Annotated in this window: 49 protein-coding genes and 1 tRNA gene; 18 read left to right on the forward strand and 32 right to left on the reverse strand. The window is 70.5% G+C overall.

Annotated features, from left to right (window positions below; translation table 11 throughout):
• Positions 1–45: 45 nt before the first annotated feature.
• Genes BIU99_RS07890 through BIU99_RS07900 form a run of 3 tightly spaced genes read right to left on the reverse strand, consistent with a single transcriptional unit; the run spans position 46 to position 2,695 of the window.
• The gene (locus BIU99_RS07890) at positions 46–609 is read right to left on the reverse strand and encodes a hypothetical protein (RefSeq protein WP_071260668.1); all 564 of its coding nucleotides are present in this window, start codon (positions 607–609) and stop codon (positions 46–48) included.
• A 57-nt stretch (positions 610–666) separates the two neighbouring features.
• The gene (locus BIU99_RS07895; protein WP_083397252.1) at positions 667–2,025 is read right to left on the reverse strand and encodes a cell wall metabolism sensor histidine kinase WalK; all 1,359 of its coding nucleotides are present in this window, start codon (positions 2,023–2,025) and stop codon (positions 667–669) included.
• Entirely contained in the window at positions 2,018–2,695 is a 678-nt protein-coding gene (locus BIU99_RS07900; protein ID WP_071260669.1) for a response regulator transcription factor, read from the reverse strand. The genes BIU99_RS07895 and BIU99_RS07900 overlap by 8 nt, the downstream gene beginning before the upstream one ends.
• Before the next feature lie 122 nt (positions 2,696–2,817).
• Between BIU99_RS07900 and BIU99_RS07905 the strand changes: the two genes are divergently transcribed.
• From BIU99_RS07905 to BIU99_RS07930, 6 genes are all read left to right on the forward strand, one after another.
• The gene (locus BIU99_RS07905) at positions 2,818–3,645 is read left to right on the forward strand and encodes an AraC family transcriptional regulator (RefSeq protein WP_071260670.1); all 828 of its coding nucleotides are present in this window, start codon (positions 2,818–2,820) and stop codon (positions 3,643–3,645) included.
• A 239-nt stretch (positions 3,646–3,884) separates the two neighbouring features.
• The gene (locus BIU99_RS07910; RefSeq protein ID WP_071260671.1) at positions 3,885–4,910 is read left to right on the forward strand and encodes an iron-siderophore ABC transporter substrate-binding protein; all 1,026 of its coding nucleotides are present in this window, start codon (positions 3,885–3,887) and stop codon (positions 4,908–4,910) included.
• Positions 4,910–5,953 carry an iron ABC transporter permease gene (locus tag BIU99_RS07915; RefSeq protein ID WP_254773596.1) on the forward strand — a complete coding sequence of 348 codons (1,044 nt, stop codon included), beginning with the start codon at positions 4,910–4,912 and terminating at the stop codon, positions 5,951–5,953. Before BIU99_RS07910 ends, BIU99_RS07915 begins: the two co-directional genes overlap by 1 nt.
• A complete protein-coding gene (locus tag BIU99_RS07920; protein ID WP_071260673.1) occupies positions 5,950–7,002 on the forward strand; it encodes an iron chelate uptake ABC transporter family permease subunit in 1,053 nt (350 codons plus the stop codon). The genes BIU99_RS07915 and BIU99_RS07920 overlap by 4 nt, the downstream gene beginning before the upstream one ends.
• Positions 7,003–7,036: 34 nt before the next feature.
• The gene (locus BIU99_RS07925; RefSeq protein WP_071260675.1) at positions 7,037–7,840 is read left to right on the forward strand and encodes an ABC transporter ATP-binding protein; all 804 of its coding nucleotides are present in this window, start codon (positions 7,037–7,039) and stop codon (positions 7,838–7,840) included.
• 38 nt (positions 7,841–7,878) lie between these two features.
• Positions 7,879–8,064, forward strand: a complete 186-nt coding sequence (locus BIU99_RS07930) for a hypothetical protein (RefSeq protein WP_064295450.1) — start codon at positions 7,879–7,881, stop codon at positions 8,062–8,064.
• Positions 8,065–8,070: 6 nt separating this feature from the next.
• Here BIU99_RS07930 and BIU99_RS07935 read toward each other — a convergent pair whose 3' ends face one another.
• Both BIU99_RS07935 and BIU99_RS07940 read right to left on the reverse strand, forming a co-directional pair.
• Positions 8,071–8,535 carry a carboxymuconolactone decarboxylase family protein gene (locus tag BIU99_RS07935; protein ID WP_064295451.1) on the reverse strand — a complete coding sequence of 155 codons (465 nt, stop codon included), beginning with the start codon at positions 8,533–8,535 and terminating at the stop codon, positions 8,071–8,073.
• Between the two features lie 101 nt (positions 8,536–8,636).
• On the reverse strand, positions 8,637–8,855 hold the full coding sequence (locus tag BIU99_RS07940) for a hypothetical protein (RefSeq protein WP_064295452.1): 219 nt from the start codon (positions 8,853–8,855) through the stop codon (positions 8,637–8,639).
• 25 nt (positions 8,856–8,880) lie between these two features.
• Here BIU99_RS07940 and BIU99_RS07945 point away from each other — a divergent pair, with 25 nt between their 5' ends.
• Entirely contained in the window at positions 8,881–9,426 is a 546-nt protein-coding gene (locus BIU99_RS07945; protein ID WP_071260677.1) for a CGNR zinc finger domain-containing protein, read from the forward strand.
• Here the strand turns inward: BIU99_RS07945 and BIU99_RS07950 are convergent.
• The 7 genes from BIU99_RS07950 to BIU99_RS07980 form a co-directional block, all read right to left on the reverse strand.
• Positions 9,415–10,599 carry an ATP-binding protein gene (locus BIU99_RS07950; protein ID WP_071260679.1) on the reverse strand — a complete coding sequence of 395 codons (1,185 nt, stop codon included), beginning with the start codon at positions 10,597–10,599 and terminating at the stop codon, positions 9,415–9,417. The genes BIU99_RS07945 and BIU99_RS07950 overlap by 12 nt on opposite strands.
• 123 nt (positions 10,600–10,722) lie before the next feature.
• Complete coding sequence (locus BIU99_RS07955) at positions 10,723–11,904, reverse strand: M20 family metallopeptidase (protein ID WP_071260732.1); 1,182 nt, start codon at positions 11,902–11,904, stop codon at positions 10,723–10,725.
• Positions 11,901–13,571: an amidohydrolase gene (locus BIU99_RS07960; protein WP_071260680.1), complete on the reverse strand. Its 1,671-nt coding sequence runs from the start codon at positions 13,569–13,571 to the stop codon at positions 11,901–11,903. Before BIU99_RS07960 ends, BIU99_RS07955 begins: the two co-directional genes overlap by 4 nt.
• Positions 13,571–15,034: an amidohydrolase gene (locus BIU99_RS07965; protein ID WP_071260681.1), complete on the reverse strand. Its 1,464-nt coding sequence runs from the start codon at positions 15,032–15,034 to the stop codon at positions 13,571–13,573. Before BIU99_RS07965 ends, BIU99_RS07960 begins: the two co-directional genes overlap by 1 nt.
• Positions 15,031–15,705 carry an FMN-binding negative transcriptional regulator gene (locus tag BIU99_RS07970; protein ID WP_071260682.1) on the reverse strand — a complete coding sequence of 225 codons (675 nt, stop codon included), beginning with the start codon at positions 15,703–15,705 and terminating at the stop codon, positions 15,031–15,033. Before BIU99_RS07970 ends, BIU99_RS07965 begins: the two co-directional genes overlap by 4 nt.
• Positions 15,702–16,682: a hydroxymethylglutaryl-CoA lyase gene (locus BIU99_RS07975; RefSeq protein ID WP_071260683.1), complete on the reverse strand. Its 981-nt coding sequence runs from the start codon at positions 16,680–16,682 to the stop codon at positions 15,702–15,704. The genes BIU99_RS07970 and BIU99_RS07975 overlap by 4 nt, the downstream gene beginning before the upstream one ends.
• Positions 16,679–17,953 (reverse strand): hydroxymethylglutaryl-CoA reductase, degradative, encoded by a 1,275-nt coding sequence (locus BIU99_RS07980; protein WP_071260684.1) that lies wholly within the window; start codon positions 17,951–17,953, stop codon positions 16,679–16,681. Before BIU99_RS07980 ends, BIU99_RS07975 begins: the two co-directional genes overlap by 4 nt.
• Before the next feature lie 202 nt (positions 17,954–18,155).
• Between BIU99_RS07980 and BIU99_RS07985 the strand changes: the two genes are divergently transcribed.
• Positions 18,156–19,961: a GAF domain-containing protein gene (locus tag BIU99_RS07985; protein WP_071260734.1), complete on the forward strand. Its 1,806-nt coding sequence runs from the start codon at positions 18,156–18,158 to the stop codon at positions 19,959–19,961.
• A gap of 14 nt (positions 19,962–19,975) precedes the next feature.
• On the opposite strand, the gene BIU99_RS07990 is transcribed toward BIU99_RS07985, so the two are convergent.
• The 9 genes from BIU99_RS07990 to BIU99_RS08030 all read right to left on the reverse strand — a co-directional run bounded on the left by BIU99_RS07990 (position 19,976) and on the right by BIU99_RS08030 (position 29,275).
• Positions 19,976–20,401 (reverse strand): cupin domain-containing protein, encoded by a 426-nt coding sequence (locus BIU99_RS07990; RefSeq protein ID WP_071260685.1) that lies wholly within the window; start codon positions 20,399–20,401, stop codon positions 19,976–19,978.
• 37 nt (positions 20,402–20,438) lie between these two features.
• Positions 20,439–21,212 (reverse strand): ABC transporter ATP-binding protein, encoded by a 774-nt coding sequence (locus BIU99_RS20140; protein ID WP_064295462.1) that lies wholly within the window; start codon positions 21,210–21,212, stop codon positions 20,439–20,441.
• The gene (locus BIU99_RS20145; RefSeq protein WP_064295463.1) at positions 21,209–22,078 is read right to left on the reverse strand and encodes an ABC transporter ATP-binding protein; all 870 of its coding nucleotides are present in this window, start codon (positions 22,076–22,078) and stop codon (positions 21,209–21,211) included. The genes BIU99_RS20140 and BIU99_RS20145 overlap by 4 nt, the downstream gene beginning before the upstream one ends.
• A 57-nt stretch (positions 22,079–22,135) precedes the next feature.
• Positions 22,136–23,707 (reverse strand): ABC transporter substrate-binding protein, encoded by a 1,572-nt coding sequence (locus BIU99_RS08005; RefSeq protein ID WP_071260686.1) that lies wholly within the window; start codon positions 23,705–23,707, stop codon positions 22,136–22,138.
• A gap of 83 nt (positions 23,708–23,790) precedes the next feature.
• Positions 23,791–24,681 carry an ABC transporter permease gene (locus BIU99_RS08010; RefSeq protein ID WP_071260688.1) on the reverse strand — a complete coding sequence of 297 codons (891 nt, stop codon included), beginning with the start codon at positions 24,679–24,681 and terminating at the stop codon, positions 23,791–23,793.
• Positions 24,678–25,628, reverse strand: a complete 951-nt coding sequence (locus BIU99_RS08015) for an ABC transporter permease (protein WP_071260690.1) — start codon at positions 25,626–25,628, stop codon at positions 24,678–24,680. The genes BIU99_RS08010 and BIU99_RS08015 overlap by 4 nt, the downstream gene beginning before the upstream one ends.
• Positions 25,629–25,632: 4 nt before the next feature.
• On the reverse strand, positions 25,633–26,793 hold the full coding sequence (gene solA / locus BIU99_RS08020) for an N-methyl-L-tryptophan oxidase (protein WP_071260692.1): 1,161 nt from the start codon (positions 26,791–26,793) through the stop codon (positions 25,633–25,635).
• Between the two features lie 129 nt (positions 26,794–26,922).
• On the reverse strand, positions 26,923–28,626 hold the full coding sequence (locus BIU99_RS08025) for an AarF/ABC1/UbiB kinase family protein (protein WP_071260736.1): 1,704 nt from the start codon (positions 28,624–28,626) through the stop codon (positions 26,923–26,925).
• Positions 28,627–28,687: 61 nt separating this feature from the next.
• Positions 28,688–29,275 (reverse strand): PadR family transcriptional regulator, encoded by a 588-nt coding sequence (locus BIU99_RS08030; protein ID WP_369808452.1) that lies wholly within the window; start codon positions 29,273–29,275, stop codon positions 28,688–28,690.
• A 103-nt stretch (positions 29,276–29,378) separates the two neighbouring features.
• Between BIU99_RS08030 and BIU99_RS08035 the strand changes: the two genes are divergently transcribed.
• Complete coding sequence (locus BIU99_RS08035; RefSeq protein ID WP_071260694.1) at positions 29,379–30,251, forward strand: oxidoreductase; 873 nt, start codon at positions 29,379–29,381, stop codon at positions 30,249–30,251.
• Positions 30,252–30,272: 21 nt separating this feature from the next.
• Here the strand turns inward: BIU99_RS08035 and BIU99_RS08040 are convergent, their stop codons facing one another.
• On the reverse strand, positions 30,273–30,758 hold the full coding sequence (locus BIU99_RS08040) for a glutathione peroxidase (protein WP_071260696.1): 486 nt from the start codon (positions 30,756–30,758) through the stop codon (positions 30,273–30,275).
• 185 nt (positions 30,759–30,943) lie between these two features.
• On the opposite strand from BIU99_RS08040, the gene BIU99_RS08045 reads away from it, so the two are divergent.
• Genes BIU99_RS08045 through BIU99_RS08055 form a run of 3 tightly spaced genes read left to right on the forward strand, consistent with a single transcriptional unit; the run spans position 30,944 to position 33,347 of the window.
• Complete coding sequence (locus BIU99_RS08045) at positions 30,944–31,570, forward strand: dihydrofolate reductase family protein (protein ID WP_064295470.1); 627 nt, start codon at positions 30,944–30,946, stop codon at positions 31,568–31,570.
• The gene (locus BIU99_RS08050) at positions 31,567–32,979 is read left to right on the forward strand and encodes an NAD(P)/FAD-dependent oxidoreductase (RefSeq protein ID WP_071260698.1); all 1,413 of its coding nucleotides are present in this window, start codon (positions 31,567–31,569) and stop codon (positions 32,977–32,979) included. Before BIU99_RS08045 ends, BIU99_RS08050 begins: the two co-directional genes overlap by 4 nt.
• Before the next feature lie 44 nt (positions 32,980–33,023).
• On the forward strand, positions 33,024–33,347 hold the full coding sequence (locus BIU99_RS08055) for a YciI family protein (protein ID WP_071260699.1): 324 nt from the start codon (positions 33,024–33,026) through the stop codon (positions 33,345–33,347).
• A gap of 121 nt (positions 33,348–33,468) precedes the next feature.
• On the opposite strand, the gene BIU99_RS08060 is transcribed toward BIU99_RS08055, so the two are convergent.
• Both BIU99_RS08060 and BIU99_RS08065 read right to left on the reverse strand, forming a co-directional pair.
• A complete protein-coding gene (locus BIU99_RS08060) occupies positions 33,469–34,029 on the reverse strand; it encodes an NADPH-dependent FMN reductase (protein WP_071260701.1) in 561 nt (186 codons plus the stop codon).
• A 161-nt stretch (positions 34,030–34,190) separates the two neighbouring features.
• Positions 34,191–35,048: a helix-turn-helix transcriptional regulator gene (locus BIU99_RS08065; protein WP_071260703.1), complete on the reverse strand. Its 858-nt coding sequence runs from the start codon at positions 35,046–35,048 to the stop codon at positions 34,191–34,193.
• A 174-nt stretch (positions 35,049–35,222) separates the two neighbouring features.
• Between BIU99_RS08065 and BIU99_RS08070 the strand changes: the two genes are divergently transcribed.
• The gene (locus BIU99_RS08070; protein ID WP_071260738.1) at positions 35,223–36,143 is read left to right on the forward strand and encodes an SDR family oxidoreductase; all 921 of its coding nucleotides are present in this window, start codon (positions 35,223–35,225) and stop codon (positions 36,141–36,143) included.
• A 121-nt stretch (positions 36,144–36,264) separates the two neighbouring features.
• Here BIU99_RS08070 and BIU99_RS08075 read toward each other — a convergent pair whose 3' ends face one another.
• Positions 36,265–37,254 carry a YafY family protein gene (locus BIU99_RS08075; RefSeq protein WP_071260704.1) on the reverse strand — a complete coding sequence of 330 codons (990 nt, stop codon included), beginning with the start codon at positions 37,252–37,254 and terminating at the stop codon, positions 36,265–36,267.
• Between the two features lie 96 nt (positions 37,255–37,350).
• Here BIU99_RS08075 and BIU99_RS08080 point away from each other — a divergent pair, with 96 nt between their 5' ends.
• On the forward strand, positions 37,351–37,749 hold the full coding sequence (locus BIU99_RS08080; RefSeq protein ID WP_071260706.1) for a glyoxalase/bleomycin resistance/extradiol dioxygenase family protein: 399 nt from the start codon (positions 37,351–37,353) through the stop codon (positions 37,747–37,749).
• Between the two features lie 15 nt (positions 37,750–37,764).
• Here the strand turns inward: BIU99_RS08080 and BIU99_RS08085 are convergent, their stop codons facing one another.
• Complete coding sequence (locus BIU99_RS08085) at positions 37,765–38,394, reverse strand: TetR/AcrR family transcriptional regulator (RefSeq protein WP_139205381.1); 630 nt, start codon at positions 38,392–38,394, stop codon at positions 37,765–37,767.
• 86 nt (positions 38,395–38,480) lie between these two features.
• Between BIU99_RS08085 and BIU99_RS08090 the strand changes: the two genes are divergently transcribed.
• Positions 38,481–39,443: a zinc-dependent alcohol dehydrogenase family protein gene (locus tag BIU99_RS08090; RefSeq protein ID WP_071260707.1), complete on the forward strand. Its 963-nt coding sequence runs from the start codon at positions 38,481–38,483 to the stop codon at positions 39,441–39,443.
• Positions 39,444–39,477: 34 nt separating this feature from the next.
• Here BIU99_RS08090 and BIU99_RS08095 read toward each other — a convergent pair whose 3' ends face one another.
• A complete protein-coding gene (locus BIU99_RS08095; RefSeq protein ID WP_071260709.1) occupies positions 39,478–39,843 on the reverse strand; it encodes a DoxX family protein in 366 nt (121 codons plus the stop codon).
• Positions 39,844–39,962: 119 nt separating this feature from the next.
• Between BIU99_RS08095 and BIU99_RS08100 the strand changes: the two genes are divergently transcribed.
• Positions 39,963–40,337, forward strand: coding sequence for a helix-turn-helix domain-containing protein (locus tag BIU99_RS08100; protein ID WP_071260711.1), 375 nt, complete (start codon positions 39,963–39,965; stop codon positions 40,335–40,337).
• A 63-nt stretch (positions 40,338–40,400) separates the two neighbouring features.
• On the opposite strand, the gene BIU99_RS08105 is transcribed toward BIU99_RS08100, so the two are convergent.
• Positions 40,401–40,477, reverse strand: a tRNA-Pro gene (locus tag BIU99_RS08105).
• A gap of 231 nt (positions 40,478–40,708) precedes the next feature.
• Here BIU99_RS08105 and BIU99_RS08110 point away from each other — a divergent pair.
• Complete coding sequence (locus BIU99_RS08110; RefSeq protein WP_071260713.1) at positions 40,709–40,909, forward strand: hypothetical protein; 201 nt, start codon at positions 40,709–40,711, stop codon at positions 40,907–40,909.
• 83 nt (positions 40,910–40,992) lie between these two features.
• Here the strand turns inward: BIU99_RS08110 and BIU99_RS08115 are convergent, their stop codons facing one another.
• The 4 genes from BIU99_RS08115 to BIU99_RS08130 form a co-directional block, all read right to left on the reverse strand.
• Positions 40,993–42,687 carry a long-chain-fatty-acid--CoA ligase gene (locus tag BIU99_RS08115; RefSeq protein ID WP_071260742.1) on the reverse strand — a complete coding sequence of 565 codons (1,695 nt, stop codon included), beginning with the start codon at positions 42,685–42,687 and terminating at the stop codon, positions 40,993–40,995.
• Between the two features lie 279 nt (positions 42,688–42,966).
• Positions 42,967–44,487, reverse strand: coding sequence for a flotillin family protein (locus BIU99_RS08120; RefSeq protein ID WP_064295482.1), 1,521 nt, complete (start codon positions 44,485–44,487; stop codon positions 42,967–42,969).
• A gap of 46 nt (positions 44,488–44,533) precedes the next feature.
• Positions 44,534–45,022, reverse strand: coding sequence for an NfeD family protein (locus tag BIU99_RS08125; protein WP_071260715.1), 489 nt, complete (start codon positions 45,020–45,022; stop codon positions 44,534–44,536).
• Positions 45,023–45,122: 100 nt separating this feature from the next.
• The gene (locus BIU99_RS08130) at positions 45,123–46,037 is read right to left on the reverse strand and encodes an NUDIX domain-containing protein (protein ID WP_071260716.1); all 915 of its coding nucleotides are present in this window, start codon (positions 46,035–46,037) and stop codon (positions 45,123–45,125) included.
• Positions 46,038–46,183: 146 nt separating this feature from the next.
• Between BIU99_RS08130 and BIU99_RS08135 the strand changes: the two genes are divergently transcribed.
• On the forward strand, positions 46,184–46,831 hold the full coding sequence (locus BIU99_RS08135) for a TetR/AcrR family transcriptional regulator (protein ID WP_071260718.1): 648 nt from the start codon (positions 46,184–46,186) through the stop codon (positions 46,829–46,831).
• Positions 46,832–46,867 lie beyond the last annotated feature (36 nt).

Raw genomic sequence — 46,867 nt, forward strand, 5'->3', positions numbered from 1 at the left:
ATTCCGTCCGGCTCTCGTCGTTCCGCACCCGGCGGGGTGCGTCCGTCAGTCGCGCGGGTCGAGCACGCTCGTGACCACGGCGTAGTCCGCGTCGAGCGTGATCTCGAGCTCGTCGCCGTTCTCGAGGAGGACGTCGACCTCGAACGCCTCGCCGGGGTCGTCACTGCGGTCGACGTCGGTCACGGTACCGCCCTTCGCCTCGGCGAGCGCCGCCTTCGAGGCCGCGTCGAACTCGGTGTCGGTCAGCGGCACGTCGTCGGCGTCACGGGCGTCGCGGTCGTCGGTCGCCGCCGTGGTGTCACCGTCGTCGACGGCGGTGCCACCGTCGCGGTCGGTGTTCGACGCCGCCGTGACGCGGTCGTCGTCGGCGTCGCCGAACTCGTCCACGGCGTAGGCGGCACCGGCTCCACCGAGGGCGAGGGCCCCGACGACGATCGCGGTGATCCACACGGGCTTCCGGCGCCAGAAGGCCGGCTTCCCGGAGGTCGCCGGGGTCGCGGGGATGGCGGTGTGATCGGTCGTCTCGACACGGTCGATGGGCTCGATGCGCTCGGTGGCTGCGGTGTCCTGCGTACGATCGGTGGGCTGGGAGGCGGTGTTCTCGTTCATGTGCCCCAGACTGTCCGAGGAGCGCTGAAGCGGACCTGAAGCGAGCTGAAGCCGCGTTCAGGAAGCGGACGACGCCGGGAGCGTGACGATGAACGCCGCACCGCCGAGCGCGCTGTCGACGAGTTCGATCGACCCACCGTGCAGCCGCACGACGTCGGCCACGATCGCCAGGCCCAGGCCCGAACCGCCGGCGTCACGCGAACGGCTCTCGTCGAGGCGGACGAACCGTTCGAACACGTGTGCGCGGGACTCGACCGGCACGCCGGGGCCGTCGTCCTCCACGGAGATCCTGACGAACCGACCATCGGTGGCGGATCCCAGTCGGACCACGGAGCACGCGTGCCGGACGGCGTTGTCGACGAGGTTCCGCACCACCCGGGCGAGCAGGACGTCGTCACCGTCGACCCTCGCCGCCGCGACGGCCGCGGACTCGACACGCAGTCCACCGGCGGATCGGAGGCGAGCGGCCTCCGCCAACAGGAGGTCGTCGACGTCGACCGTGCGCCGCCCGGTGCCCGTCGCCCCTTCGTCGAGCTTCGCGAGGAGCAGGAGCGACTCGACGAGCCCCTGCATCCTGGCACCCTCCTCGAGGACCGTCGAGGACAGCTCGGCCGGATCGACCCGGTCCGGGTGGAGCGCCGCAACCTCGGCGTACTGCCTGATCACCGCAAGCGGTGAGCGGAGCTCGTGGGAGGCGTCCGACACGAACCGCCGCTGCGCCGTCTGGGCGTCCTCGAGCCGCTCGAGCATGCCGTTCATCGTCCCGGCGAGGCGACCGATCTCGTCGCCCGTGGCCGGGACCTCGATCCGTCGGTGCAGCTCGCCCGCCCCGAGCTCCGAGACCTCACGGCGGATGCGTTCCACCGGCGCCAGCGCACGCCCGACGAGCAGCCAGGTCAGGCCGCCGACGAGGGCGACGAGCACGGGCACCGCGATGAGGAGGAGCATCGACACGAGTCCGACGGCGTCGTCGGTCTCCTCGAGGGAACGGCCCGCGAGGACGACGAGGTCACGGCCGTCGACGTCGACGTCCTCACTGGCGAACACCACCGGCTCGTCGTCGACGACCGAGACGAACACGTCACCGTCCGGGATCGGCGTCGGGAGCTCGATCTCGTCGTCCGTCCGGTCCACGACACGTCCGTCCTCGACGAGGACCAGGAGTCGACCGTCGTCCTCGGGCAGCGTCGTCGCGTCGGCCGCGACGAGCTGTGCCGAGACGCTCTCCGCCTCGGCCGAGGCGCTCTGTTCGACGCCGGAACGCAGCGCCGCGGAGAACAGGCCGACGAACGCCACGGAGCCGACCCCGAGGAAGAGTCCGACCGCGAGCACCGATCCGAGTGCCGCGCGGGCTCGGACGGAGCGCCACAGCCGCCGTCGGGGCGCGACCGCTCCGTGCTGCCCGCCGTCAGCCACGACCGCCCGCCAACCGGTATCCGAACCCGCGCACGGTCTCGATCGAAGCACGCTCGAAGGGGCGGTCCACCTTGTTGCGGAGATGTCCGACGTAGACCTCGACGATGTTGGGGTCGCCCTCGAAATCGTCGTCCCAGACGTTCTGCAGGACCTCGCGCTTCGACACCACCTCGCCCCCGCGTCGCATGAGGAACTCGAGGACCGCGAACTCGCGCGAGGTCAGGTCGATCGGGACGTCGCCCCGGTGGACCTGCTTCGACGCCGGGTCGAGCCGCAGTTCGCCGATCTCGAGCACCGTCGGCCGCTCCCGCGATCCACGCCGGACGAGTGAGCGGATCCGTGCGACGAGCACCGCGAAGGAGAACGGTTTGCTCAGGAAGTCGTCGGCACCGGTGTCGAGGGCCTCGACCTGGTCCCAGTCGCCGTCCTTCGCCGTGAGCATGAGGATCGGGGTCCAGTCGCCCGCGTCGCGGAGCTGCTGACAGACGCGGTAGCCGCTGAGGCCCGGCATCATGATGTCGAGGATGATGGCGTCGTAGCGATGCTCGCCGGCCATCCACAGACCGTCGACACCGTTCGCAGCGACGTCGACCGCGAAGCCCTCCGCCTCGAGCCCTCTCCGAACACCGTCGGCGAGTCGCACCTCATCGTCCACGACGAGTATCCGCATCCGGTGCAACCTCCAGGCTCCGTGCCGGTCGACGGTCGAGCGGCGCGTCCCAGTCTGGCGCGGACGAGCTGAAGCAGTGCTGAAGCGGGGCGGTCCGGCGCGGACCCCCGTACGCTGGAGCGGTGCCAGTCCCCGCCGCCGCCGACCCGTGGGAGCAGTCCCTCGACGCGACGGACACGGCTCCGGCGCGCCGCCGACTCCCCCTCTACGAGGCCGGCGCGATCCCCGTGCCCTTCGTCATCCGCGGCAACACCGAGCGGATCGCGCGGGACACGCACTGGGACGAGCACTCCCACCCCACGCACGAGCTCCTGTGGAACGATCGCGGCGCATCCACCGCGAGCGTCGACGAGCGTGTCTGGACCGTCACCCCGCACCACGGTCTCTGGATCCCGGCCGGTGTCCGGCACACCGGATGGACCCCGGCGGGCACCTGGCAGCGGGCCGCGATGTTCAGTGTCGATCGCGTCCCCACGATCTCCGAGCAGCCGACCGCGGTGGAGGTGACGCCTCTGCTGCGTCTCCTGCTCGATCGGCTCAGCGACGCCGAGCTCGAGGACCGCGCGCGTGCCACCACCGAGGCCGCCATCGTCGACGTGCTGGAGCCGGCCGAGCACGAGCTGCTCCTCCGAGTCCCCCGGTCGGCGCTCCTGGCACCCATCGCCGAGCGCATACGCATCGACCCGTCCGACACGACCTCGCTCGTCGACTGGGCCACCCGATTGGGCGTGAGCACCCGGACGGTGACGCGCGCCTTCGAATCAGAGACCGGGTTGGGGTTCACCCGCTGGGTCGCCGCCGCCCGTGCCCAGCACGCGATCACCCGGCTCACGGCGGGTGACAGCATCGACGAGGTCTCGACCGCCGTCGGGTACCGCTCGTCGACGGCGTTCGGGACCGCGTTCCGCCGCGTTACCGGCATGAGCCCCGGGCGATTCCGGAACCGCTAGGACGGATCGGTGGATCCGCGATCGGTTGTCCGATTCGCGAAGGAACGCGTCGGATCCGCTCGATTGCGCCAGGATCGGTTGCCAGATAACTTTGGTTAGGCAACCCTTCATCTCCTTCTCCTCGTGCATGATGCCGGCCGCTCACGGTCGCCATACCCGACCCCTCGACGACGTCCTCCGGCGCCGTCGTTCGTCGTGCCCGCACGCAGGTGTCAGCCAGCAGCACCCGAAAGGACCTCATGCAGCGCGCACCACGTCTCATCGCCCTCTCCGCGGCGGCGTTCCTCACCATCGGCCTCGCGGCCTGCTCGTCGTCGTCGGCCGACGAAGGCACCGGCAGCGGCGACGGCTTCACGCCGATCACGATCGAGCACGCCCTCGGCACCACGACGATCGACGCCAAGCCGGAGCGCGTCGCCACCGTGAACTGGGCGAACCACGAGGTGCCACTGGCCCTCGGCGTCGTGCCCGTCGGGATGGCCGCTGCGAACTTCGGTGACGACGACGGCGACGGGATGCTCCCCTGGGTCGACGAGAAGCTCGAAGCGCTCGACGCCGAGACCCCGGTGCTCTTCGACGAGACCGACGGGATCGACTTCGAAGCCGTCGCCGACACGAACCCCGACGTCATCCTCGCCGCATACTCGGGGCTCACCCAGGAGGACTACGACACCCTCACCGAGATCGCCCCCGTCGTGGCCTACCCGGAGACCGCCTGGGGCACGTCCTGGCGCGACACCATCCTGTTCAACAGCGAGGCGATGGGCATGGCTGACGAGGGCGAAGCACTCGTGACGCAGCTCGAAGACGAGATCAGCGACGCGGCGGCGGCGTACCCGCAGCTCGAGGGCAAGACCGCGATGTTCCTCACCCACGTCGACACCAGTGACCTCAGCGAGGTCAGCTACTACACGACCCACGACACCCGCACCGCGTTCTTCGAGGACCTCGGCCTCGCGTTCCCCGAGAGCGTCGCGGCGGCCTCCGCCGAGACCGAGTCGTTCTCCCTCACGCAGAGCGCCGAACAGGCCGACGCGTTCAGCGACGTCGACATCATCGTGACGTACGGTGGCGACGAGCTCATCGCGGCGCTCGAGGCCGACCCGCTGCTGTCGCAGATGCCCGCGGTCGCGAACCGCGCCATCGTCGCCCTCCCCGGCACCAGCCCCCTCGGAACCGCCGCCAACCCGACGCCGCTCTCGATCTCCTGGATCCTGGACGACTACCTGAAGCTGCTCGCGCAGGCGGCTGACCAGGCGGCGTGATCACCGGCACCGCCACCCCACCCGCCTCGGGTGTCGCCGTCGTGCGACGCCCGAGGCGGGTTCGTGGGCTCTGGCTCCTCGTCGCAGCCCTCGTCCTCCTCGCCGCGATGGTCGGTTCCGTGACGATCGGCTCGCGCGACGTCGACTGGTCGGCGGTCCTCGGTGCCTTCGCGGGTGGCGTGGACGGCTTCGACCAGGCGGCGGTGGCCAAGCGGATCCCACGCACGCTCCTGGCGGTCGTGGCCGGTGCGGCGCTCGGTGTCTCCGGCGCCGTCATGCAGGGCGTGACCCGCAACCCCCTCGCCGACCCGGGCATCCTCGGGATCAACCTCGGCGCCTCCCTCGCCGTCGTGACCGGTCTCGCCTACTTCGGGCTCGCAGCGGCGAACACCACCGTCTGGGTCGCGATCATCGGTGCCGGAGCCACGGCGGTCTTCGTGTACACGGTCGGCTCGCTCGGCCGCGGTGGCGCGACCCCGCTCAAGCTCGCCCTCGCCGGGGCCGCGACGTCGGCCGCCCTCGCCTCCGTCATCACCGCCGTCGTGCTGCCCCGCGGCGACATCGCGAGCAGTGTGCGGTCCTGGCAGATCGGGGGCGTCGGTGGCGCCACCGTCGTCCAGCTCGAGCAGGTCCTCCCGTTCCTCGTCGTCGGGTTCCTCGTCTGCCTGCTGTCGGCCCGCGGCCTCAACTCCCTCGCACTCGGCGACGACCTCGCCGCCGGCCTCGGCGAACGGGTCGCCATCGCACGCGGTGCGGCGGCCCTCGGTTCGGTGGTGCTCTGCGGGGCGGCGACCGCGGTCACCGGTCCCATCGGCTTCGTCGGGCTCGTCGTACCGCACGCCTGTCGGCTCATCGTCGGCGTCGACCACCGGTGGCTCCTCCCCTTCTCCGCCGTCGTCGGGGCGATCCTCCTCACCGTCGCCGACGTCCTCGGCCGCATCGTGGCCCGCCCCGCGGAGATCGACGTGGGCATCATCACCGCGCTGATCGGCGCACCGATCTTCATCGCGATCGTCCGACGCCAGAAGGTGAGCGCCCTGTGACCGGCGTCGACGAGCAGACGCCCTCGACCATCGACCGCGTCGTCGGTGGACGCCGGGTGCGCCGTCGTCGCCGGGTCGCCGTCATGACCGCCCTCGCCGCGCTCATCGTCGCGGTCTTCCTGATCTCGCTGATGGTGGGCAACACCTTCTATCCGCCGAGCGACGTCGTGCGCGTCATCCTCGGTCACGACGTGCCGGGCGCCTCCTTCGCCGTCGGACGGTTGCGGCTCCCCCGGGCGGTCCTCGCGGTCGTCGCCGGCGCCTCGTTCGGCCTGGCCGGCGTCACCTTCCAGACGATGCTCCGGAACCCCCTCGCGAGCCCGGACATCATCGGCATCAGCGCCGGGTCGAGCGCAGCCGCCGCCTTCGCGATCGTCACCCTCTCGCTCGGCGCGACCGAGGTGTCGGTCTTCGCCATCGTCGTCGGCCTTGCGGTGGCGGTCCTCGTCTACGTCCTGGCCTACCGCGGCGGCGTCGCCGGAACCCGACTCATCCTGATCGGCATCGGTGTCGCCGCCATGCTCGACAGCGTCACGACGTACATCCTGTCGCGGGCGGCCCAGTGGGACCTGCAGGAGGCCACCCGGTGGCTGACCGGCAGTCTCAACGGGACGAGCTGGTCGCAGCTCGGTCCGGTCGTCGTGGCATTGCTCGTGCTCGGCCCCGTCCTCCTCGCCCAGTCCAGGGACCTCGCCGCGACTCAGCTCGGCGACGACACCGCCGCCGCGCTCGGCGTCCGCGTCGACCGGACCCGGTTGATCATCATCGTCGCGGCCGTCGGGCTGATCGCGTTCGCGACCGCGGCGTCGGGTCCCATCGCGTTCGTCGCGTTCCTCTCCGGCCCCATCGCCTCGCGGATCGTCGGCCGCGGCGGGTCGATGCTCGTGCCCGCCGCGCTCGTGGGCGCCCTCCTCGTCCTCGTGGCCGATCTCACCGGGCAGTACCTCCTCGGCGCACGCTACCCCGTCGGCGTCGTGACCGGGGTGCTCGGGGCACCGTTCCTCATCTGGCTCATCATCCGCATCAACCGCGCCGGTGGCTCGCTGTGACCGGCACGCCGCCCGACCATCCCGGAGGCACCTTGTGACCACGGAACACCAGCTCCTCGTCGAGCGACTCGCACTCGGCTACGGCGACCGGACCGTCATCGACGGACTCGACCTCCTCGTTCCGCCCGGTCGGGTGACGGCGATCGTCGGCGCGAACGCCTGCGGCAAGTCGACGCTGCTGCGATCGATGTCCCGCCTGCTGACGCCTCGGAGCGGCCGCGTCGTCCTCGACGGCAAGGACGTGCACCGACTGCCGGCGAAGCAGCTGGCACGCACGCTCGGCCTGCTCCCGCAGTCGCCCATCGCGCCGGAGGGGATCACGGTCGCCGACCTCGTCGGCCGGGGCAGGCACCCGCACCAGGGCTTCCTCTCGCGCTGGAGCACCGAGGACGACGTCGCTGTCGCCGCAGCCCTCGACGCCACCGAGACGAGCGAGCTCGCGGACCGGCACGTCGACGAGCTGTCCGGCGGACAGCGTCAGCGCGTGTGGATCGCGATGGCGCTCGCGCAGCAGACCGACCTGCTCCTCCTCGACGAACCGACCACCTTCCTCGATGTGAGCCACCAGGTGGAGGTGCTCGACCTCCTCACCGACCTCAACCGTTCGCGCGGGACGACCATCGTCATGGTGCTCCACGACCTGAACCTCGCCGCACGATACGCCGACCACCTCATCGCCCTCGCCGGCGGCCGCGTCCATGCGGCGGGGACGCCCCACGAGGTGCTGACGGAGTCGACGGTGCGCGCGGTGTTCGGACTGCAGAACCAGGTCATCACCGATCCGACCTCGGGCAGGCCGCTCATGCTGCCGATCGGCCGTCACCACGTGACGGTGTGAACGGCGGCGTCACCGCCGACCGCGTCTAGGCTGGGCGCATGGGTGATGAGGACCGCCGGAAGCGAGCCGCCGAGCAGGAGGCCCGGGCACTGCGTGCGCTCGAGTCGATCAGGAACGGTGGCGATCTCGGCCAGGAGACGCTCGACCTCTCGAACGAGTACTCCGACGGGCTGGGCACCCGCGTCGCAGCGTGGTTCCGCGGCGCGAGACGCCGGAAGGACTGACCGCCGTCAGTCCGCCTGCTCCGGGCGCACCGGGTAGTGGCTCGTGATCGAGACGCGGTTGAAGGCGTTGATGACGATCGCCAGCCATCGGACGGCGGCGATCTGACCGTTCGTGAGCGTCGACAGGTCGTCGTCCGGCAGTCGCCGGCGATGTTGCACGTCCGCGATGAGGGTGACGTCCTCGGTGATCGCGAGGGCTGCCTGCTCCACCGGGCTGAAGTACTCGCTGTCGCGCCAGGCGGACAGGATGGCGAGGCGTTCCGTGGTCTCGCCGAGCGCGATCGCATCGGCGACGTGGATGCGCAGGCAGTACGCGCAACCGTTGATCTGCGAGGCCCGGATCCGGATCAGCTCGATGAGCCGCTTGTCGATGCCGGTGGCGAGGGCCGCTCGACCCGCGGCGCGTCCGGTCTCGACGAGCGCCTGATAGACCTCGGGTGATTCCTTGTCGAGCCAGACGTCGGCGCTCATGGGGTTCCTCTCGTCACTGGGCGGGCGCGGTCCCGCATGCATGCGTCTAACGCTAACGCGCGCGGCGGGAGGACGTCACCGTGGTCCGTCTCGGTGCTGCATCACCGCGGCGGGATGTCCTGGCGCGTGACCGCGACCGCTGGTTCGTCGGCGTGGGGTCGCAGTTCCACCCGACGACTGCCGCAGGCGGTACACCGGAGGTAGCGCAGCGACCCCTCCGAGGTGATGTGCGCCGACTCCGTCGCCCAGGTGTGGCGGCAGGCGTCGAGGGCGTTCGGCGACGGTTCGGAGGACTGCGGGGGTGCGTCGAGGAGGGTCATGACTCCACCATGATGTAATGGCGTTATGCATCTCAACCCTTACGGTTCGTACGCCGTCCTCCTGGCCGCGTCGCTGGCGAACGACTGGCCCGACGACCGGCACGGCATCGTCGCCCGCACCCGCGAGCACGGGATGACCATGCCCTTCACCGAGGTGACCGACGACCACGCCCGAGTCCGCCGGGTCGTCGACGAGTGGCTGACCGTCGTCGACGCGGCAGACGATCAGGCCAGGGCGACCGCACTCAACCGTCAGATGGCTTCCGCGGCCGCGTTCCCGCGGCTGACGGACCACGACGGCGAGGGGTGGCACCTGCACTACCGCGACGAGCATCAGGCGCTCCCCGAAGTCCTGGCCGCGGTGATCAGCGTCGGGACCGCCCTCCACCTGACGACGAGGGGGATGCAGCGGCTCGGTCGGTGTGCCGCGGGGACCGAACCCGGCGACACGTGCCGGCAGGTCGTCGTCGACGTCACCCGCAACGGCCGTCAGCGCTACTGCTCGGTGCGGTGCGCCAACCGGTCGGGCGTCCGCAGGCACCGCGCACGCGCGGGCGGCTCAGCCCGCTGACCGGGCGTCGGGCAACAGGAACCAGACGCTCGCTCCCCCGAGACCCGACTCGTCGATCTCGATCCGGCCACCGTGCGCCTCGACGATGCGTCGGCAGGTCGAGAGGCCGATGCCGAGGCCGGCGACCTCGCTCCCCGCCGCGCGTTCCATGAGGTCGAAGACGCGCTCACGCTGCTCCGGAGCGACGCCGGGACCGTTGTCCTCGACCGCGACCAGCACCCCGGCGGAGACCCGCTCGGCCTGGACGAGCACGTGCGGGACGACTCCGGCGGCCGCACTGAACTTCACGGCGTTCGCGATCAGGTTCTGCAGCAGGGCTCGCAGCAGCGTCTCGTCGCCGTGCACCTGGAGGCGCGTGTCGACCTCGACGGTCGCGCCGGTCGAGGTGATGGTCGCGTCGAGGTCCTCGACCACGGAGGACACGAGCGGCTCGAGGTCGATCGGGACGCGTCGCGGACGGGCGCCACCGATCCGTGCGAAGTCGAGCAGGTCGGTGATCATCGCCGCCATCCGGTCGGCGGCGGACTCGGCTCGCGCGAGCGCCTTCGCCGCGTGTGGCGCGTTCACCATCTCCGGACTGTCGGTCGCGAGCTCGAGGAACCCGGAGACCGCCATGAGCGGGTTGCGCAGGTCGTGGCTCACCTGCCCGGCGAACTGGGCGAGCTGTTCGTTGGACTGGCCGAGCTCGTGCGTCAGGCGAAGCAGCTCGAGGACGTCGACGACCTGCCTCGCGAGGAGGTCCAGGGCTTTGCCCTGTTCCGCGGACAGCTCTCGGACACGGTCGTCGAAGATGCACAGGGTGCCGATCGGGACGCCGTCGGGGGTGATGAGCGGGCTCGACGCGTAGAAGCGGACGTTGGCGAGCTCACCGGTGACGAAGGGGTTCGCCGCGAAGCGTGGGTCCTCCCGAGCGTCCGAGACGATCGTCCGCACCCGCTGTTGGAACACGACCGCGCACATCGAGTCCTCGCGCGAGCAGCTCGCCGGTTCCAACCCGACCGCGGCGATCTGGTGCTGGAACCGGTCGTCGATGATGTTGATCACGGCGGTCGGCACGTCGCACATGGCCGCGGCGAGGTGGACGAGACTCTCGAGGTCCGTCTCGGGCGGACGACCGACGACCTGGTACTCGGCGATCGCGGCACGCCTCGTGATGTCCTCTGCGGTGATCACGCTCGGCCTTTCGTCGTCGGAATCCGGAACGTGTCCATGCTACCCATCCAGGGCACGTGCGCTGCTCCAGTTGTCGGGTTCGTCCGGGACGTCCCTCGTTGCACTCGGACGGTCGACCGTCGCTCACGCGAGCTGGAGACGCCTCCAGGCGAGTTCGGCGAGCACCGCGGCCTGCAGGTCCAGAACGCCGTCATCGAACACCGCGCGCTCGGAGTGCAGCGCGACGGATCCCTCGTCGGGGGCGGCGCCGACGAAGACGAGCGTGCCGGGGACCTCGTCGAGGATGTAGGCGAAGTCCTCCGACGCCATCGACGGCACCTCCTGGCGGATGACCCGGTCTGGCCCCACGAGCGCGTCGAGCGTGCTGAGGACGAACCGCGTCTCCTCCGGGTCGTTGACGGTGACGGGGTAGGACGCGATGAACGTCGACTCGAGGGTGCAGCCGTGCGCCTCGGCGATCGCGGTCAGCAGCTCGGGCAGCTGCTCACGCACCGTCTCGAGCGTCGCCTTCGACAGCGTGCGGATGTTCGCCTCAAGGCTGACGGCCGAGGCGAGCACGTTGCTGGCCTCGGAGTCGCTGCTCAGCCGGGTGATGGAGATGACGGCCTGGTCGGTGGCCGGAAGCCGACGGGCCGCGAAGGTCTGCACCGCGAGGATGAGGTGCGCGGCGACCGGCACCGGGTCGACGGCGAGGTGCGGAAAGGCCGCGTGACCGCCCGTCCCACGGATGGTGAGCTGCAAGGCGTTGGCACTCGCCATCATGGCGCCCTCCCGCGTGACGAGCTGCCCGCGTGGGGTGCTGCAGTCCACGTGCAGTGCGTACGCCGCGACGGGTCGTTCTCCGGCGATGTCGAGCAGACCTTCCTCGAGCATGAGCCGCGCGCCGGCCTGGCCCTCCTCCCCCGGCTGGAACATGAACACGACCGTGCCGGCGAGGTCGGCGCGACGGGCGGCGAGCAGGCGGACGGCGCCGAGGAGGCCCGCCATGTGGAGATCGTGGCCGCAGGCGTGCATGGCTCCGGACGTCGACGCGAACGGCAGCCCGGTCGCCTCGGTGACCGGCAGACCGTCCATGTCGGCACGGAGCAGCACGGTGGGGCCCGGAGCACCACCCCGGAGGACGGCGACGACCGAGGAGAGGCCGGTGCCCGTCGTGACCTCCAGGCCGAGCCCGGCGAGTTCGCGCAGGATGATCCCCTGGGTCGCGGGCAGGTCGAGGCCGACCTCGACGGCCTGGTGCAGTTCGCGCCGGACCGCCACGAGCTCGTCGCGTATCGCCGTCGCGTCCTCCTGGAAGCCGGTCACGAGCGCATCGCCTCGACGTGCGGCGAGCGCCGGTACACCTGCTCGCCGCGGATCCACGTCTCGGCGACCCTGACGGTGGCGATCTCGTCCGCGGGGACGGAGAAGACGTCGCGGTCGAGGACGGCGAAGCTGCCGTCGTACCCCGTGGCGATCCGACCGACGCTGTCGAGCGGCGAGAGCAGGCCGGCTCGTCCCGTGTACAGCAGGAGCGCCTGGGCGACGCTGACGGCTTCCTCGGGGACGAAGTCGGCGCCGTTGTAGGCCTGTCGTCGGACGGCGGCCTCGACGGAGAGCATGACGTCGTCGGCGCCGCTCCAGGCGGTGGCGGGGCGGTCGGAGGAGAGCGCGAGTGGCCCGATGGTGCGGAACAACCGGGCGATCGGGTAGGCGTCGGGGACCTGTTCGGCGCGGAGTGCGAGTTCGTAGCCGTCGTATTCGGCGAAGAAGAACACGGTGTGGGTGGCGATCCCGAAGGTCATGCGCGCGCCGCGGAGCCGTTCGGCGTACTCCTCGCTGATGATGGTCGCGTGCTCGATGCGGACGGACGGGATACCGTCGAGCCAGGGCTCCTGGTCTGCGAAGAGGCTCGCGACGCGGTCGAGCGCTTGGTCACCCATGGCGTGCACCGCGAGCTGGACGCCGTTGCGGCGGGCCCAGGCGCCGGCTGCGAGCACGTCGTCGTCCTCGACGAGTCGGAGTCCGTGGTCGCAGGATTCGGGATACGGTTCGGCGACCCAGGCGGTGCGGTTCGAGTAGGCCCCGTCGAGGACGACCTTCACCCCGCCGATGCGGATCCGCCCCTCGCGATCGTCAGGGGTCAGCTCGTCGAGTGGCGCGGAGGGGTCCCAGCCCGGGTAGAGGGCGACGCGGGTGCGGAGCCCCTTGGCGGCAGCGGCGCGGAAGGCGTCGAGGGGGTCGTGCAGCCGGTTGGACAGCAGGTCGCACACGGCGACGATCCCTCGTGAGGCCAGTTCCTCGCCGATCGCGACGAGCGAGGCGACCTGCTCGTCGCGTTCCGGCACGGGGATGAACCTGGCGACCGCCTCGACCGCGGCGATCTCGGTGAGGACACCGTTCGGCTCGCCGTCCGGTCGGCGTTCGAAACGCGCACCGGCCGGGTCGGGTGTGGCGGCGGTGATGCCCGCGAGGCGGAGCGCCGCGGTGTTGCAGACGGCGGAGTGGGCGTCGCAGCGCCAGACGAGGACGGGGCGTTCTGCGGACACCGCGTCGAGGTCGGCCGTGGTCGGCATCCGTCCCTCGGGGAACTTCGTGTCGTCGAACCCGCGGCCGAGCACCCAGGCGCTCGGCGCGGTCAGCGTCGCCTGGTGCTCTCGCAGCCGCTCCACGAGTCCGTCGATGGAGAGCACTGACGGCGGGAAGCACTCGGCGGCCACGGCGGTGGCGGCCATGAGCGCCGGGTGGGTGTGGCTGTCGATGAGGCCGGGGAGCACGGTGCGTCCGCCGAGGTCGACCGCGGGTTCCCCCGCGACCGCGGACGCCTCCCCTACCCAGTCGAAGCGGCCGTCGACGATGCGGAACGCGGAGGCGACGTCCGTCTCGTCGGTGCCGGTGAACACCCGGGCGTTCGTGAAGAGCTGCGAGTGGGTCGGCGTCGCGGTGGGTTGCGGTGTCACGGTGGGGGTCTCCGTCTCGGTCTCAGCTGCCATCAGATCGCGCGCCAGGTGAAGCGACCGCCGAGCAGGGTCGCGGCGACCGGCATCGACCGCAGCCGCTCGGCGTCGGCGTCGAACGGGTCGAGGTCCGTGATGACGAGGTCGGCGGGCTGCCCGACCGCGATCGAGGTGCGGACGCTCGCGGCCAGGGCCACGTCCAGCGGGAGCCGTTGCTCGGGGTGCCAGGCGTCGCGGCCGTCGCGACTCCGGCTCGTCGCGGAGGCGATCGCCTGCCACGGGTCGAGTGGCGAGACCGGAGCATCCGAGCCGAGCCGGAGGCCGACGCCTGCGCGGTGCAGGGATCCGAACGCGAACGCGCGACCCGTGCGGCCGCTCCAGTGGCGGTCGGCGACGTCCCGGTCGTCCATCGCATGCTCGGGCTGCACGCTCGCGATCAGCCCGAGGCTCGCGAACCGGGCGAAGTCCTGCTCGCGCACGAGCTGGGCGTGCTCGATGACGCCGCGCATCCCGAGCGCTTCGAAGGTGTCGAGGACCTCGGTGTTGGCTCGGTCGCCGATCGCGTGGACGGCAGCCTCGATCCCGGCGCCCCTCGCACGTTCCAGCAGTCGGCGGAGCTCGTCGACCGAGACGCTCTCGACCCCGCAGGCGTGCGCACTCGACGGGTCGACGCCCGGATACGGGTCCCAGCACCAGGCGGTCCTCGTGTTGAGGGAACCGTCGACGACGACCTTGAGTCGCCCCATGGTGAGGAGTCCGGCCGGGTCGATCGCGTCGCCGGTGCGGAGTCCCGCCGCGATGACGGACTCCAGTCGGTCGGGCCACGCGGCGGCTTCGATCCGCAGGCTCGTCGCGCCGTCCGCGATGCGCTCGGACCATTCGCCGAGATTGTCGGTGTTCTCGAACTCGACGACCCCGACGACGCCGCGTCGGGCTGCCGCGTCGGCGGCATCCCGGTAGGCGTGCGCGGCAAGCCCCGAGTGCTGGTCGATCCGCTGCAGCGCCTCGATCCACGGCGCTTCGGCGACGACCCCGCTCGCGTCGAGGTCCAGACCGAGTCGTCGCGCGGCGCGCGTGTTCATCCAGGCGCAGTGGAGGTCGCCGCTGACGAGGACGACGGGTACGTCCGATTCGGTTGCCTCCAGCGCGGCGAGCGTCGCCGGCTGCGCCCACAGGCCGTCGCGGAACCCGTACCCCATGAGGAACCCGTCGGTGAGGGGTGCACCGGTGTCGACCGCGCGCCGGACGGCCGCGAGGACGTCGGCCGCGCTGGCGGTGTCGGTCAGGTCGATCCGTCGCCGCTGGATCACCCACTGGGTCATGTGGACGTGCGCGTCCCAGAGCCCCGGTCCGACCGTGCGTCCGGCGACGTCCACGACCTCGCCGGACGCCGGGGCCGTCCCGGCCGGTCCGATCTCGGCGATCCGACCGTCGCGGACGAGGATGTCGACGGGCTCGCCGCCGGAGGGCCGTGCGTTCCGGAGCGTGAGGTCGGTCACGGCGCGAGTGTCCCGTCGTCGGTGGTCGGCGCAGCTGTCCGTGCGTCGAGCCCGTGGAGGGCAGCCATGCGGGCGGCGAGGCTCGGGTTCCGGTACGGACCCGGCTCCCCGAGCGCCGTGACGACCCGTTCGACGACCTCGGCCGGTTTGTCCTGGCTCATCTTCTCCTTGGCCTCGAACCGGGTCACGCGCAGGCGGAATCCGACCGTCCCATGGACGATGCGTGCCGCGTACTCGCTGTTCGCGATCGTCCCGTTCATGAGGTACGGCTCGGGCAGCACACGCTCGAAGTGGGCGACGAGGCGGTCGAGCACCTGGAGGTTCTCCTCGTCCGAGAGCAGTTCGGGCACCCCGTACAGGTGCGCGACCGCGAAGTTCCAGGTGGGGACGGCCGGCGACGTGTCGTACCAGCTCGGCGACACGTACCCCTGGGGGCCGTAGACGATCACCATGGCCTCGTGCTGACCGAGCTCGTGCAGTCGCTCATCCGGCCGCCCGACGTGGCTGAGGAGCACGATCCCGTCCTCGTCCTCCTCGAGCAGGACCGGATAGTGCGACGAGACGAGCCCACGACCGGGGACGTGACTGACGACCGTCGCCCAGGGGTACTCGCGCACGAGTGCGCGGACCGCTTCGACGTCGTCCTGGACGTACTCGGTGGTGTGCCTCATCTGCCGCCTCCTGCGGTGCTCGGGGTGTCGACCGCGGACGCTGCGGCCGCCAGGGCCGTCGCCACGTTCGAGGGGGCTCCGACGCCCCGGACGCGCGCCAACCAGGCGGTCGTCGCGGCGAGGGCCCCGAGGTCGAGCCCGGTCTCGATCCCGAGCCCGTGGAGCATCCACACGAGGTCCTCGGTTGCGAGGTTACCGGTGGCGCCCTTCGCGTACGGGCAGCGACCCAGGCCACCCACGGAGGAGTCGAACTCGGCGACGCCCAGGGAGAGCGCCGCGTACACGTTGGCGAGTGCCTGCCCATAGGTGTCGTGCAGATGCAGCGCGACCGCCTCGACCGGGATCCCGGCGGCGAGCACGTCCCGGACGACGCGGGTCGTGAGCCCGGGCGTCCCCACGCCGATCGTGTCGCTGACGGCGACCGTCGAACACCCGGCGCGGTGCAGCCGCACGGCGGCCTCGACGACCGTCGCCGGATCGACAGCACCCTCCCAGGGGTCCCCGAACGCCATCGACACGTAGCCGCGCACCGGGACGCCCTCCGCGGTCGCGGCGGCGACGACCTCCTCGGCCCGTTCGACGGCCCCCTCGCGCGAGGTGTTGAGATTGGCCCTGGCGAACGACTCCGACGCGCTCACGACCACGGACACCTCCCGGACACCCGCGTCGATCGCCCGATGCAGACCGCGCAGGTTCGGCACGAGGCCGACCGCCCGAGCACCCGTCGGCACCTCGAGTCCCGCGACGAGCCGTTCCGCATCCGCGAACTGCGGGATCCAGGTGGCCGGTACGAAACTCGTCACCTCGAGGTCCCGCGACCCCGCCTCGTACAGGCGCCGACAGAGCTCCGCCTTCACCGCCGTCGGCAGGATGTCCGTCTCGGCCTGCAGCCCGTCCCGCGGTGCCACCTCGTAGACGCGCACCCGGGTCGGGAGACCGTCCACCGGTTCCATCCGGGGCTGCGGAAGGCCGCTCATGCCGACGTCGCCCGGAGCTCGTCGAGCACCTCACGCGCGTACTCGACCCGGATCCGACGGTCGGCGACGATCCTCGCCGCGACCGCCCCGATCTCGTCCACGGTCGCGCCGGCGCTCGCCGCGATCGTCCGGGCGTGCAGCGTCATGTGTCCGCGCTGGATGCCTTCGGCGGCGAGCGCCCGACACGCGGCCAGGTTCTGGGCGAGGCCCACCGAGGCGATGACGGCCGCGAGTTCCCGGGCCGTCTCGACGCCGAGGAGAGTCACGCCCGCCTGCGCCGTCGGATGTGCCTTCGTCGCTCCACCGACGAGTCCGACGGCCAGTGGGACCTCGATCGTGCCGACGAGGTTCCCGTCGGCGTCCTGCTCGAACTGTGACAGCGCCGAATAGCGACCGGACCGCGCCGCGTGAGAGTGGCAACCTGCTTCGACCGCCCGGGTGTCGTTGCCCGTGGCGAGGACGACGGCCGTGATGCCGTTCATGATGCCCTTGTTGTGTGTGGCCGCCCGGTACGGATCGGCCTCGGCGAACGCGCTCGCGGCGACGATGTCGGCGACGACCTGCGCACCACCGAGGAGGTCGGCGTCGAACACCGCCCTGGCACGGGTGATGCGCTGATCGGCCTTGTTCGTGAGGATCCGCAGGAGGGTCCGCGATCCGGCGATCTCGGCGATGCGGGGCGCGATCGCCTCCGCCATCGTGTTCACGGCGTTCGCGCCCATGGCGTCGCGGACGTCGACGTGGAGGTGGACGATGACCTGCGTCCCGACGCGCGTCGGCAGGATCCGGACGTCGATGTCTCGGGCGCCACCGCCGAAGGAGACGAGGATCGGGTCGAGCTCGTTCGCGAGGGCGAGCAGTTCGTCCCGGGCCTCGAGGACACGGAGCCGCGCGGCGTGCGGGTCGACCGCGTCGAGGACCTGGATCTGCGCGATCATGACGTCGCCCGACGACGACGTCCGGAAGCCGCCGTGCACGCGCGCGATGCGGGCGGCGTTGGAAGCCGCGGCGACGACGCTCGGCTCCTCGGTCGCCATGGGGACGAGTCGGTCCTGGCCGTCGATGGTGAAGTTCGTCGCGACGCCCACCGGGATGGCGATGACGCCGACGACGTTCTCCACCAGGTGGTCCGCCTGGGCGATCGACAGGCCGGCGTCGGGTCGCAGTGCGGCGAGCGCCTCCGCCTCGATCCCGGCCCCATCGGCGACGAGCTCGAGCCGCTCGTCCGGCGTGTGGTCGCGCAGCCCCTGGATTCGGCTGTTTCTCGGCATGGGTCGCCCTTCGGTACAGGCAGACACCGGATCCTCGGTGCTGCGGTCAAGACGACCCTAGGAGCGGCGATCGTCGACGACGATGGGTGGATGACTCAGCGGATCGACGATCGTGTGGGCGGATCCCACACCCCGCTGGACCGGCCGTCGCTTTAGACTCCTGAGGGACCAGTCAGGAGACCCGATGCGAGAGCCTGCCGACATGCGAACGGCCACCGACCTCGTCGACGCCGACCCCGTCCACGACACCGAGCGGGAGCTGATCCGGCTGCGACGCCGCGAGCACGAGCTCTCCGCCCTGTTCTCCAGCGCCCGTGAACTGGCCGAGCTCCGCGACAGCGACGCCGTGCTTGCCAGGCTCGTCCAGCGCGCCCACCAGATGATGGGCGTCGATCTGGCCTACCTGTCCGAGTTCGACCCGGTCACGCACGAGTTACGGGTCCGCGAGACGAGTGGCTCCGTCAGTCCGTCGTTCCAGACGCTCCGGGTGCCTCCCGGGCGAGGGCTCGCGAGTGTCGTCGTCGAATCACGCACGGCCCAGTGGGTCGCGGACTACTCCGACTACTCGACCGACCGACACGAGCGCGGCATCGACGACGCGGTCGCAGCGGAGGGGCTCGTCTCCCTGCTCGGCGTGCCGATGCTCACGAGCGACGACGTCCTCGGCGTCCTCTTCGTCGGCAACCGCGACCGGAAGGACTTCTCCCCCGACGAGGTCGCGCTCCTGGCGGCGCTCGCGGACCACGCCTCGGTCATCCTCCAGACGACGCAGACCCTCCGCGACCTGCAGGACTCCGAGGACGCCAGCCGACGGAACCTCGCGGACCTCACCGCCCACCTCGTCGAACGCGACCGGGCGAACACCGTCCACCAGGAACTCGTCCAGGCGGTCCTCGCCGGGGGCGGATTCGCACCCGTCGCGGAGACGCTCGCCACCGCACTCGGTCGTGCGGTCGCCGTGACCGACGCGCAGGACCGGGTGATCGCGGCGGCCGGGCTCCCGCTCTCCCCCGGCATGCTCGACCTCGACGACGCCACCCGCGCAGCCATCACCGACAGCCGTCGCTCGGGCCACTGCGTCCTGGTCGCGAGCGGTGGTGTCGGAGCGGTCGCCGCCCTGTCCGCCGGCAGCCGGCACTTCGGCGTGCTCATCCTCGGTGACGGCGACTTCGAGCTCGGCGCCGTCGACCTCCGCACCGTCGAACGCGCGGCCCAGGTCGCGGCCCTCCTCGAGCTGCAGCAGGAGGCGGCCTCGGGCGCCGACCACCGCGTCCGCAGCGAACTCATCGCCGACCTCCTCGACGATGTGCCCGAACGCCGATCCGACGTCGAACGACGCGCCAGGCGCCTCGGCATCGACCTGCACGAACTCGACTCCCTGCTCCTCCTCGCCGTCCCGGGAGACCAGCAGACCACCGCCGCCCGGGCGCTCAGCCGCCGACTCGACGACCACGCGCTCGTCGGCGAGTACCGCGGGTACGTCGTCGCCGCACACGCCTCCGACCGCCGGCCGCTCGACGCCGACGCCGTCCGCCGACACGTCGCCGGCAGCATCCAGCAGCCCGTCGTCGCCGTCGTCCCCCGCACCGCTCCCGACGCCCTCACCTCCGCGTTCACCAGCGCGATGCGTACCGCCAGACTCATCGCCGCGCTGGAACTCTCGGACCTCACCGCATCGACCGACGACTTCCTGCCCTACTCCGCGATCTTCGACACCGATGCGCGGGCGCTCGCCGACTTCCTGCGCGACACCATCGGACTCGTCCGGCGCTACGACGCCGAGCGGAACGCCGACCTGCTCGGGACGCTGCGCGCGTTCGTGCGGAACAACGCGAGCCCCACCCGCACGGCGCGCGCCCTGAACTTCCACACGAACACGATCCTCCAGCGGCTCGACCGGCTCGACCAGGTGCTCGGAGCGTCCTGGCGCGAGGACGAGCGCATGTTCAGGCTCGGCATCGCCGTCCGCCTCGACGAGCTCCGTGAGCAGTTGCAGGCCGGACGGTAGGCGAGGTCGCCGGATCAGCGGTCCGTGTCCGCGGCGAAGGCCTCCACGCCCGACTGCGGGAACGGGTTGCCCGTCGGCCGGCCGAAGACGAGGATCATCTCGGCCACAGCGTCGGACTCGTTGCGGACACCGTGGACGAGCCCGGCCGGCGCATAGAACGCGTCGCCGGATCGCAACAGCCTCCGGTGCTCACCCGAGGTCACGACGAGTTCGCCCGCGGTGACGACGTACAGTTCGTCGGAGCTGTTCGGCGAACAACTCGCGTCGTCACCCTCCAGGTGGAGGTGCTCTCCCTCTGCTGCTCCGGGTTCGAGACGATACCGCATGACCGATGACGGCAGGGCCGTGGTCTGCTGGAAGTACCACTCCAGATCGATCCGGCCCGGGCCCTCGTACAGGGCCACCTCGTGAGCGTTGTCGCCGAGTCGTTGCACGCGCATCCGGTTCCTCCTGGTGGTCGTCGATCGGTGGGTGGGATCAGGTCCGGTAGAGGACGGGCATCGACTCGAGGAGTTCGCGCGTGTAGGCGTCCTGAGGTCGGGTCATGACCTGCTCCCCCGTCCCCTCCTCCACGACGCGGCCGTTGCGCATCACCGCCACCCGATGCGCGACGTGATGGACGACCGCCAGGTTGTGGGTGATGAAGAGGTAGGTCACGCCCGTCTCCTCCTGGAGGCGGACGAGCAGGTTGAGCACCTGCGCCTGCACGGAGACGTCGAGGGCCGAGGTCGGCTCGTCCAGGACGACGAACTCCGGCTTCGCCGCCATGGCCCTGGCGATCGCGATGCGCTGCCGTTGCCCACCGGAGAACTCGTGAGGGAAGCGCCCCGCGGCGTCCCCCGGCAGCCCCACCTGGTGGAGCGACTCGACGACCCGAGCTCGACGAGCTGCCGCCCCCAGCCCTGCGGCGACGAGCGGTTCGGCGATCGAACGTGCCACCGTGAAGCGCGGGTCGAGGGAGTCGTTGGGGTCCTGGAACACCATCTGCACCCGCCGCCGGTGCGTCCGCAGCGCCGACCCACGGAGCCGCGAGACGTCGCCACCGTCGAACTCGATGCAGCCCGAGCTCGGTCGCCGCATCAGGAGGATCGCCCGGGCGAGGGTGCTCTTCCCGGAGCCGGATTCTCCGACGAGTCCGAGCGTCTCGCCCCGACGCACTTCGAGCGACACGTCGTCGAGCGCGAGCGTCGCGTGCTCACCGTGTCCGAACCGTTGCGTGACGCCGTCGACGCGGAGCAGAGTGTCGCTCATCGGACCTCCTCCAGGACCGCCGGCGCCTCGGCGAAGTCGTTGTCGACGGGGATGACCGCCAACGGCGACCGCACCGGCACCGACGGTCGCGGAATGCTCTCGAGGAGCGCCCGGGTGTACGGATGCTGCGGGTCCGCGAGGACCCGCTCGGCGCGGCCGGTCTCGACGATGCGCCCGCGGTACATCACGGCGACCCGCTCGCAGAGCTGCCCGATGACGCCGAGGTCGTGGCTGATGAACAGGACGCCCATCCCCGTCTCGTCGCGCAGAGTCCGCAACAGCTCCAGGATCTGTGCCTGCACCGTCACGTCGAGCGCGGTCGTCGGCTCGTCCGCGACGAGCAGGGTCGGTCCGGCGGCCACCGCGATGGCGATCACGACTCGCTGGCGTTGACCGCCGGACAGCTGGTGGGGGTAGTAGCCGAGCCGTCGTTCCGCGTCGGGCATCCGCACGAGGTGCAGGATCTCCAACGCCCGCGCCCGAGCCTGCCGTTTGTCGGCGATCCCGTGGATGCGGAGGACCTCGGCGATCTGCGCCCCGATCCGCATGCACGGGTTGAGGGCGGACATCGGCTCCTGGAACACCATCGAGGCGCGCGCTCCGCGGAGCCCCGACCAGTCCCGTTCCGTGGCGCCCTGCATGTCGGTCCCCGCGACGTCGAGGCGGGACGCCGTGACCGTCGCCGAGTCCGGCAGCAGCCCCATCATCGCGAGGGCGATGCTCGACTTCCCGCTCCCGGACTCGCCGATCACCCCGACGATCTCCCCCGGACCGACGCGCAGGGACACGTCCTGCACCGATGGCGCAGCGCCACCGTAGGCGATGCTCAGCCTCTCCACGTGGAGGGCGTCGACGTCTCGATCCATGGTCAGACCAGCTTTCGCTCGAGTGGTGCGGGAGGGACGGTGGGGTGGACGACAGGACTACTGGCTCAGCCAGGCCTCGTCGAGCCGGTACCTGGAGTAGTACGCGTCGCTCTGGTAATCGTGCAGCTTGGCGCTGTCCCAGACCTCGAAGTAGACCGGGACCGCGACCGGCACGATCTCGAGCACCTGCTCGGCCGCTTCCTCTGCCAGCTGGTCGACGAGCTCGGCGTACTCGGCCGGGTCCGAGGCGCTCTTCGCCTGCTGGAAGAGCTCTCGAGCCGCATCCGCCTCGGGGTTCCCCTCCCAGTGGTTGTAGACCCCGCCGTCGACGAGCACGGGGTCGTAGTAGAACAGCGACGCCGCACGAGGGCTGCCCGGGATGGCGACGAGATCGGTCCAGCTCTCACCGGTCGTGAAGACCGGGGCGATCTCCGACAGCGGCTTCGCGTCGAGCTTCAGGGTGATGCCCGCTTCGGCGAGCTGCTGCTGCATCATCTCGTAGACGGGGTGGTGCGACTGCGCGACGTCGCCCATGTAGCTGAGCGTGATGGTCGGGTTCGGCTGGCCGGCGTCCGCGAGGAGTTCCTTCGCGCGGCTGACGTCGCGCTCGTAGTACGGCAGCCCCTTCGGGTCGAGCGCGCCGGGGTCACCGGCCGGTGGCACGAACGACAGCGCGGCGTAGCCGAGCATCGCCGTGTCGACGAGGGCCTGGCGGTCGAGGGACAGCGCGACGGCGCGACGGACGTCGATGTCGGCGAGCGGCCCGGTCTCCGGGTTGATGTAGATCGCGAGGTTCTGACGGTAGGACGCCTCCCCGAGGGTGAATCCGGCCTGGACCGCCTGATCGGCGAGGCTCCCGTCCGTGAAGTACGCGGCCTGGATGCTGCCCTGCTGCAGCGCGGCGAGGCGTGCGGACTCGTCGGGGATGAAGTCGAAGACGATCTCGTCGAGGTACGGTTTCGTGTCCTGCCAGGCGTTCTCGTTCTTCGCCATCGTGACGCTGACACCGTCGCTCCAGTCGGTCACCTGGAACGCGCCGGTCCCGAAAGTGGTCCGCTGCCGCTCGTCCGGGGTCGCCGCGCCATAGCTCTCCTCGCTCACGATGAAGAACGTCTGGCGTGCGGAGACCGCGTCCACGAAGGTGCCGTCCGGTGCGCTGAACCGGAACGTGACCTCGGTCTCACCGGTCTTCTCGATGCTCGAGACGTTCGCCAGGTAGGTGCTCGCCGACGTGGTGGCCTCTTTCATGAGGGTGAAGGAGTAGACGACGTCGTCGGCGCTGAACGCGCTGCCGTCGGCGAAGGTGACGTCGTCGCGCAGCTCGAAGACCCAGGTGAGTTCGTCCGGTTGCGACCACTCGGTGGCGAGCGCCGGGATGACCTCGCCGTCGTCGTCCTTCGCGAGCAGCGTGTCGTACGCGACGGCGTTGATGACCTCGGCGGCGATCGCGCTGGCGGCCATCGGGTCGAGTCCGCCGGCCGACGGCTCGGCCGGGACGCCCCAGTGCAGGGTGCCGCCGGCGACCGGGTCGCCGCCCGCGTCGGCCGTGGATCCGCCGGGCGCACAGCCGCTGAGCGCGAGGGACGCCGCCACGATGGCGACCGTCCCCGCGAGGATGCGTGTCTTCATTGCTGCCTCTTCTCTGGAGCGTCGTCCGTGGACGCCGCGTCGATGGTGGTGCGGGATGACGTGCCGTGGTGCGCCACTGCCGTTCACCGACGCCCGCGTGGGCGTCCGAGCGAGAACGCGGGCTCCCGCCTCGGGGCGAAGTGGTCCTGGAGCCCGTCGGCGAGGAGGTTCCAGGCCGCCGAGAGCAGGATGATCACGAGGGAGGGCAGGACGATGAGGAGGGGCTGCACCTGCATGAAGCGCGTGAACTCGCTGATCATGCGGCCGGCCGATGGTTCGGGCGCCTGGACACCCTGACCGAGGTAGCTGAGCGCGGCTTCGATGAGGACCACCTGCGAGGCGACGGACGCGAACTGCACGAAGAGCGGCGTCAGGACGTTGGGGAGCAGGTGCTCGACGATCACCCGATGTCCCCGCACGCCACTGAGCGTCGCTGCGAGGACGAAGTCCCGTTCGCGCAGCGCGATGACCGGGGCTCGCATGACCCTGGCGAATCCCGGCGCGAACACGAGGCCGAGGGCGATGATGAGCGGCCACGGCCCGGTGCCGATGACGACCCCGACGACGAGCGCGACGAGGATCGCCGGCAGGGCGAGCGCCGCGTCCACGATCCGCATGATGATCGCGTCGACCCAGCCGCCCAGGTACCCGGCTACGAGCCCCAGCGCGGTGCCGATGACCGCACCGAGCAGGGCGGCGCCCGAGATGAGCAGACTCGTCCGTGCGGCGAGCGCCAGCCGGGTGAGGTTGTCGCGGCCGAGGTTGTCGGTGCCGAGCAGGTGGTCGAGGCTCGGCGCGGCGAGGGCCGGTCCGGAGGCGGCGAACGGGTCGTAGGGCGGCGCGAGGGTCATCCATCCGGCGAGCAGGAGGATGCCGACGAGGATGCCGGATCCACTCCAGAAGGCGGGGCCGAACCCGTTGCGACGGCGGCGGCCGTCGATCTTCGCGAGCGCGATGGCGCGGGTGACCGTCATGACGTGTGGACCCTCACTCGTGGGTCGATCAGCGGGTAGATCAGATCGACGATGAAGTTGATGAGCACGTAGACCGCACCGATGAGCAGCACGGTCGCCTGGATGATCGGGTAGTCGGACGAGCGGATGCCGGTGAGGAGGAGCGAGCCCATCCCGGGGAGCGCGAACACGGTCTCGATGACGACCGTCCCGCCGACGAGCGCGGCGAGTTCGATCCCGATCACGGTCGTGACCGGGATGAGGGCGTTGCGCAGCGCGTGCCGGCCGACCAGTCGGGACGGTGACGCCCCCTTGGCTCGCGCCGTGCGGACGAAGTCCTGTCCGAGCGTGTCGAGCAGGGTGCCGCGGGTGTACCTGGCGACGATCGCCGCGAGGACGAGACCGATGAGGAGCGCCGGCAGGACCAGCACGCCGACGAGTCGCAGCGGATCCCCGCTCGCCCCCGCCGTACCCACGAGCGGCAGGCGCAGGGTGAGTGAGTTCACGAGGATGAGGACGGTGCCGAGCACGAACGGCGGCGTCGCGAGGAGCACGAAGGACAGCCCTCGGACCGCGTTGTCGGGGGCCCGACGCCACCGGGTCGCTGCGAGGACACCGGCCGGGATGCCGAGGACGGTCCCGAACAGGGTCGCCATGACGGCGAGGGTGAGGCTGAGCGGGAGGCGCTGGGCGATGAGGTTGGACACCTCGTTCGGGACGGTGATGGCTCGTCCGAAGTCACCCTGCAGGACACCGAGCAGCCACGCGAGGTACTGCGTCAGCCAGGGTCGATCGAGGCCGAGCTCCGTGCGGAGGGCGTCGAGCGCGGCCGGGTCGGGGTTCGAGGGGTCCGCGAACGCCGACAGGGGGTCGCCCGGGATCACCCGGACCATCGAGAAGACGAGGACGGACAGGACGAACAGGACGAAGAGCGACGACAGGACCCGGGAGACGATGTATCGCGCCATGGGATCAGCTCACGGAGGTCGGCATCGGTGAGACGCGGTCGGCGCTGCGGGCGTGGGACGGGGCGAAGCTCGAGATGTCGTCGCTCGTCCGCCCGTCGAGTGCGAGCTCCGCGAGGATGCGTCCGAACGCGGGCGTGAACTTGAAGCCGTGACCGGCAGCGAGGGCGACGATGACGTCCGGGTGCTCCTCGAGCGGGCCGAGGACGAAGTTCCGGTCCGGGGTGAGCGCGTACTGGCACGTCACCGTGCGGAGCTCGCGGCCCGACGCCGGCACGAGGTCCGCCATGAAGTCGGCCAGCTGCCCGGTGAGCTCCGGCGACGGGACGAAGGTGCGCTCCGCCGGCGACATGCGGTTCTCCGAGACGTCGCGTGCGGCCTTCACGGTCGGTTCCCCGAAGGTCGGGAAGCCGTAGTAGCACTCCTCGTCCTCCCAGATCCACACCGGGAACCGCTCGCAATCGAGCTGCTCGGCATCGGACGGGCGGAAGTAGGTGATCTGCTCCTGCATCACGTCGAGCGGGATCGCCGCGTCGAGCGGCTCGAGCAGCTCGTTCGCCCAGGCGTCGGCGGCGAGGACGACCTTGCCGGCACGCACCGGCCCGCTGGAGGTCTGCACGACGACGCCGGCTCCGTCAGGGGTGAGTGCGTCGACCCGGGTGCGGTCGCGGATGTCCGCCCCGAGCGCCCGAGCACGGAGCTGGAGCGTCGCGACGGTACGGGCCGCGTGGGCGATGCCGGTGTCGGCGGTGTAGACCGTCTCCACGTTCTCGGGGATCCGGAACTGCGGCCAGCGCGCCTGCACCTCGACCGGCGTCAGCAGCTCGTGCGGCACCCCGCACTCATCCAGGGCCGCGGTGAAGTCGGTGGCCGAGTAGGGGCCGTCGACCGGCAGGAAGATGACGCCACCCGTGATGGTGAGCAACCGTTCGCCCGACTCCTGCTCGAGGTCAGCCCAGTCGCGGTACGCCGACTGCGCGAGTCGCACGTACTGCGGAGCCCCGTACGACGTCCGGACGATCCGCGAGGTGTCGTGCGAGGCGCCGCGGACGTGCCCGAGTTCGAACTGCTCGAAGGCGACGACCTTTGCGCCCCGACGGGCGAGGTGGTAGGCGGCGGCACTGCCGAGAGCTCCCATGCCGACAACCGCGACGTCGAACGATTCCATCCGGTGGTGCTCCTTCGTGCTTGCCCGATCGATTCAGGCAAGTGTGCTGGAGCTCCGGAGACCGGCCTATGGACCGATGACCCAGGTTTTCGCGTCAGGAATGTGCCGTGGCGACGACCGCACGCCGGGTCAGCGGCCGCGTCGCCCCGAGAACAGTGCGTGGAGGAGCGGTACGACGGAGACCACCATGAAGACGGTGCCGAGCACGGCGTCGTCGGCTCGGAGGACGGCTCCAGCGACGAGGAGCGCGGCGAACAGCACGGCGGAGACGACCCGGCCCGTCGTGCGGTCGAGCCGCGCGATCCGCTGTTCCAGTCTCGGGTTGGTGGTCGCGACCGCGCCGGCTTCCACCCGCGTGATGACCGCGTCGAGACGCTTCGGCAGGCGGACGGCGACCGTGGCGATGTCGAGTGCCTCGCGACCGAAGTCCTGGACGACGTTGCCGCGTTCGTCACGGAGCAGCTGCGCGGCGTAGGGCTCGACGGAGTCCCAGAGGTTGAACTCGGGATCGAGGGCACTGCAGACACCGGAGGTGAGCGAGATCGCACGGATGATGAGCAGGAAGTTCTCGGGCAGCTGGAACGGCAGCGTGCGGATGACCTCGCTGAACTGGTTGCCGAAGTCTCGGAACTCCTTCGGGTCGACGTCGCGCAGTTCTGCGAACCCCATGCCGCCGAAGCGTCCGAACAGTGCGGTCATGGCCCGCTCGAGCTCGGTCGTGTCGGCCGAGGGCAGGAGGACGCCGAGGTCGCGGATCGCGTCGACCAGGCCCTTGCCGTCGCGCGATGCGGCGGCGATGAGGAGCTTCCGGAGGCCGCGCCTCGTGTTCGGTGGAACCTCGCCCATCATCCCGAAGTCGATGAACGTCAGCTTCCAGGGTCGCTCCCCCGGGGCGGCGTCGACGGGCGTCACGAAGATGTTGCCGGGATGCGGGTCGGCGTGGAAGAAGCCGTTGGTGAAGAGCTGGTCGAACATGACGGCTGCGAACACGGGTGCCACGTCGACCGGGTCGATGCCGGCGGCGCGCAGGGCGTCCGCGTCGGTGATCTTGATGGCGGTGACGTCTTCGAGCGTCAGGACGCGCTGGGTCGTTCGCTCCCACACCACCGCGGGCACGGAGACGCGGTCGTCCCCGGCGAAATCGACGGCGAACCGCTCGGAACTCGCGGCCTCATGGAGGTAGTCGATCTCTTCGAGGCTCGTCGCGGCGAACTCCTCGACGAGTGCGGGCATGTCGACGCGGTCGGAGACGAGCCGGACACGGCGCAGCCAGCCGCCCACCTTGCGGAGGGCGGCGAGGTCGACTGCGACGATCTCGTCGATGCCCGGCCGCTGGACCTTGAGCACGACGGCGTCGAGCCCGGTGTCGGCAGCGAGCGCCGGCGCGAGCATGGCGCGGTGCGCTTGTCCGAGCGAGGCTGCTGCCACGGGACGTTCGTCGATGCCGGCGAAGACCTGCGAGAGCGGCACGCGGAGTTCCGACTCGGCGAGCGCGCGGATGCGAGGGAAGGCGACGGGCGGGACCTCGTCCTGCAGGCCTTCGAGCTCCTTCGTGATCTCCGGCGGGAGCACGTCGAGGCGCGACGACATGAACTGGCCCACCTTGATCATGAGGCCGCCGAGGTCGACGGCGAGCACGTGGAAGCGTCGTGCGAACTTCTGCATGCGGCGAGTGCGGGTCCGCTCCGTCAGTTTGATGAGTCCGAACCGCGGCAGGACGATCTCGAACCACCAGGCGGCGGCCAGGTGCCAGCTCGCGAAGCGGAGGATGCGACGGTACCGGGCACGCCCATGAGCGGGCGGACCGGCTGGAACGCCGGCCCGCCCGCTCAAGGGGAGCTCGCCGAAACGGGACGCCGTGTCGCTGGGCGTCCCGCCGGTCGACGACACTCGGTCAGTCCTGGGCGAGGATCGCGTAGAGGCGCTTGCGAGCGTCGTCGAGGATGGCGACGGCCTGCTGGACCTGCTCGGGCGTTCCGGTGCGGCCGACCTGGGCTGCGGCCTGGGCCAGCTCGACACCGGCCTTCGGCAGGGCGGTGAAGCCGGGGTGGTCGGACGAGTCGGCGTTCTGCCACGGAGCGGACGCCCCGGACTCGGCGACCTCGTCGCGACCGGCTTCGGTCAGCGCGTAGGTCTTGCGACCGCCCGACTCCTCGGCCGTGATGATGCCCTCGTCGGAGAGGAGCTGCAGCGTCGGGTACACCGAGCCTGCGCTGGGCTTCCAGGAGCCGCCGCTGCGCTCTTCGATCTCGCGGATGATCTGGTAGCCGTGCATCGGCTGCTCGGCCAGGAGGGCCAGCACGGCGGAGCGGACGTCGCCGCGGCCGACACGGGAGCCGGCGCTCTTCTCGAACTTCGAACGCAGCTGTTCCATCATCTGCCACATGCCGTCGGTCCCGAAGCCGGCTCCGCTGCCGAAGCCTCCACCGTTACCGAACCCTGCGCCACCGAATCCTGCGCCACCGCTTGGGAATCCACCCATGATTGCTCTCCTCCGTCGTACGTGAACGATGCTCAACGATATATCGGTGAAGCTGTGAACGATATGTGTAATCGGAAGATCGTGATGGCGTAACGTCGCCCTCATGAGCCCCTGGACCGCAGCAGACATCCCCGACCAGCATGGCCGCGTCGCGATCGTGACCGGTGCGAACAGCGGGATCGGCGCGGTGACGGCCCGCGAGCTCGCCGCCCGCGGTGCCGCCGTGATCCTCGCCTGCCGCGACACCGAGAAGGGCGCGCGGGCGGCGGCGACGATGACCGGCGACGTCGAGGTGCGGCAACTGGATCTCGCCGACCTGGCGTCCGTCCGTCGATTCGCCGACGGGGTCGAGCGGGTCGACGTACTGATCAACAACGCGGGCGTCATGGCGGTCCCCGAACGCCGCACGACCGACGGCTTCGAGATGCAGATCGGCACGAACTTCCTCGGGCCCTTCGCACTCACCGGCCTCCTGATCGACCGCATCACCACGCGGGTCGTGACGCTGTCGAGTGCCGCGCACCGGGCCGGCAAGATCGATTTGGCCGATCTCAACTGGCGCAACCGGACGTATCGACGCTGGTCGGCCTACGGCCAGTCGAAGCTCGCCGACCTGATGTTCTCGGCCGAGTTGCAGCGACGCCTCACGGCGGAGGGGTCCTCGGTGCTGTCCGTGGCCGCGCACCCCGGCTTCGCGTCGACCGAGCTCCAGTCGCACACCGAGTCCGCGCAGGGTCCGCTCCTCGCATGGGGAACTCGGCTCCTCGGTCAGAGCGCGGACATGGGTGCACTTCCGACGCTGTATGCGGCGACCTCGCCCGACGTCGAGCCCGGCGGCTACTACGGTCCGAGCGGCTTCGGGGAGATGCGTGGTGGTCCGAAGCCGGTCGGCCGGACCTCGGCGGCCCGCGACGAGCACGTCGCCGCCGAGCTCTGGAAGACGGCCGAGGCGCTCACCGGAGTCACCTACCGGTGAGCGCTCCCGGCCGTCTCGGCGTCACGCGGGAAGGCTCTCCTCGATCGCGGCGATGACCTCGGGGGCGTCCGGCTCGGTCGTCGGACGGAAGCGGTGAACGGTCCCGTCGGGCGCGATGAGGAACTTCTCGAAGTTCCACTTGACGTTGCCCGCCTTGCCGTTCGCGTCGGCGGTCTTCACGAGCTCCTGGTAGAGCGGGTGCCGGTTGCGGCCGTTGACCTTCACCTTGTCCATCATCGGGAAGGTGACGCCCCAGGTGGCCGAGCAGTACTCGGCGATCTTCTCGTTGTCGCCGAGCTCCTGCAGGAACTGGTTGCTCGGGAACCCGATCACCGTGAAGCCGCGGTCGGCGTACTGCTTCTGGAGTGCCTCGAGCTTCTCGTACTGCGGTGCGAGGCCGCAGCGGCTCGCGACGTTGACCACGAGTTTGGCCTTCCCGTCCCACTCCGCGAGGGTCGTGTCCCGGCCGTCGAGGGTGGTGACGGGGATGGTGTCCAGATCGGTCATGGTGTGATGCCTCTCATCTGTCGAACGACGTCCTGCCCGTGCACTGGTGTGCGCAAGCGGATCCACTCCGAACGCTACTCGCCCGGGGCGCGACCGGCGCCCTTTCGGCAGGGCGTTCCCAGCCGACAGGCGTTGACACCGCCTGCCCGCCGGTGGATCGTGAGTGCAGCAGATCGGAGCAGGACATGGGACGCATCCACATCGACCTCTTCATGACCCTCGACGGCGTCGCGCAGGCACCCGGCGGGCCCGAGGAGGACCCCAGCGACGGGTTCGCGTTCGGTGGCTGGCAGGCGCCGCTCATCGACGAGGTCGACGGGGAGCAGATCGACGCCGGCATGGTGGGTATGGACGCCCTCCTGCTCGGGCGCCGGACCTACGACATCTTCGCCGGGTACTGGCCGCACCAGGAGGGTGGCCAGGACGACGGCATCGCGAGGCTCTTCAACCGACTGCCGAAGTACGTCGCATCACGCGAGCCGCAGGAGCTGGGGTGGGCGAACTCGACGCAGCTCGGACCGGACCTCCCCCAGGCCGTTCGAGCTCTTCGCGAGCGTCACTCACAGATCCACGTCATCGGCAGCCTCGACCTCGTGCAGACCCTGCTGGCCGACGCGCTCTTCGATCAGCTGAACCTCTGGGTGTACCCGATCACGCTCGGCACCGGGAAGCGCGTCTTCGCGACCGGCACGGTCCCGTCCACACTGCGCCTGCTCGGCCCCGCGACCACTTCCCCCGCCGGGACCGTCCACCTTCGCTACGAACGGATCGACGGCACACCGGCCACCGGCGACATGGGCGACCCGCGATGAGCGCGTTGGACGAGGCATCGGCGCAGCGGCCCGAAGCAGACACCCGCTTCGACACGGTCGTCGTCGGTGCCGGCGTCGCGGGGCTCGTCGCCGCACGGTTGCTCGCGGCCGCCGGACGCGCGGTGGTCGTCGTCGAGGCCCGCGACCGGGTCGGCGGGCGGGTGTCGACCGAACGTCGCGACGGCCGGGTGACCGATCTCGGCGCCTCATGGGTGCACGGTGTCGATGACAGCGCGGTCGCCGCGGCGGCAGAGGCGTTCGGGATGCGGACGGTCGAGTTCACCGTCGGTGGTTACCAGCCGGACAGCCGACCGATCGCGTACTACGGTCCCGACGGCAGGCGCCTGTCGGACGCCGAGGCTCGCGGTTTCGCCGAGGACGTCCATGCCCTCGATGCGACGCTGCTCGGTGTCGTCGCCGAGTCTGCTCCGGACGCGTCGTACCGTGACGTGACCGAGGCGGCACTCGCCCTGCAGGCGTGGGAAACCGAGCGGGTGCAGCGGGTCCGTGAGTACCTGGAGCATCGTTCGGAGGAGCAGTACGGCGCGTGGATCGAGGACCTCGCGGCGCACGGGCTCGACGACGACGCGATCGACGGTGACGAGGTCGTGTTCCCCGACGGCTACGACGTGCTCCCGCGACGGCTGGCCGAGGGGCTCGACGTGCGCCTGGAGCACGTGGTGACGAATGTGCGGTGGTCCACGGACGGCGTCGAGGTCTCCGCACAGGGACCGACGGGCGAGGTGGTGCTGCGCGCGGGCTCGGTGGTGGTGACGGTGCCCGTCGGGGTCCTGCAGTCGAAAGAGTTCGCGATCGATCCCCCGCTGCCGGAGCCGGTCGCCGGGGCGCTCTCCCGGTTGCGGATGAACGCGTTCGAGAAGGTGTTCCTCCGGTTCGAGCGGCGGTTCTGGGACGACGACGTGTACGCGATCCGCCAACAGGGGCCGGAGGGTCGCCGGTGGCACTCCTGGTACGACCTGACGACGGCGCACGGCGCCCCGACCCTGCTGACGTTCGCCGCCGGCCCGACGGCCGTGGAGATCCGGGACTGGGACGAGTCGCGCGTCGTGGAGTCGATCCTCGACCAACTGCGGCGTCTGTACGGCGACCGTGTCGAGGAGCCGACGGAGGTGCACGTCACCCGGTGGCAGGACGACCCGTTCTCCCGCGGGTCCTACGCCTACATGACCGTCGGCTCGACGACCGCGGACCACGACGCCCTCGCGACCCCGGTCGGCGACGTCCTCCACCTCGCGGGTGAGGCGACGTGGACCGACGACCCGGCGACCGTCACAGCGGCCCTGCACTCCGGCCACCGGGCCGCCGAGCGCGTCCTCGGTCGGTCGATTCCCATCGAGACCCTCTGGCGCGACGAGAGCGCAGTACCGGTCGTCGACCCGGTCCGATGACGACCACGAGTGCGCTCTCGCGAGCGTCGAAGGAGAGGAAACGTATGCGATTCATGATGTTCGTCCTCACGGACCCCGTGCCCGACGAGCCAGCCGATGACGCGGACGTCGACCACGGGGTCCAGGAGCTGGACACGACGGGGCGTCGTCTTCTCGGCGACGTGCTGGATCCGAGCGAGGCGCGCGGCGTCCGTGTGCGCGCCGGTGAGCGACTCGTCACCAACGGACCGATCCCGGGAGCGACCGACACGCTCTGGGGCTTCGACATCCTCGAATGCGCCGACCTCGATGAGGCGATCGACATCGCCGCCCGCCACCCGATGGCCCGCAACGGCCGCCTCGAGCTGCGCCCGTTCCCGGGCGCGTAGGAAGCCGACGGGCTGAGCGGACACCCAGGCGCCGACCGCCGGTCTCAGGAGCCCGCCGGCGTTGACCCATTGACCTCGGGCCGACGAGGGAGGCGGAATCGCCGAGCGTTCGATCCTTCGATCAGGCGCGCAGCGGCTTCAGCGCGCCTGCCCACGCCTCGAGCTGGTCGAACAGCACCCCGGCGGCTTCGGTGTGCTGGGGCCCGGGCGTGAAGGTGCTGAAGTCCTCGAAGTCGGTGAAGAGCGAGAAACTCAGCTGCTGCCGTACATCCGCGATCTGCAGTTCCGCGCTGATGCCGCGAAGGTGTTCGATCGCGCGGGCACCGCCGAGGCTCCCCCACGCCACGAACGCGGCGGCCTTGTTGTTCCACTCGGCGTACAGGTAGTCGATGGCGTTCTTCAGGACGGCGGACGTGGAGTGGTTGTATTCGGGCGTGACGAAGACGAACCCGTCGTAGGGCGCGATCGTCGCCGCCCAGGCCTTCGTGTGCTCGTTCTCGTATGCCCCGAACGACGGCGGCGTCGGCTCGTCGAGGAGAGGCAGCGGGTGGTCGAGCAGGTCGATGAGCTCGTAGCTCGCGCTCCGACCGGCGGCTTGCTCGACGACCCAGTCGGCGACTGCCTTGCCGTTTCGGCCGGGGCGGGTGCTGCCGAGGATGATGGCGATTCGGAGGTCTGACATGGGGTGCTCTCCTTCGATGTGCGTGCCCGTCCCGCGAAGCACGAGACGTGGTGGTGCTTGGCTCGCACTGTAGCCGGGAGGCCGGGTAGGCGTCCCCATCCGCGGTGGGGCTTGCCGAAGGGCTCCGGGCGTGCTGGGACCGGCGAACCCCGGCGTCGTGCTCAGGAGACGGCCGGCCCGCTTGGCAGGGTCTGCGCGCCGATGACGGCGAGGAGTCGGAGTTTCTCGGCGCTCTCACTCCCGGGCTCGGCCGTGTAGACGAGCAGCCGGTGTGACTGCCCGGGGTCCAGCAGCGTCTGGCAGTGCAGTTCCAGCTCGCCGACCTCGGGGTGGAGGAACCGCTTGACCTCCGTCGGCCGGAGACCGACCTCCTGCGCGGCCCACAACTCGCGGAAGTCCTCGCTCCGTTCCAGCAGTGCGTTCGCGAGTCGTTCCGCACGCGATCCGGGACCGCGCATCGTGACGACCTCGCGGAGCCCAGCGGCGTACACGCGCGAGAGCAGCAGGCGATCGGCGGGCGCGTAGGCCGCGCTCGCGGTCGGGTCGGTGAACCACCGGTAGCCCAGGCTCCGGTCGTCCCCGGTGAACCGGGAGGCGTCGCCGTTGAGTGCGACGGACATCGGGGTCTGGCGAAGCGTCTCGCCGAGTTCGTTGATGATCTCGGCGGGGGTGTCCTGCAGGCGGTCGAGGATCCGCAACAGACCTGGGCCGACGTGGTCGCCGTGCGCTCCACGCGCGGGAGGCGTGCGCCCGGCCAACCGGAAGACGTGGTCCCGTTCGTCGAGGGAGAGGCGCAGGCCCTGCGCGATCGCCGCGATCATCTGCTCGGACGGCTGAGGCCCGACGCCTCGCTCGAGCCGCGCGTAGTAGTCGGTCGACATGTTGCAGAGCGCCGCGACCTCCTCCCGGCGGAGGCCGTCCGTCCGTCGCCGCGGACCGCGCGGAAGCCCGACGTCCTCCGGCTGCAGCTGGTGCCGACGGTGGCTGAGGAAGGTCGCCAGGCCGTGCCGATCGATCATGTCGCGTCTCCTCGTCGTGCAGCGGTCCGTGGACCTCCTTTCTATCGTGCGAGAGCGGTGCCAGCCACGGATCGCCGATCAGTGGATGAGCCGGTCCTGGACCGGCCGAAACCGACCGTCGAGAGTGGTTCCCACACGCCGGACCACGGCGACACCCACGACGAAGGAACGACCATGCCAAGAACACCCGCGTTCACCATCCCCGACCTGACCGGGTCGTTCGCCGTCGTCACCGGCGCGAGCGACGGCCTCGGACGGGTCATCGCGACCGAGCTCGCCCGGGCGGGTGCCGAGGTCGTCCTGCCCGTGCGCTCGACCACGAAGGGCGCGCACGTCGCCGACGGCATCCGTGCAGCGGTTCCCGGCGCGACGGTGTCGGTCCGCAGTCTGGACCTCGCCTCCCTGGATTCCGTCACAGCGCTCGTCGAGCAGCTCACCGCCGAGGACCGCGCGATCGACCTGCTCATCAACAACGCCGGCGTGATGACGCCGCCCGAGCGGCAGGAGACGCGGGACGGCTTCGAGCTGCAGTTCGGTGTCAACCACCTCGGCCACTTCGCGCTGACCCTTGGTCTGCTACCGCTGCTCAAGGCCGGTGGAGCGCGCGTCACGCACCAGACGAGCATCGCCGCCCGGAGCGGATCGATCAACTGGGACGACCTCGACTGGAAGAGCACCTACGACGGGATGCGGGCCTATCAGCAGTCCAAGATCGCCGTGGCATTGTTCGCCCGCGAACTCGATGCTCGGAGCCGAGCCGGCGGCTGGGGTGTCTCCAGCAATCTGTCGCACCCCGGCGTCTCCCCCACCAACCTGTTGGCCGCCCAGCCGGGCATGGGCCGACAGCGCGACACCGGAGCCCGTCGTGTGGTCCGCCTGCTCTCACGCCTCGGCGTCGCAGGCACGGTGTCGAGCGCCGCTCAGCCCGCGCTCATGGCCGCGACGGCACCGACCGCGCGAGGCGACGAGTTCTACGGCCCGGTCCGCACGATGGGTGGCCGACCCGCGCTCCTCCCGGCACTCTGGCCGCCGATGCGGAACCTGGACGACGCCCGTCGCCTCTGGGACGAATCCGAGCGGCTCATCGGACGGTGACGCGGCGGCTGGGCGCTGGTCGGACGGCCGGCGCTCCGAGCACGCCCGCTGGAACCCGTAACAGTCACCGCCACCCCGGGCGACCAGCGGCGTGCTTCGACGTGATTCGCATGGTCGCGCCCTACGGGAGCGGAGGCGTCCCATCCGCGCCGCGTGCGATGCGGAGCATCCGCGTCGCTGTCGCGTGGAGGAGTTCGCGGAGATCCTCGGGTTCGTCGACGATCACCGCATGATCCCCCAGCCCGGCGATCACCGCTGGAAGCCAGTCGAGGCGTTTGGCTCGGATCGAGACCCGATGCCAGGTGGGTGCGTCATCGATCGACTCCACGACGGCCACGCTCTCCGGGAAGTGGGCCCGGATCTGCGGGACGCTCGCCTGGATGCGCAACCGGACGTGCCATCGGTAGTCCGCCCCCGCGAAGCGATCGACGAGTGGAGGGCGCTCCGCTCGAGCACCCGGGCCCGAGACGACGCCGGGCAGCGTCCGCGCCGATCGGATGCGGTCGACCCGGAAGGTGCGCTCCTCCGCTCGCTCGACGTCGAACGCGTCCAGGTACCAACGACTGGCATGGACGAGCAGGTCGAACGGATGCACCGTGCGACGCGAGGGCGTGTCCTCCGCGTCGCAGTAGCGCAGTTCCACGGGGCGTCTCGCTCGGATCGCGTCCGACACGGTGAGCAGGACGCCCGCGTCGGGCACGTCGTGGCGCTTCGGCCTCCGTGCTGCGGCCTGCAGGACCGCCTCGAGGCGGTCCACGGATACGGCCGGGAGGGATCGTCGGATCTTCGCGAGGGCGATCTGCGCTGCGAGATCCGGGGAGTCCGAGGACGACTGGGCTTCACTCAGGCCGAGGAAGACGGCGACCGCTTCCTCGTCAGTGAGCATGATCGGCGACACCCGTCGGCCGACGGCGAGGCGGTACCCGCCGTAGCGACCGCGCACCGACTCGATCGGGACATCCATATCCACGAGACGCTGCACGGAGCGGCGCACGGTCCGTTCGTCCACGCCCAACCGCTCGGCGAGCTCTGGCACGCTGCGGATCTCCGCGGACTGCAGCAGCTCGAGCAATTGCAGCGCTCGAGCAGTCGGCGAGCCGGCATGTCCCATCTCATGAGAATACCGGGCGAAAACAGTCCGGTATTGGCTCTATCGTCGTCACCGCCCCGCACCTGTGGGGGAAGACCACCAGCCAAGGAGACACGCATGCACCTCGCAGCCACCCGGATCATCACCGACGACGTCGACACCCTGGTCGCGTTCTACGAACGGGTCACCGGTGCGACCGCGGCACGATTGCACCCGTTGTTCGCCGAGGTGCGCACCGACACCGGCACGCTCGCCATCGCCAGTTCGGCGACCATCCCGCTGTTGGGCGAGGACGCCGCCGCACCGCGAGCCAACCGATCCGTCATCCTCGATCTACTCGTCGAGGACGTCGACGCGGTCTACACGAGGCTGCAGGGCGTCGTGGAGACGTTCGTGAACGAACCGACGGACATGCCGTGGGGCAACCGGTCGCTGCTGTTCCGCGACCCCGACGGCAACCTCGTCAACGTCTTCACCCCGATCACCACTGACGCCGGTGAACGCGTCGGATCGTGAACCTGCACCTGCCGGCTACGCCGGGATGACGCTCGACATGAGTCGCGGCGCTGGCGGGAGCGCTTCGTGCCGGTCTGACGCACGCAGGCCGTCGATCACGAGTGCGGCGTAGCGTCGTGCAGCTCGGACGCGCTCCGTCTCCGTCGTACGTGAGAGTCCGCGAGCCGCGAGCAGGACCACGAGGAAGTCGTCGAGGACGAAGTCCGCGCGCAGCGCGCCGGCGTCGATGGCGCGACGAGCGACGGTGGTGATCGCGCGCACGGCCTGTTCGCGCTGGGTCCGGAAGTCGACGGCATCCGGGTAGGCGGCGAGGAACGCGTCCGTGAACCCCTGGTTGCGGGCGTTGAGGACCAGGACCTCCTCGATGATGCCGCGGAAGGCACGCCAGGGGTCTGCGTCCGCGAGGGCGTCGACCACGATCGAGCGGCAGGCGCCGAGCTCGTCCACGAAGGCGGCCCTGACGAGATCGGCTTTGGTCGGGAACCGTCGGTAGAGGGTGGCCGGCCCGACACCGGCTCGGCGGGCGATCTCCCGCATCGTCACGTGGAGGCCGTCCGTCCCGAACAGATCGCGGGCTGCGGCGAGGACGCGGTCACGGTTCTCCTGCGCGTCGGAACGCAGGTTCTGAGGCAGTGTCGCGGACATGTGTCTCACATTACTCAAGTGGACGGGTGCGTCCGTTACGTTTCGGGAGGCGGGTCAGATCCCCCGCCGTGAAACGGAGTGCACCCATGCGCGCAGTGATCATCCGCACCTTCGGCGACCCGAGTGGAATGGAGGTGACGGACCTGCCCGTCCCCACGCCCGGGGCCGGTGAGGTCCTCGTTCGAACGGAGGCCGCCGGCGTCGGCGGGGTCGACGTCGTGATCCGCCGGGGAGGGATCGCCCAAGCCGCTCGCGACTCGGGGATGATCCCGGGGAGTGAAGCCGCTGGCGTCATCACCGCGACCGGGCCGGACGTCGATCCCGCGTGGGTCGGTCGACGGGTCTGGGCGTTCACGGGGACCTCGGGTGCGTACGCCGAGTACGTGACCGCGCGCGCCGACGAGATCGTCGAGCTGCCGTCCGACCTGACGTCCGTCCAGGCGGTCACGCTGGGCAGCGCGTTCCCGGTCGCGCACTTCGCGCTCGAACGCGCTCGCCTGACCGAGGGCGAATCCGTCCTCGTGCGCGGCGCCGCCGGGAGTATCGGCCTGGCCGGCGTCGAGCTGGCCGCTCGTGCCGGCGCCGGGGTCATCGCCGTCACCACGTCGTCCCCGGAACGCGGGGAGCGACTGCGGGCGTTCGGTGCAACCCACGTGCTCGACCGCTCCGGCGCGGGCGATGAGGACGCCCCGGTGGAGTTCGACGTCATCCTCGACATCGTCGGCGGCCCCGACCTCCCCCGGTTCATCGAGCGGCTCTCGCCGAACGGCCGCCTGATCGCCGTGGGCGTGGTGGGCGGGTTCCCGCCTGCCGACTTCGGCACGGCGCTGCTGGCCGGCTTCCGCCGATCGATCACCTTCGGAACGCTGAGCCTCGACACCGTGCCGCGCGAGGAACTCGCCCGGGTGCGAGCCGAGGTGTTCGACGACGCCGTCCGAGGCGCGCTCTCGCCGGTGATCCACGACACCCTGCCGCTGAGCGATGCAGCCGAGGCGCACCGTCTCATGGACGCCGGGGACGTGTTCGGGCGCGTCGTGCTCGTGCCCTGAGTCGGCTGACGAGGCAGGCACCGATCCGCCACCGCTACAGCCAGATCGTCGCCAGCCAGATCTCGACGGCGGCGAGCACGAGCAGGGCGGCGTTCAGCCCGAGGACCCGGAACTCGCCGCGACGCACGTGAACGGTGATGCCACCGATCTGCACGAGGACGAGGCCGACCGCGGCCGCGACGGTCAACCAGGTGAGGACGCCCACGAGCGGTGGCAGGATGAGGCCGACCACGCCCAGGATCTCGAGGGCGCCGATCACGCGGACGGTCCACAGCGGCATGGTGTCGACCCAGGCCATCATGGGGCGCAACTGATTCGCCGAGCGCACGAGCTTCATGCCGCCCGAGTACAGGTACAGGACCGCGAGCAGTCCTGCGACGATCCAGTAGGCGATGACCATGTGCAACCTCCGAGTGCGTGTGTGCGTTGATGGTTACGATAGGTAACCAACGCAAGTGTGGACCGGATCGGACCGGCGTACAAAAGGCACACGCGTGTGACCGAGCCGCGAGGGGTGCCGTGTTCCGCTACCAGAGGCTGTGTTCCGTCCGGGGCGACCAGGGCAAGGCCATCCGCTCACTGCTCGACCGCATCGCCGACAAGTGGGCGCTCCTCCTCATCGCGACGCTCCATGACGGCCCGTTCCGGTTCACCGAGCTCGAGCAGCGCATCCCGGGCATCTCCCGACGCATGCTCACCCTCACCCTCAGGAACCTGGAACGTGACGGCCTCGTCACCCGCACCACCTTCGCCGAAGTGCCGCCACGGGTCGAGTACGAGCTGACCGACCTCGCCGAATCGCTCATCCCGCACGCGGTGGCGCTCGCCGAGTGGGCCGGTGAGCACGTCCCGACGATCGAGGCGAGCCGCAGGGCGTTCGACGAGCGGTCCTGAGCGCCGGGCGGGGTGCGGACCAACGGAAAAAGTCCCGGAAACCAGATGGTTTCCGGGACTTCATGGTCGGGCTGACAGGATTTGAACCTGCGACCCCTTGACCCCCAGTCAAGTGCGCTACCAAGCTGCGCCACAGCCCGATGCCATCCCCGCGGGCGGAGAAGACAACTCGAACAGTCTAGCGGATTCCGAGAGCGCTCCGTGACACGACTCCGGGGACGGCAGATCGGCCCAGACAAGCCTCGGACAGGCCGCACTCGTCGGGTGGGAGGTCTCCCCTGCCCGCCCCCGGACGGGGCACGCTACCGTGACTCGTCCGCACCCGCGTGACAGGACGAACGGACCGATCCGGCCACCCGATGGAGGACCCCATGCGCTACAGCCACTACTGGAAAGAGGTCCGCGTCGCGGCCCTCACCGCCCTGCCCGTCGCGATCGGCTCCGGCATCGTCCAGGTCAGCCGCAACACGCCGATCGACGACGCCGTCATCGGCGGCGCCATCACCTTCGTCGCGCTGTCACTGCTCATCCCGGTCGTGCGCCACTGGCTGCACCCCGAGTCCCGCGGCTGACCACTGCGGCACGCCGAAGCACCCGCGGCACGCCTTGCATGACGTGCCGCGAGGACGGGCACGTGCCCGACGGGACCGCAGCGCTACTCGGCCTTGCGGTCCGCGACGAGCTGGTCGCGCACCTTGCGTCGCAGCACCTTGCCGATGAGCGACGTCGGCAGCTCGTCGAGCTGCACGACCCGCTTGGGCACCTTGTACGCCGTGAGGCGGGTCCGGCAGTAGTCGCGCAGCGAGCCGGCGTCGAACACCGTCCCGGCACGCATGACCACCGCGGCCGTCACGTCCTCGCCACCGGAGTCGCGCGGCAGGCCGACCACAGCGGCCGATTCGACGTCCGGGTGCGACAGGAGCGTCTCCTCCACCTCGGACGGGCTCACGTTGAACCCACCGGTGATGATGAGCTCCTTCACCCGGTCGATGACGGTCACGAAGCCGTCCGCCGACACCGTCACGATGTCACCGGTCCGCAACCAGCCACCCTCGAGCAACGCCTCGCGCGACTCGTCCGGACGACCCCAGTACCCCTGGAAGACCTGCGGGCCACGGAGCAGCAGCTCGCCCGACTCCCCCGCCGCACGATCCACCGCCGGGTTCTCGGGGTCGACGACGCGGATCTCCGTGCTCGGGAACGGCACTCCCACAGTGCCCGGCCGACGCGACGGACCAATCGGGTTGCCGAGTGCCACCGGCGACGACTCCGTCATCCCGTAGCCCTCGACGAGCAGACCGCCGGTCGCCTCCTCCCACCGCGTCACCGTCGACACCGGCAGGCTCATCGCACCGGAGATCGCAAAGCGCACACTCGTCAGGTCGACGCCCTTGCGGCTCGACGCACGCGACAACGCGTCGTAGATGGGCGGCACCGCCGGCAGGAACGTCGGCGGCGACTTCTTCGCCGCCGTGAGCACCAGCTCCAGGTCGAACTTCGGGAACAGCACGAGCCGCGCCCCGATGCTCATCGCGAACGTCAGGCACAGCGTCATGCCATAGGCGTGGAAGAGCGGCAGCACGCCGTAGAAGATCTCGCCACCCTCGCTCAGGCCCGGCACCCAGGCGCGTCCCTGCGCCGCGTTTGCCCGCAGGTTGCGGTGCGTGAGGATGGCACCCTTCGGCGCCCCCGTCGTCCCGCTCGTGTACTGCAGGAGCGCGGTGTCGTCGAGCGTCGGACGCACGACCCGCTTCGACAGCTTCCGTCCGCCGATCAGCCGCTCCCACGGAAGCACGTGCTTCGCCGACGGTGTCGCGGTCATCGCCGCACGCGACTCGCGCGCACGCCTCACCGGCAGCCGGAGCGCCAGCCGCTTGGACAACGGCAGGGCCTGGGTGATGTCGACCGAGACGATCCGCCCGCGCATCACGTCGGCCGGGAGGTCGGCGACGAGGTCGTAGACCTTGTCCCACACGATCGCGACGTGCGCACCGTGGTCCTCGAACTGATGCCGCAGCTCCCGAGCCGTGTAGAGCGGGTTGTGCTCGATGACCGTCGCGCCGAGCCGGAGCGCCGCGTAGAACGCGACGACGTGCTGCGGGCAGTTCGGCAGCACGAGGGCCACGCGGTCGCCCGGCTTCACACCGAGCTTGCGAAGCCCTTCGGCCGCTCGCGCGACCTGTTCGCCGAGCTCGCTGTAGCTGGTCTCCGCACCGAAGAACTCGAGGGCGATGCGATCACCGAAACGCTTGACCGAGGTGTCGAGCAGGTCGACGAGCGTCTCGGTGACCTCGTCGATGTCGGCTGGCACGCCACTGGCGTAGGACGACAACCACGGCCGTTCGGCCAGACGCTGACGCTGTGCCTCTCCGGCCTCGGTCGGCTCCGACGACTGCTCGCCCTCGCGCTGCTCGGCTGTGTTTCCTCGATGGTCCACGATGATCCTCCAGATGACACCGCGCGCACCGCACGCATGCCTCCACCCTAGGCGGGCGCGTATGCCCGACCGGGGATGCGACCGGACTGCTTGACAAGCTCCAAACCGACACCGGTGAATCGCCCGAGGAACGGTGGAACAACGCCAGGAGCCGGCCACCCGAAGGCGACCGGCTCCCGAGGATCGAACGACTCAGACGGCGTCGGGCGACGCGGGCGTCTTCGGCTGACGCTTCGCGGCCGCAGCGGCGTTGTCGGACATCGCCTGCTGGAGGTTCTCCCCCAGTGCGCCACCGGCGACCCCACCCAGGAGGGCGGACAGGTCGAGCCCGGTGATGTCCTTGACGACCTTCGGCACCTCGCTGACGACCTGGCCGACCGTCTTCGTGACGGCCGACGCACCCTCGGTCGAGATGACCGTGAGGTTCGAGATGTTGCCGAGCGGCTCGGACACGGCGCGCGTGATCTCAGGCAGACGAGCGATGATCTCGGACGCGAGTCCGGCCTCACCGTACTTCTTCAACGCCTCCGCCTTCGCGTCGATCGCCTCAGCCTCGGCCAGACCCTCCGCGGCCACGGCCGACGCCTTCGCGTCACCCTGGGCGCGGATACCCTCGGCCAGCGCGATCTGCTTGTCGCGCTCAGCGGTACCGGCGAGGCGCACGGACTCCGCAGCGGCCTGGGCGTCCTGCACGGCCGCGACCTTGTTGGCCTCGGCGATGGTCTTGCGCTTGAACGCGTCGGCCTCCGTCGCGGCATTGGCTGCGTCTCGGGCCGCCTGCGCGCGCTGGACCGTCGCGTAGGCGTCGGCCTCGGCCGGCTTGCGCACCTCGATGTCGAGGCGTTCCTGCTCCACCTTCGCCTTCTCGGCGAGCGCCTCACGCTCCTGCTCCGCGACCAGACGGTCCTGCTGCGCCGTGGCCAGCTGACCGGAGGCCTCGGCCTCGGCGTTCGCGCGGTCGGTCTCCGCCTTGATCGTCGCCTGCTTGAGGCTCAGCGCCTTCTGACGCTCCGCGACCTGCTCCGCCGCCTCGATCCGCGCGAACTCGGAGGCACGAGCGGTCTCGGCCTCCTTGATCTCGGCGTTCTGCCGGGCGAGCGCGTTCTCCGCGCGCCCGAGGTCGGCGAGGTAGTTGGTGCCCGGCGTCGAGATGTCGGAGATGTTCAGCAGGTCGACCTGGAGGCCCTGCTCGGCGAGATCCGTCTTGGTCGCCTCGACCACCGCTTCGGACAGGGCGTTGCGATTGGAGATGATCTCCTTGATCGGCATGTTGCCGATGATGGAACGCAGCGACCCTTCGAGGGACTGCTGGATGATCTGCGTCAGCGACCCCTGCTGGGAGAGGAAGCGCTGCGCGGCACGGCGCACACCCTCCGGCGTGCCGGAGACCTTGAAGTTCACGCTCGCCTGGATGGCGACCTTGATGAAGTTGGTGTCGACACCCTCCACGACGATGCCGATCTGACGCTGCTCGAGCGAGATCGGGAAGCCCTGCTGCAGGATCGGCCAGATGAACACCCGCCCACCGATGACGACGCGCTGACCGCCGTCGGGCTCACCCGTCTTGGCGCCGGCCCCCCGACCGACGATGACGAGCGCCTGGTTCGGCGGCACGCGCTTGATGCGTCCGGCGACGAACGCGACGATCGCGAGCGCCACCACGACGAGTGCGATCACGGCGATCACCGTGATGTTGGTGGTGATGAAGTCCATGGGGCAGGTGCCTTCCCCTCGAGGGCGTGCTGGTGGATGGATGGAATCAGGGCCGCGTGTCGGCAGCGGCTCCGCTCGACGCGGGTTCGACCTTCACGCGGGAACCCTGGAGCTCGACCACGCGGATCCGGCTGCCCGTTTCGATCCGCGTGTCGGAGAACGCGAGGCGCGTCTCGATCTCGTGCGGGCCGTCGAGGCTCACCTCGCCGAAGGACGCCGAGATGGTCGACCGGGCGACCCCGTAGAGACCGAGCGGTGAACTCGGCGTGCCGTCCTCCGAACGCTTGAAGCTCCGGATCATCAGCTGGACGCCGACGAGCACGAGGACACCGATGACGGCCGAGATGACGTAGGCGGACCAGACGGGCAACCCGTTCGCCAGCACGATCGCGCCGACGGCGCCGAAGACGGTGAACGCGCTCCCCAACGCGGTGGCCGAGACCGCCCCGTCCAGGAAGTCGAAGATCTCACCGAAGACCAGGGAGATGAGGACGATCACGAGACCGACGGCGCCGACGATGATGAACAGGGTCATGCCACCAACCCTACTGAACGCCCAGGCGACGTGCAGGAAAGCGGTCTCCCGTCACGGCGGCGACGGGCTGCGGGCCCCTGTGGAGCGACTGCAGCGGCCCTCAGCCCACTGCGTCGAGCAGCTCCGTCAGCCAGCCGGCGCCGCGCGTCGTCGCGCCCAGACGCTCGACGCGTTCGCGCAACCCGCGGTCCGAGGTGACCACGACGACCGCCCCGTCGAGTTCACGGACGACGTCCACGATCGCGTCGTCGCCACTCCCCGCCGCGTCGACGATCGAGACGCCGACCCGCAGTTCGTGCCCGGGCTCTCGTACGCTGTCATCGGTGTGGACGCCGCGGGCTTGTCCTTCCACGACGGCGACGTAGGCCGGCCACCAGCGGTTGAAGTCGAGGTCGAGCGCCTGGGCGTCGAGACCCTCGTGCGCGAGGCGGCCGAGGCGCGCGACGAACCGCTGTGCGGCACCCGCACGGTCCTTCCACCACCCGTCGGGTCGCGAGCCGACGACGTTCGCGACGTCGACGACGACCGTGACGCGGCGCTCGAGCTGTGACCGCAGGCCGGGCCACGAATCGGCGAAGCCAGGGTGCAGAGGCAAGGTCTCGACCTCGGCGAGCGGCACCCAGGCGAGAGCGATGCTCTCCGGGTCGGACACCACGGGCTCGAACGGCTCGACCGCCTCGACGATCACCGTCGTGTACGACCAGAACCCGAGATCGAGCACGGAGTCGAACCGCAGCTCGATCGACTCGGCGGGGACACCCGCCTCCTCGTGCGACTCGCGGACCGCACCGTCGACAGCGCTTTCGAACTGGTGACGCGCGCCTCCCGGGATGCCCCAGGTGCCGCCGAAGTGGCTCCAACCGGCCCGGTGCTGCAACAGCACGCCGCGCGCCCGATCGTGCACGAGGAGTCCTGCTGCACCGAACCTCCCCCAGAACTTGCGGCCGTCCCCGGATTCGACCCAGGCATCCCCGGCGTCCCGGAGGGGGCCGCCGGGAGGATGCGCATCAGTCATTGGACCAGCCTGGCACGAAACGCTGGGCGGCACCCCCTTGCCCACCGTCATCTCCACACCACGTGCAGAATATGTTATATATTGAACTCCAGTATTGCATCGGCAGCGCTCGCGCCCGCCGCACCGAACCCACGCGAAGGACCCTCATGGATGCACGTCAACGCCGGACGCGGGCACGGCTCGCGCGCACGATCCTGCAACTCGCCGCCGAACGCCCCACCTCCGAGATCTCCGTCTCGGAGATCGCCGCACGCGCCGGCATCAACCGATCGACCTTCTACCAGCACGCGGCGGCGCCGTGCGAACTGCTCGAATCGGTCCTCGCCGAGGAGCTCACGGAACTGAGCATGACCCACCTGGCGACCGTCTCCGCGGACGACGCCCCGGCGGCGATCACCAGCGCCACAGTCGCCGCGCTCCGCCACATCGACGAGCGCGCCGACATCTACCGCGTCGGTCTCGGCGACGACCTCATCGGTGCGAGTCTGCAGCCGATGCTCAACCGCGTCTTCACCTCGACGGTGCTCGAGATCTTCGAGCGCGGGGCGATCACCCTCCCCCACGCCGAATGTCTGAGCGAGGAGCAGCGCGAGCTGTTCACGCGATCGGCAGCGCACTTCGTCGCCGCGGGCTCCGTCGCGGCGTTCCGCGTCTGGCTCGACACCCCTGCACCACGCGACATCGCGTCGTTCCTCGAGGTCATCGGCGAGCTGCTCCCGAGCTGGTGGCCGTTCCAGGCCCAACACGAGCCCGCCTCGGCGCCAGCGGACGAGCCCGCCCTCGCTCGCCCCTGACCACGCCTCGACCAGGACGACGAAGGCCCGGGACCA

The sequence above is a fragment of the Plantibacter sp. MMLR14_011 genome (assembly GCF_001865025.1).
Classification (GTDB): Bacteria; Actinomycetota; Actinomycetes; order Actinomycetales; family Microbacteriaceae; genus Plantibacter; species Plantibacter flavus_A.

Bases quoted from the DNA above. Each gene is read 5' to 3' on its own strand.
- BIU99_RS08035 (WP_071260694.1), top strand. From the start codon at position 29,379: ATGAGCCCCTGGACCGCAGCAGACATCCCCGACCAGCATGGCCGCGTC.
- BIU99_RS08060 (WP_071260701.1), bottom strand. From the start codon at position 34,029: ATGTCAGACCTCCGAATCGCCATCATCCTCGGCAGCACCCGCCCCGGC.
- BIU99_RS08055 (WP_071260699.1), top strand. From the start codon at position 33,024: ATGCGATTCATGATGTTCGTCCTCACGGACCCCGTGCCCGACGAGCCA.
- BIU99_RS20140 (WP_064295462.1), bottom strand. From the start codon at position 21,212: ATGAGCGACACTCTGCTCCGCGTCGACGGCGTCACGCAACGGTTCGGA.
- BIU99_RS08080 (WP_071260706.1), top strand. From the start codon at position 37,351: ATGCACCTCGCAGCCACCCGGATCATCACCGACGACGTCGACACCCTG.
- BIU99_RS08095 (WP_071260709.1), bottom strand. From the start codon at position 39,843: ATGGTCATCGCCTACTGGATCGTCGCAGGACTGCTCGCGGTCCTGTAC.
- BIU99_RS08120 (WP_064295482.1), bottom strand. From the start codon at position 44,487: ATGGACTTCATCACCACCAACATCACGGTGATCGCCGTGATCGCACTC.
- BIU99_RS08135 (WP_071260718.1), top strand. From the start codon at position 46,184: ATGGATGCACGTCAACGCCGGACGCGGGCACGGCTCGCGCGCACGATC.
- BIU99_RS08130 (WP_071260716.1), bottom strand. From the start codon at position 46,037: ATGACTGATGCGCATCCTCCCGGCGGCCCCCTCCGGGACGCCGGGGAT.
- BIU99_RS08065 (WP_071260703.1), bottom strand. From the start codon at position 35,048: ATGATCGATCGGCACGGCCTGGCGACCTTCCTCAGCCACCGTCGGCAC.
- BIU99_RS07940 (WP_064295452.1), bottom strand. From the start codon at position 8,855: ATGACCCTCCTCGACGCACCCCCGCAGTCCTCCGAACCGTCGCCGAAC.
- BIU99_RS07975 (WP_071260683.1), bottom strand. From the start codon at position 16,682: ATGAGCGGCCTTCCGCAGCCCCGGATGGAACCGGTGGACGGTCTCCCG.
- BIU99_RS08050 (WP_071260698.1), top strand. From the start codon at position 31,567: ATGAGCGCGTTGGACGAGGCATCGGCGCAGCGGCCCGAAGCAGACACC.
- BIU99_RS07945 (WP_071260677.1), top strand. From the start codon at position 8,881: ATGCATCTCAACCCTTACGGTTCGTACGCCGTCCTCCTGGCCGCGTCG.
- BIU99_RS07910 (WP_071260671.1), top strand. From the start codon at position 3,885: ATGCAGCGCGCACCACGTCTCATCGCCCTCTCCGCGGCGGCGTTCCTC.
- BIU99_RS08015 (WP_071260690.1), bottom strand. From the start codon at position 25,628: ATGGCGCGATACATCGTCTCCCGGGTCCTGTCGTCGCTCTTCGTCCTG.
- BIU99_RS08010 (WP_071260688.1), bottom strand. From the start codon at position 24,681: ATGACGGTCACCCGCGCCATCGCGCTCGCGAAGATCGACGGCCGCCGC.
- BIU99_RS20145 (WP_064295463.1), bottom strand. From the start codon at position 22,078: ATGGATCGAGACGTCGACGCCCTCCACGTGGAGAGGCTGAGCATCGCC.
- BIU99_RS07900 (WP_071260669.1), bottom strand. From the start codon at position 2,695: ATGCGGATACTCGTCGTGGACGATGAGGTGCGACTCGCCGACGGTGTT.
- BIU99_RS08030 (WP_369808452.1), bottom strand. From the start codon at position 29,275: ATGGGTGGATTCCCAAGCGGTGGCGCAGGATTCGGTGGCGCAGGGTTC.
- BIU99_RS08070 (WP_071260738.1), top strand. From the start codon at position 35,223: ATGCCAAGAACACCCGCGTTCACCATCCCCGACCTGACCGGGTCGTTC.
- BIU99_RS07985 (WP_071260734.1), top strand. From the start codon at position 18,156: ATGCGAACGGCCACCGACCTCGTCGACGCCGACCCCGTCCACGACACC.
- solA (WP_071260692.1), bottom strand. From the start codon at position 26,793: ATGGAATCGTTCGACGTCGCGGTTGTCGGCATGGGAGCTCTCGGCAGT.
- BIU99_RS07890 (WP_071260668.1), bottom strand. From the start codon at position 609: ATGAACGAGAACACCGCCTCCCAGCCCACCGATCGTACGCAGGACACC.
- BIU99_RS07960 (WP_071260680.1), bottom strand. From the start codon at position 13,571: ATGGCAGCTGAGACCGAGACGGAGACCCCCACCGTGACACCGCAACCC.
- BIU99_RS08085 (WP_139205381.1), bottom strand. From the start codon at position 38,394: ATGTCCGCGACACTGCCTCAGAACCTGCGTTCCGACGCGCAGGAGAAC.
- BIU99_RS07935 (WP_064295451.1), bottom strand. From the start codon at position 8,535: ATGAGCGCCGACGTCTGGCTCGACAAGGAATCACCCGAGGTCTATCAG.
- BIU99_RS08005 (WP_071260686.1), bottom strand. From the start codon at position 23,707: ATGAAGACACGCATCCTCGCGGGGACGGTCGCCATCGTGGCGGCGTCC.
- BIU99_RS08090 (WP_071260707.1), top strand. From the start codon at position 38,481: ATGCGCGCAGTGATCATCCGCACCTTCGGCGACCCGAGTGGAATGGAG.
- BIU99_RS08045 (WP_064295470.1), top strand. From the start codon at position 30,944: ATGGGACGCATCCACATCGACCTCTTCATGACCCTCGACGGCGTCGCG.
- BIU99_RS08125 (WP_071260715.1), bottom strand. From the start codon at position 45,022: ATGACCCTGTTCATCATCGTCGGCGCCGTCGGTCTCGTGATCGTCCTC.
- BIU99_RS08110 (WP_071260713.1), top strand. From the start codon at position 40,709: ATGCGCTACAGCCACTACTGGAAAGAGGTCCGCGTCGCGGCCCTCACC.
- BIU99_RS08040 (WP_071260696.1), bottom strand. From the start codon at position 30,758: ATGACCGATCTGGACACCATCCCCGTCACCACCCTCGACGGCCGGGAC.
- BIU99_RS07970 (WP_071260682.1), bottom strand. From the start codon at position 15,705: ATGAGGCACACCACCGAGTACGTCCAGGACGACGTCGAAGCGGTCCGC.
- BIU99_RS08075 (WP_071260704.1), bottom strand. From the start codon at position 37,254: ATGGGACATGCCGGCTCGCCGACTGCTCGAGCGCTGCAATTGCTCGAG.
- BIU99_RS07980 (WP_071260684.1), bottom strand. From the start codon at position 17,953: ATGCCGAGAAACAGCCGAATCCAGGGGCTGCGCGACCACACGCCGGAC.
- BIU99_RS07930 (WP_064295450.1), top strand. From the start codon at position 7,879: ATGGGTGATGAGGACCGCCGGAAGCGAGCCGCCGAGCAGGAGGCCCGG.
- BIU99_RS07990 (WP_071260685.1), bottom strand. From the start codon at position 20,401: ATGCGCGTGCAACGACTCGGCGACAACGCTCACGAGGTGGCCCTGTAC.